General features: G+C 39.5%; 62 protein-coding genes and 5 tRNA genes (1 of these 67 only partly in view). 56 read left to right on the forward strand and 11 right to left on the reverse strand.

The features are described 5' to 3' along the window. The 3 genes from ABJL82_RS00900 to ABJL82_RS00910 all read left to right on the forward strand — a co-directional run. Positions 1-518 carry the end of an ATPase, T2SS/T4P/T4SS family gene (locus ABJL82_RS00900; RefSeq protein ID WP_347272929.1) on the forward strand. Its footprint begins 1,231 nt before the window's first position, so only the last 518 of its 1,749 coding nucleotides appear in the window; its start codon lies beyond the left edge, outside the window; the stop codon is at positions 516-518. A gap of 138 nt (positions 519-656) precedes the next feature. After that, entirely contained in the window at positions 657-1,910 is a 1,254-nt protein-coding gene (locus tag ABJL82_RS00905) for a type II secretion system F family protein (RefSeq protein ID WP_347272800.1), read from the forward strand. A gap of 286 nt (positions 1,911-2,196) precedes the next feature. Further along, positions 2,197-2,691, forward strand: a complete 495-nt coding sequence (locus ABJL82_RS00910) for an NUDIX hydrolase (RefSeq protein ID WP_347272801.1) — start codon at positions 2,197-2,199, stop codon at positions 2,689-2,691. Positions 2,692-2,823: 132 nt separating this feature from the next. On the opposite strand, the gene ABJL82_RS00915 is transcribed toward ABJL82_RS00910, so the two are convergent. The 11 genes from ABJL82_RS00915 to ABJL82_RS00965 all read right to left on the reverse strand — a co-directional run bounded on the left by ABJL82_RS00915 (position 2,824) and on the right by ABJL82_RS00965 (position 17,921). Then, entirely contained in the window at positions 2,824-4,011 is a 1,188-nt protein-coding gene (locus ABJL82_RS00915) for an FprA family A-type flavoprotein (RefSeq protein ID WP_347272802.1), read from the reverse strand. Between the two features lie 230 nt (positions 4,012-4,241). After that, on the reverse strand, positions 4,242-4,730 hold the full coding sequence (gene leuD / locus ABJL82_RS00920) for a 3-isopropylmalate dehydratase small subunit (protein WP_347272803.1): 489 nt from the start codon (positions 4,728-4,730) through the stop codon (positions 4,242-4,244). A 63-nt stretch (positions 4,731-4,793) separates the two neighbouring features. Continuing rightward, positions 4,794-9,086: an acyl-CoA dehydratase activase gene (locus ABJL82_RS00925; protein ID WP_347272804.1), complete on the reverse strand. Its 4,293-nt coding sequence runs from the start codon at positions 9,084-9,086 to the stop codon at positions 4,794-4,796. A gap of 343 nt (positions 9,087-9,429) precedes the next feature. Then, positions 9,430-10,722 carry a 3-isopropylmalate dehydratase large subunit gene (gene leuC, locus ABJL82_RS00930; RefSeq protein ID WP_347272805.1) on the reverse strand — a complete coding sequence of 431 codons (1,293 nt, stop codon included), beginning with the start codon at positions 10,720-10,722 and terminating at the stop codon, positions 9,430-9,432. An 80-nt stretch (positions 10,723-10,802) separates the two neighbouring features. Further along, complete coding sequence (locus ABJL82_RS00935) at positions 10,803-11,129, reverse strand: hypothetical protein (protein WP_347272806.1); 327 nt, start codon at positions 11,127-11,129, stop codon at positions 10,803-10,805. 196 nt (positions 11,130-11,325) lie between these two features. After that, entirely contained in the window at positions 11,326-12,174 is an 849-nt protein-coding gene (htpX, locus tag ABJL82_RS00940; protein WP_347272807.1) for a zinc metalloprotease HtpX, read from the reverse strand. 430 nt (positions 12,175-12,604) lie between these two features. Then, the gene (locus ABJL82_RS00945; RefSeq protein ID WP_347272808.1) at positions 12,605-13,582 is read right to left on the reverse strand and encodes a radical SAM protein; all 978 of its coding nucleotides are present in this window, start codon (positions 13,580-13,582) and stop codon (positions 12,605-12,607) included. A gap of 310 nt (positions 13,583-13,892) precedes the next feature. Next, positions 13,893-14,717, reverse strand: coding sequence for an inositol monophosphatase family protein (locus ABJL82_RS00950; protein WP_347272809.1), 825 nt, complete (start codon positions 14,715-14,717; stop codon positions 13,893-13,895). A 14-nt stretch (positions 14,718-14,731) separates the two neighbouring features. Continuing rightward, complete coding sequence (locus tag ABJL82_RS00955; RefSeq protein WP_347272810.1) at positions 14,732-15,637, reverse strand: phosphoribosylaminoimidazolesuccinocarboxamide synthase; 906 nt, start codon at positions 15,635-15,637, stop codon at positions 14,732-14,734. A 6-nt stretch (positions 15,638-15,643) separates the two neighbouring features. After that, positions 15,644-16,465, reverse strand: a complete 822-nt coding sequence (locus ABJL82_RS00960; RefSeq protein ID WP_347272812.1) for a DnaJ domain-containing protein — start codon at positions 16,463-16,465, stop codon at positions 15,644-15,646. Between the two features lie 193 nt (positions 16,466-16,658). Then, complete coding sequence (locus ABJL82_RS00965; RefSeq protein ID WP_347272814.1) at positions 16,659-17,921, reverse strand: ABC transporter permease; 1,263 nt, start codon at positions 17,919-17,921, stop codon at positions 16,659-16,661. Positions 17,922-18,034: 113 nt separating this feature from the next. Here ABJL82_RS00965 and aroC point away from each other — a divergent pair, with 113 nt between their 5' ends. The 53 genes from aroC to ABJL82_RS01230 all read left to right on the forward strand — a co-directional run bounded on the left by aroC (position 18,035) and on the right by ABJL82_RS01230 (position 55,763). Further along, entirely contained in the window at positions 18,035-19,180 is a 1,146-nt protein-coding gene (aroC, locus tag ABJL82_RS00970; protein WP_347272815.1) for a chorismate synthase, read from the forward strand. 408 nt (positions 19,181-19,588) lie between these two features. Continuing rightward, positions 19,589-19,660, forward strand: a tRNA-Thr gene (locus tag ABJL82_RS00975). 122 nt (positions 19,661-19,782) lie between these two features. Further along, positions 19,783-19,867 (forward strand) — tRNA-Tyr (locus ABJL82_RS00980). Between the two features lie 491 nt (positions 19,868-20,358). Then, positions 20,359-20,429: transfer RNA gene (locus ABJL82_RS00985), tRNA-Gly, on the forward strand. A gap of 418 nt (positions 20,430-20,847) precedes the next feature. Continuing rightward, a tRNA-Thr gene (locus ABJL82_RS00990) sits at positions 20,848-20,922 on the forward strand. A gap of 146 nt (positions 20,923-21,068) precedes the next feature. Continuing rightward, the gene (tuf, locus tag ABJL82_RS00995) at positions 21,069-22,271 is read left to right on the forward strand and encodes an elongation factor Tu (RefSeq protein WP_347272816.1); all 1,203 of its coding nucleotides are present in this window, start codon (positions 21,069-21,071) and stop codon (positions 22,269-22,271) included. 28 nt (positions 22,272-22,299) lie between these two features. Further along, entirely contained in the window at positions 22,300-22,449 is a 150-nt protein-coding gene (gene rpmG, locus ABJL82_RS01000; RefSeq protein ID WP_099325875.1) for a 50S ribosomal protein L33, read from the forward strand. Between the two features lie 24 nt (positions 22,450-22,473). Then, positions 22,474-22,550: transfer RNA gene (locus ABJL82_RS01005), tRNA-Trp, on the forward strand. 44 nt (positions 22,551-22,594) lie between these two features. After that, positions 22,595-23,056 carry a preprotein translocase subunit SecE gene (gene secE, locus ABJL82_RS01010; protein WP_347272817.1) on the forward strand — a complete coding sequence of 154 codons (462 nt, stop codon included), beginning with the start codon at positions 22,595-22,597 and terminating at the stop codon, positions 23,054-23,056. A gap of 140 nt (positions 23,057-23,196) precedes the next feature. Continuing rightward, positions 23,197-23,745, forward strand: a complete 549-nt coding sequence (nusG, locus tag ABJL82_RS01015; RefSeq protein WP_347272818.1) for a transcription termination/antitermination protein NusG — start codon at positions 23,197-23,199, stop codon at positions 23,743-23,745. Positions 23,746-23,760: 15 nt separating this feature from the next. Continuing rightward, on the forward strand, positions 23,761-24,186 hold the full coding sequence (rplK, locus tag ABJL82_RS01020) for a 50S ribosomal protein L11 (protein WP_347272819.1): 426 nt from the start codon (positions 23,761-23,763) through the stop codon (positions 24,184-24,186). A 46-nt stretch (positions 24,187-24,232) separates the two neighbouring features. After that, positions 24,233-24,913 carry a 50S ribosomal protein L1 gene (gene rplA, locus ABJL82_RS01025; RefSeq protein WP_347272820.1) on the forward strand — a complete coding sequence of 227 codons (681 nt, stop codon included), beginning with the start codon at positions 24,233-24,235 and terminating at the stop codon, positions 24,911-24,913. A 35-nt stretch (positions 24,914-24,948) separates the two neighbouring features. After that, positions 24,949-25,476, forward strand: a complete 528-nt coding sequence (rplJ, locus tag ABJL82_RS01030; protein ID WP_347272821.1) for a 50S ribosomal protein L10 — start codon at positions 24,949-24,951, stop codon at positions 25,474-25,476. A 35-nt stretch (positions 25,477-25,511) separates the two neighbouring features. Further along, positions 25,512-25,928 carry a 50S ribosomal protein L7/L12 gene (gene rplL / locus ABJL82_RS01035; protein ID WP_347272822.1) on the forward strand — a complete coding sequence of 139 codons (417 nt, stop codon included), beginning with the start codon at positions 25,512-25,514 and terminating at the stop codon, positions 25,926-25,928. 37 nt (positions 25,929-25,965) lie between these two features. After that, positions 25,966-29,658 (forward strand): DNA-directed RNA polymerase subunit beta, encoded by a 3,693-nt coding sequence (gene rpoB / locus ABJL82_RS01040; RefSeq protein WP_347272823.1) that lies wholly within the window; start codon positions 25,966-25,968, stop codon positions 29,656-29,658. Between the two features lie 155 nt (positions 29,659-29,813). Next, positions 29,814-33,923, forward strand: coding sequence for a DNA-directed RNA polymerase subunit beta' (rpoC, locus tag ABJL82_RS01045; RefSeq protein ID WP_347272824.1), 4,110 nt, complete (start codon positions 29,814-29,816; stop codon positions 33,921-33,923). 14 nt (positions 33,924-33,937) lie between these two features. Beyond that, a complete protein-coding gene (gene rpsL, locus ABJL82_RS01050) occupies positions 33,938-34,309 on the forward strand; it encodes a 30S ribosomal protein S12 (protein ID WP_347272825.1) in 372 nt (123 codons plus the stop codon). Between the two features lie 25 nt (positions 34,310-34,334). Further along, positions 34,335-34,817: a 30S ribosomal protein S7 gene (gene rpsG / locus ABJL82_RS01055; protein ID WP_347272826.1), complete on the forward strand. Its 483-nt coding sequence runs from the start codon at positions 34,335-34,337 to the stop codon at positions 34,815-34,817. Positions 34,818-34,838: 21 nt separating this feature from the next. After that, positions 34,839-36,896: an elongation factor G gene (fusA, locus tag ABJL82_RS01060; RefSeq protein ID WP_347272827.1), complete on the forward strand. Its 2,058-nt coding sequence runs from the start codon at positions 34,839-34,841 to the stop codon at positions 36,894-36,896. 36 nt (positions 36,897-36,932) lie between these two features. After that, on the forward strand, positions 36,933-38,135 hold the full coding sequence (gene tuf, locus ABJL82_RS01065) for an elongation factor Tu (protein ID WP_347272816.1): 1,203 nt from the start codon (positions 36,933-36,935) through the stop codon (positions 38,133-38,135). A gap of 91 nt (positions 38,136-38,226) precedes the next feature. Continuing rightward, positions 38,227-38,535 (forward strand): 30S ribosomal protein S10, encoded by a 309-nt coding sequence (gene rpsJ / locus ABJL82_RS01070; RefSeq protein ID WP_099325888.1) that lies wholly within the window; start codon positions 38,227-38,229, stop codon positions 38,533-38,535. A 37-nt stretch (positions 38,536-38,572) separates the two neighbouring features. Then, the gene (gene rplC / locus ABJL82_RS01075; protein WP_347272828.1) at positions 38,573-39,199 is read left to right on the forward strand and encodes a 50S ribosomal protein L3; all 627 of its coding nucleotides are present in this window, start codon (positions 38,573-38,575) and stop codon (positions 39,197-39,199) included. A 19-nt stretch (positions 39,200-39,218) separates the two neighbouring features. After that, a complete protein-coding gene (rplD, locus tag ABJL82_RS01080) occupies positions 39,219-39,830 on the forward strand; it encodes a 50S ribosomal protein L4 (protein ID WP_347272829.1) in 612 nt (203 codons plus the stop codon). Positions 39,831-39,848: 18 nt separating this feature from the next. Beyond that, positions 39,849-40,130 carry a 50S ribosomal protein L23 gene (gene rplW, locus ABJL82_RS01085; RefSeq protein ID WP_347272830.1) on the forward strand — a complete coding sequence of 94 codons (282 nt, stop codon included), beginning with the start codon at positions 39,849-39,851 and terminating at the stop codon, positions 40,128-40,130. 28 nt (positions 40,131-40,158) lie between these two features. Then, positions 40,159-41,004, forward strand: a complete 846-nt coding sequence (gene rplB / locus ABJL82_RS01090) for a 50S ribosomal protein L2 (RefSeq protein WP_347272831.1) — start codon at positions 40,159-40,161, stop codon at positions 41,002-41,004. A gap of 25 nt (positions 41,005-41,029) precedes the next feature. After that, a complete protein-coding gene (gene rpsS, locus ABJL82_RS01095; RefSeq protein ID WP_347272832.1) occupies positions 41,030-41,296 on the forward strand; it encodes a 30S ribosomal protein S19 in 267 nt (88 codons plus the stop codon). Between the two features lie 73 nt (positions 41,297-41,369). After that, entirely contained in the window at positions 41,370-41,711 is a 342-nt protein-coding gene (rplV, locus tag ABJL82_RS01100) for a 50S ribosomal protein L22 (RefSeq protein WP_347272833.1), read from the forward strand. Positions 41,712-41,728: 17 nt separating this feature from the next. Continuing rightward, the gene (gene rpsC, locus ABJL82_RS01105; RefSeq protein WP_347272834.1) at positions 41,729-42,388 is read left to right on the forward strand and encodes a 30S ribosomal protein S3; all 660 of its coding nucleotides are present in this window, start codon (positions 41,729-41,731) and stop codon (positions 42,386-42,388) included. Then, complete coding sequence (gene rplP, locus ABJL82_RS01110) at positions 42,372-42,791, forward strand: 50S ribosomal protein L16 (RefSeq protein ID WP_347272835.1); 420 nt, start codon at positions 42,372-42,374, stop codon at positions 42,789-42,791. The genes rpsC and rplP overlap by 17 nt, the downstream gene beginning before the upstream one ends. Beyond that, entirely contained in the window at positions 42,788-43,006 is a 219-nt protein-coding gene (gene rpmC, locus ABJL82_RS01115; protein WP_347272836.1) for a 50S ribosomal protein L29, read from the forward strand. Before rplP ends, rpmC begins: the two co-directional genes overlap by 4 nt. An 8-nt stretch (positions 43,007-43,014) precedes the next feature. Then, positions 43,015-43,287, forward strand: coding sequence for a 30S ribosomal protein S17 (gene rpsQ, locus ABJL82_RS01120; protein ID WP_347272837.1), 273 nt, complete (start codon positions 43,015-43,017; stop codon positions 43,285-43,287). Positions 43,288-43,309: 22 nt separating this feature from the next. Then, a complete protein-coding gene (gene rplN / locus ABJL82_RS01125; protein ID WP_099325899.1) occupies positions 43,310-43,678 on the forward strand; it encodes a 50S ribosomal protein L14 in 369 nt (122 codons plus the stop codon). A 42-nt stretch (positions 43,679-43,720) separates the two neighbouring features. Beyond that, on the forward strand, positions 43,721-44,056 hold the full coding sequence (gene rplX / locus ABJL82_RS01130) for a 50S ribosomal protein L24 (protein WP_347272838.1): 336 nt from the start codon (positions 43,721-43,723) through the stop codon (positions 44,054-44,056). Positions 44,057-44,072: 16 nt separating this feature from the next. Continuing rightward, the gene (gene rplE / locus ABJL82_RS01135; protein ID WP_347272930.1) at positions 44,073-44,615 is read left to right on the forward strand and encodes a 50S ribosomal protein L5; all 543 of its coding nucleotides are present in this window, start codon (positions 44,073-44,075) and stop codon (positions 44,613-44,615) included. A 10-nt stretch (positions 44,616-44,625) separates the two neighbouring features. Next, on the forward strand, positions 44,626-44,811 hold the full coding sequence (locus ABJL82_RS01140) for a type Z 30S ribosomal protein S14 (protein WP_347272839.1): 186 nt from the start codon (positions 44,626-44,628) through the stop codon (positions 44,809-44,811). A gap of 33 nt (positions 44,812-44,844) precedes the next feature. Beyond that, complete coding sequence (gene rpsH / locus ABJL82_RS01145) at positions 44,845-45,243, forward strand: 30S ribosomal protein S8 (RefSeq protein ID WP_347272840.1); 399 nt, start codon at positions 44,845-44,847, stop codon at positions 45,241-45,243. 26 nt (positions 45,244-45,269) lie between these two features. Continuing rightward, positions 45,270-45,830 (forward strand): 50S ribosomal protein L6, encoded by a 561-nt coding sequence (gene rplF, locus ABJL82_RS01150; RefSeq protein ID WP_347272841.1) that lies wholly within the window; start codon positions 45,270-45,272, stop codon positions 45,828-45,830. Between the two features lie 23 nt (positions 45,831-45,853). Continuing rightward, positions 45,854-46,222, forward strand: coding sequence for a 50S ribosomal protein L18 (gene rplR, locus ABJL82_RS01155; protein WP_347272842.1), 369 nt, complete (start codon positions 45,854-45,856; stop codon positions 46,220-46,222). 30 nt (positions 46,223-46,252) lie between these two features. Beyond that, positions 46,253-46,738, forward strand: coding sequence for a 30S ribosomal protein S5 (gene rpsE, locus ABJL82_RS01160; RefSeq protein WP_347272843.1), 486 nt, complete (start codon positions 46,253-46,255; stop codon positions 46,736-46,738). Then, on the forward strand, positions 46,735-47,178 hold the full coding sequence (rplO, locus tag ABJL82_RS01165) for a 50S ribosomal protein L15 (protein WP_347272844.1): 444 nt from the start codon (positions 46,735-46,737) through the stop codon (positions 47,176-47,178). The genes rpsE and rplO overlap by 4 nt, the downstream gene beginning before the upstream one ends. Beyond that, entirely contained in the window at positions 47,175-48,557 is a 1,383-nt protein-coding gene (gene secY, locus ABJL82_RS01170) for a preprotein translocase subunit SecY (protein ID WP_347272845.1), read from the forward strand. The genes rplO and secY overlap by 4 nt, the downstream gene beginning before the upstream one ends. Next, a complete protein-coding gene (locus ABJL82_RS01175) occupies positions 48,554-49,231 on the forward strand; it encodes an adenylate kinase (RefSeq protein WP_347272846.1) in 678 nt (225 codons plus the stop codon). The genes secY and ABJL82_RS01175 overlap by 4 nt, the downstream gene beginning before the upstream one ends. A gap of 5 nt (positions 49,232-49,236) precedes the next feature. After that, a complete protein-coding gene (gene map / locus ABJL82_RS01180; RefSeq protein WP_347272847.1) occupies positions 49,237-49,989 on the forward strand; it encodes a type I methionyl aminopeptidase in 753 nt (250 codons plus the stop codon). Between the two features lie 19 nt (positions 49,990-50,008). Then, positions 50,009-50,227: a translation initiation factor IF-1 gene (infA, locus tag ABJL82_RS01185; protein ID WP_099325909.1), complete on the forward strand. Its 219-nt coding sequence runs from the start codon at positions 50,009-50,011 to the stop codon at positions 50,225-50,227. A 41-nt stretch (positions 50,228-50,268) separates the two neighbouring features. Beyond that, entirely contained in the window at positions 50,269-50,382 is a 114-nt protein-coding gene (gene rpmJ / locus ABJL82_RS01190) for a 50S ribosomal protein L36 (RefSeq protein WP_347272849.1), read from the forward strand. A gap of 29 nt (positions 50,383-50,411) precedes the next feature. Then, a complete protein-coding gene (rpsM, locus tag ABJL82_RS01195) occupies positions 50,412-50,795 on the forward strand; it encodes a 30S ribosomal protein S13 (RefSeq protein ID WP_347272850.1) in 384 nt (127 codons plus the stop codon). Positions 50,796-50,861: 66 nt separating this feature from the next. Beyond that, complete coding sequence (locus ABJL82_RS01200) at positions 50,862-51,698, forward strand: SAM-dependent methyltransferase (protein ID WP_347272851.1); 837 nt, start codon at positions 50,862-50,864, stop codon at positions 51,696-51,698. Positions 51,699-51,883: 185 nt separating this feature from the next. Further along, complete coding sequence (gene rpsK, locus ABJL82_RS01205) at positions 51,884-52,261, forward strand: 30S ribosomal protein S11 (protein ID WP_347272852.1); 378 nt, start codon at positions 51,884-51,886, stop codon at positions 52,259-52,261. Between the two features lie 34 nt (positions 52,262-52,295). Further along, a complete protein-coding gene (rpsD, locus tag ABJL82_RS01210; RefSeq protein ID WP_347272854.1) occupies positions 52,296-52,922 on the forward strand; it encodes a 30S ribosomal protein S4 in 627 nt (208 codons plus the stop codon). A gap of 146 nt (positions 52,923-53,068) precedes the next feature. Beyond that, complete coding sequence (locus ABJL82_RS01215; protein ID WP_347272855.1) at positions 53,069-54,085, forward strand: DNA-directed RNA polymerase subunit alpha; 1,017 nt, start codon at positions 53,069-53,071, stop codon at positions 54,083-54,085. A gap of 4 nt (positions 54,086-54,089) precedes the next feature. Next, positions 54,090-54,665, forward strand: a complete 576-nt coding sequence (gene rplQ, locus ABJL82_RS01220) for a 50S ribosomal protein L17 (RefSeq protein WP_347272856.1) — start codon at positions 54,090-54,092, stop codon at positions 54,663-54,665. A gap of 23 nt (positions 54,666-54,688) precedes the next feature. Next, on the forward strand, positions 54,689-55,309 hold the full coding sequence (locus ABJL82_RS01225; protein WP_347272857.1) for a Maf family protein: 621 nt from the start codon (positions 54,689-54,691) through the stop codon (positions 55,307-55,309). Further along, positions 55,296-55,763, forward strand: a complete 468-nt coding sequence (locus ABJL82_RS01230; protein ID WP_347272858.1) for a dual specificity protein phosphatase 23 — start codon at positions 55,296-55,298, stop codon at positions 55,761-55,763. The genes ABJL82_RS01225 and ABJL82_RS01230 overlap by 14 nt, the downstream gene beginning before the upstream one ends. The last annotated feature ends 1,157 nt before the right edge of the window (positions 55,764-56,920 follow it).

A 56,920-nucleotide genomic window follows, 5' to 3' on the forward strand; every position in this document is an offset into this window, starting at 1 on the left:
TCAGGGATGAGGAAACTGCCAGGATTGCCATACAGGCTTCATTGACGGGACATTTGGTTTTTAGTACATTACACACAAACGACGCCCCGCTTACGATAACGCGTTTAATTGATATCGGTGTTAAACCTTATTTGATTGCTTCAACACTGGAATGTGTAATCAGCCAGCGGTTGGTAAGGAAAATATGTGCATCCTGCAAAGAAGAATATGAGCCTTCCGATGAATCGTTAAATGAGTTGAATCTTACAAAAACCGGAAGAGAGGGAAAAAGATTTTTCCGGGGGAGGGGGTGTAGTGATTGCAGAAAAATCGGATACAGGGGACGTATGGGCATCTATGAAATAATGCCTGTCAATGAAGAAATAAGGGGTTTAATTACCGGACAGGCAAGTACGAATGTAATAAGGAATGTTGCTAGAAAAAACGGCATGAATACCTTGCGCGAAAGCGGACTAAAAGCAATTTTTGAGGGACAAACAACTGTTGAAGAGGTTGTACGGGAAACAATTTCCACATAAGCGCTAAGGGACTTGGAATTTTCTATTATACCGGAGCCGGTTGGCAGTCTACAGTCGGCAAATTGCAAACTGCCGATTGCCGATTGTTGATTGCAGACTGTCGGGTTGTTTTTTTAAATTAAATTGAGAGATTATGTCATGTCCATTTTTCAATATTATGCGGTAAACAGTACGGGAAAGAAGATAAAGGAGCGAATAGAGGCTGCATCATCGGAGGAAGCGATTTCTAAAATCCGCGGATTAGGCTATTTCCCTACCGGCATAAAAGAATTACCTGTACGCGGAAAATCAGCGGAACAGCATGCCGCGACAACGCAGAAGAAAAAATTTGGCGAGATAAATATATCCATTGGAGGAGTAAAGTCTAAGCATTTGACGCTGTTTACGCGTCAGTTATCCACATTACAGGATGCGGGTTTGCCAATAATCAGGAGTTTGCAGATACTTGCCGCACAGCTTAAAAAAGGCATGTTGAAAAAAACGGTGCTGAAGGTCATTGAAAATATTGAAGGCGGAAGCACATTGTCGGGAGCGCTTGCAAGACATCCGCGGGTATTCGACAAGCTATACGTAAATATTGTCAAAGCCGGAGAAGTAAGTGGTTCACTGGATATTATTTTGAGGAGACTGGCTGATTTTAGGGAAAAGATGGAACGGCTTATCCGAAAAATAATAACCGCTATGATTTATCCTTCTGTTGTGGTAGTGGTTGCAGCGGCAATCCTCATAGGCCTTATGATCTTTGTCGTACCCAATTTTGCGAAAATATTTGACGAGCTGGGATTAGACCTGCCTGCCCCAACCAGGATGCTGATTCAGTTCAGCACTGCTCTTAAGACAAATTGGATGTATTTGCCTGCCGTACCGGTTGGAACCTTTATTTTTTACAAACTCGTAAGAATGATTAAGAAGGTGAGGCTGCTCATTGACCGGGCTAAATTTAAGATACCGGTTTTTGGGGCAATAATAAATAAATCTACAGTATCCCGGTTTACCCGTACCCTAGCGACGTTAACATCAAGCGGTGTGCCTATTTTAGATTCGCTCATGAATTCGAAAGATACCACCGGAAATGCTGCCGTTGCCCAGGCGATACAAAATATTCATGATAGTATCCGTAGTGGTGAAACTATCGCAAAACCGTTGCGTGAATCAAAGATTTGCAATGAAATAGTCGTCAATATGGTTGAAGTAGGAGAAGAGACTGGCGAGCTGGAAAAAATGCTAACAAAGGTTGCCGACAACTATGACGATGAAGTGGACAGGGCTGTTGAAGGGCTTGTAAGCCTGATAGAACCGATTATGATTGTGTTTTTGGGAGGTTCGGTTGGGTTTATTGTAATCGCAATGTTTCTGCCTTTGGTAAAATTGATGCAGAGTATCGGCGGGTAATATTTGTGGTAAATCAGAGACTTTAAACTACAGTCGGCAGTCGGCAATCGGCAGTCGGCAAATTGCAGATTGGGGATTGAAAACTGAGGACTGAATTACGAAGGACGAGAGACGAGAGACGAGAGACGAGAGACGAAGGACGAGAGACGAAGGACGAGGGAAACTACCTCAGGGTTATTTTGCCCCGATCCCATGAACGGTTACGAAAAATCGGGAATGCTCCGGCTTTGGGCAGGACAAAAACGAAATTTAACGAGATTTAACGTGTTTTATTAAAGGTGCTATAATGATAGTTTACCCCGGAATAAGAATAAGTATAAGGAAGGATGAGGTTGCCCTTGATGACGGAAGAAAGGTGATGCGGGAGGTAGTTGACCATCCAGGCTCTGCCGCCATCATTCCTTTTATTGCAAACGATGAGATTCTGTTAATTAAACAATACCGGTATGCGGTAAACGAAACGATATATGAAATACCAGCCGGAACCCTTGATAAAGGTGAGACTTTTTTTGAATGTGCAAGCCGGGAACTGGAAGAAGAAACAGGGTATAAAGCAGGCATTCTTACCCCTTTGGCAGTCATTTATCCGTCCCCCGGTATTTTGAACGAAACCATGCATCTTTATAAGGCAACAAACCTGATCAAAACGAAAACGAATCATCAGGCAGATGAATCAATCAAAGGGATTGTTACGATTAAAGTAAAAGAGGCGTCTGAAATGATAAAAAGGGGTGAGATCAAAGACGCAAAAACGGTGTGCTGTATTTTAATGATGATGTAAAAAAAGAAAGAAGAAGGTGGCAGTCTGGTGGAAATAATGAAAGGGATCAACCCGCCTTACGCACAATACTGCAAATACAAATACAAACATACAGGCCATTTACTGAAATGCTATGATAAGGGGCTTCTTGATTCAGGGGCTGGTAAGTGATTTGGCAAAATCATATCCGAAGATTGAACACTTTTTCAAAATTTCTTCTGTGGGGATAAAATTAGCTTTTAGGGAAGGTTGCACCACATTTAACTTTAGGCCTCTTAAACGGTCTTCCATTAGTTTAACTGCTTCTCCGCTCCATCCATACGTGCCAAATGTTGCACATTTCTTGCCTTTAATGTTAAGACTAAATAAAATATTCATCATATCCCAAATGGGTTTTACTGCATCTCCATTCATTGTGGGCGAACCAAACAGCAACCCATCGGCAGATTCTATTTCGAACCGTGCATGTTCCGGAGAAATAGCGGCAACATCCAACAGCTTTGCTTCACTGCTTACCGTACAAGCGCCTTTTGCTATCGCCTCCGCCATTTTTTTCGTATTCCCATAGACAGATACATATAAAATTACGATGAGTTTTTTGCTTCGGGGGGGGAGTGGCGTGCTCCACTCTTTATATGCCTTTATGTATTTTTGCGGGTCTGTTCTTAATATAGGGCCATGGCTGGGAGCAATCATTTGTATGTCGAGTTGATTTATTTTGTCTAACGCTTCAAGTATTTTTTTCCTGAAGGGACCCATTATGTGCTCAAAATAATACCTGAAATCTTCAAAAAAGTCATCCACCCTGTCATCAAAAAGTCTTTCATCGCAAAAATGGGTGGCAAATCCATCACAGGGAAACAGTATCGCATCGTCATGCAAATAAGTAAACATGGTATCCGGCCAATGCCAGAATGGGGCATGAATAAACTGTAATTGTCTGTTTCCCAGAGAAATGCATTCGCCGTCCTCAACCGTTTTTCCGTTAAACTCAGAGTTAAGAATGTTTTTCAGAAACATTGAGGAGGTCTTTGTCGATAAGACCTGGGCATTTCTGGCTAGTTTTAATAGCTGTCCTAACGATCCGGTATGGTCCATTTCCGTGTGATTTACCACAATATAGCAAATGTCTTTAAGGGGTATTAACGATTGCAGTTTATTGAGATATTCAGGGGTAAATTTTTCATGAACGCCATCAATGATTGTTGGTTTATCCGCCATGATAAGATAGGAATTATACGTGCTGCCAAACCGGGTTTCAAAAACAACGTCGAAAGTCCTGAGGGTGGCATGTAAGACGCCTGTCCAATAAACGTTATTTGTAAGTTGCAATGTCTGCATTGTTTATAAGAGATTAGCTGTTAACCCTTACAGGGTTGTTTCTTTTTGAAATAAAAATGCCGTGGTAGTGATAAATACTTTTTGCGGGTTGCAAAACCTGAACCCACCGGGAATGAAGTTTACGTAAAGTTTGGAGCATTGGGTTTTTTGTCATTTGAATTTGTTTCGTATTTCGATATTCGTATTTCGAATTTGGTTGCAGATAAAGACTGTGCTAAGGATTGTTTGTGTTATTGCCCTATTTTATTTTTCACAAAATTCATCAACCCGCCCGATTGAATAATTTCCTGCATTTCGTGTGGAAATGGTTCAAAGGTAAAACGCCTGTTCAAGGTATAGTCAAAAATTTCGCTCTTTGCCAAATCCACCTCTATTTCATCTCCTTCTTTGATGTGATCCGCAGCTTCAGGACACTCGAAAATAAGCAGGCCAATGTTTATAGCATTTCTGAAAAATATTCTGGCAAATGATTTTGCGATGACGCAGGAAATGCCTGCTGCTTTGATAGCGATCGGGGCATGTTCACGTGAAGACCCGCAACCAAAATTCTCTCCCGCTACAATAACGTCTCCTTGTTTTATCTTTTTTATGAAATCAGGGTCGGCATCTTCCATGCAATGCTTTGCCAATTCATTTGGGTCTGTCGTATTCAAATACCGGGCCGGGATGATTTCATCGGTGTTAATATTATTGCTAAACTTCCAACATTTACTTTTCATTTATTTTTTTATTCTCATTCAGAAAAAAGTTACTGATGCCATTTACCATTCATCTCCATTTTTTCATCCTGCCTTTGCATACGACTCCGAAACGGTTTTTGATGCAGGCGGATATTTTTTTATCTCTTGTTTTTTTTGATTCAACCGGCACTCCATTCTTTGATAGGCCTGGTGCATAAAGGCTTCCAGTCGTGTTTCTTCGTTTGTTTGCTCCTGACCGTCAAAGGATAATTTCAGGCAGGGAATACCGGCATTCTCCCTTTGAAATCGCTCAAGTATCCCGTTTACTATTGTCCCCGGCATACAATGGAAAGGAATAATATTTACAATACCATCGAATCCCTCTTCGGCATATTCAACTGCTTTCCCCATACTCAGCACAGGGTCTCCTTTATAGGAGTCGTCGATGTATTTTTTCCCTCTCCTTATAAGCTCTTTGATTGTTGCGTCCTTATAGAAATGCCTTATTTTGCCTTTAAAGACGTTTGTGAGTTTATATGCATCATATCTCTGTACAATCGCGGATATGAATTCCCCCAAATATCCCTTATAATCTTTTTCGTTAAGACATGATTCCCTGCGGCAATGTGCAATATAGTTAATCCATTCTGCGAATGGAGGATTAAAGGCCTCTCCATTGAGCCGTTCTATATTTTTGATGAGAAAATTGTTTGCAAAATCATTGAGCCGCACATAATTTTCTCCAATAATGCCGATCAACGGTCTCGGCTTACTCCTGTCTACCTTTATATTTGTAAAATCGTGCCTTGCTTCTCTTGCAATATCAAGCAGATTCATGCCTTTGTCCAGGGCCGATTCTGCTTTTTTAAGGTACTTTTCATATACGGCGTCAGCTTCTCCCTTATTTATCTCATAAGGTCTTATTTCCCTTTGCAATTTCTGCATGAGATCTGTAAAAACAATGCCATTCCATGCAAGTTTTCTGAATCCTGTCCCCAGCCCTTTTGTATCTTCCTCATAATTTTCTCCCTGATCCAGGGTATATAAAGGGACATTCGTAAGACCTAGATCGTCCAGTACCATGCGTTGAAATTTATTGTACTGGCCGAATCTGCAAGGGCCTGAAGCCGTTGCCATCAGGAAGGCGCTTGCTTCCGGATCAAAATCGGGCGACATTGATTTTTTAACAATATCCCCTGTGGTAAGTATTGCGGGGTAGCACTCTTTTCCTGAAGTATACTTTCTTCCGATATCGACTGAATTTTCGTCTGCCATGGGCATCGCTTCTGCCGGTACCCCGTTAGCCCTCATAGCGGCAGCGATCATTCTGCCATGATCACACATATGGGGGACATAAAGTGTTCTCTTTTTTCCACCGGTAATTTGGCGTGTGGCGATATCTTCCTGCCGCCTCCTGGTTTTTGTTGCAGGTTTAACGTTTTTAAGGCTGTCAATAAACGCCTCGCAACGGGTTATAGCGCCAACATCAGCGCTGTGTTCATCTATTTCTATGGTAAGGCAGGGTTTTCCCGCCAGCTCCTTATAGAAAAATTTGGAGATAAATGAATCAGGGCCGCAGCCAAAGTTTGTGATATATAAAGGATAGAGCCTCTTGTCTTTTGCAATCAACCTTGCGGCGGCAATAAACCTTTGCCCTGTTTTCCAGTACATATTAGGGTAATCGTGCGAAACTTCTTCAATGTCCAGCGTCAAATAGTCAAGAGGTATTACCAGTATTCCCAGGTCGCGTAATTTTTCCGGAAGACCAAGATTCATTCCCGTATCGCACCCATTGTATGATCTGCTAATCAGTATAAAAGCCTTTTCATCATCCGCAATAGTGTCTAAAATTTCTTTTCCGCGTTCTTCTAATTTTTTAGTGAAAGCGCTCTGTGCCTCAAGTGCCACTTCGATTGCCTTATCTGCAACGACTCCGGTTACCCCAACGCTTTTCGCAATTTTATGGAGGGTTTTTACCAGGAATTCTTTTCCATATTCAAAATGAATAACTGGCGATAGCGTTTTAAACCCACGGTTATCCAAATCGATACCTGAGCGCACGAGGTATGGTATACATTGCACGTAAGGACAGGCATATGAATGGGTAAGTTTCTTACTGGAGTGTGTCAAATTTATAACGCTGGGCAAAAATAAATAATCAATTTCCCTTTCCAGCATATCAATGACATGTCCATGGGCGACCTTTATGGGAAAGCATGTTTCTGCCGTAATAACCTCAACGCCATTATAAATAATGTCCTTGTTTGTATCACGGGAAGTAATCACCTCGAGACCCATTTCGGTAAAAAACGCTTTCCACATGGGAAACAAATCATAAAAAGTGGATACCTGCGGTATCCCTATTTTCTTCCCCAAGGGGTTTTGGGGTTTATTTTTTGGATAAGTATTATATAGCGCCTGTTTTCTTTCACTGAAAAGCCTTGGCAAATGCTTCCCTTTTTTTAACGTCCTCTCGTCGTCGAATTTTCCGCACCGGCTTCCGTAATGAAGCGGGTCTTCTCCTTCTATACTGACCTTTCTTATTTCGCAAATATTTGAACAATCCTTGCAAACAAAAGAGGAGAGTTCATATCGTTTGTGCCTGATATCAAATCCCCTAAACCGTGATTTATCCCATGTTTTCTCTTCCATTGCAATAATGGCGGAACCGATTGCCCCCATAATATCATGGTGTGGAGGCACAATTACCTTTTTACCCGTTACTTTTTCAAATGCAGATTTTACTCCACGGTTTGCTGCTACCCCTCCCTGGAAGAAAATGGTGTTTCCAATAGGGCGGTCTTCAACAACCCTGTTTATGAAATTTAGTACAACGGAATAGCTCAAACCGGCAAGCAGGTCTTCCTTCGAGGTGCCTCCCTGCTGATGATGATTTAAATCAGATTCCATAAATACCGTACATCTCTCGCCAAGATGCGACGGGCAGCATGATGAAAGGGCGCGGTCGTTAAATTCTTTCTTTATATTTACATTCAGTTTTTCCGCCTGTTCTTCCAGGAATGAACCGGTACCCGCCGCACATACCTTGTTCATGGCAAAATCCACAACAGCGCCATTTTCCAGCCGGACAAATTTTGAATCCTGTCCGCCGATTTCGAAGATCGTATCGACTTCCTTATTTACACTTGCGGCAGCAGTGGCATGGGCGGTAATTTCGTTTTTGGCGATATCGGCGCCGATAAAATCCCCCGTTAAGTAACGTCCCGAACCTGTCGTTCCGGCACCGTTGATAACAACCCTGTCGCCAATCTCCAGTCCCACCTCATAAAGGCCCTGTTTTACCGCTTCAAGCGGCCTTCCGGCGGTCATAAGATAACGCCTTGCCAAAATGTTTTTGTGCTTGTCGATAACCACAACATTCGTACTGATGGAACCTACATCGATACCTACATATGCTTCGACTTTCCCGTTTTCATCAAGATGATGCGTCTGGTCAACAATTTTATAATTATCCGAACGAAGAGGCTCTAGATTTGATGCTTTTGAACTGCGGTTTTTAAAATATTCCTCTATTGCCTTCAGGCCACGGAATGGCGACTTTATTTCCTTATCTATCAGAGTAAATACCGAACCAATCGCCCCCATTACCTTGTAATACTGCGGAATAACCAGTTCTCCGGATTTTAATTCCAATATATCTTCAAATGCCTTCACCATGCCGGCATTTGCAACAACACCTCCCTGGAAAATAATGGGTTTTACAAATTCCTTGCCCTTGCCGATGTTGCTTTTAAAATTCCTTGCCATTGCATAACAAAGCCCTGCGACGATGTCGTAAACCGGCGTGCCTTCCTGTTGTAAGTGTATCATATCTGTTTTGGCAAACACACTGCAACGACCGGCAATGCGCGGGGGGTTTTTTGATTTTAAGGCAAGTTCACCAAATTCTTTTTCTATGGAGACCCCAAGCCTTGCCGCCTGTTGGTCCAGAAATGAACCGGTGCCGGCTGCACACATTGTATTCATTGAAAAATCAGAGACTTTCGTCTGGCCGGTTGATTTGTCCCGTTCAATAAGCATAAGCTTGGAATCTTCTCCGCCAATTTCAATAATGGTGCGAACATCAGGATGCAACGTTGTAGCGGCCTTACTATGCGCAACAACTTCATTTATAAAGGCAATATCCATTAATCCGGCTATTAACTTCCCGCCAGTCCCGGTTATTGCAATGCCGTCAATATCGTCCATATGTGTCCTGTTGAGCATATCTCTTATTACCAGGAGGAACGTTTCGACCGGCTGCCCGTGTGAACGAACGTAATGATCTTCTAATATCTCTTTTCTTTCATTAATTAAAACTGCTTTTATACTGACAGAACCAATGTCCACGCCTATATATTTTTTTTGATACATACGTTTATCTGTTCCCTTCATCAATTTATTACCTTAATCCTGCACCAAAAATGATATTTTTCGTGCAAATAATTTCTTGTACTCATCTTAACACACACAATTGCAGTTATTTATACCTTACAGGTTCACAAATTACGAAATGTAGAGCGAAGAGTCTCTTCGCTCTACAACAGCAACTTTCAAGAAATCACAATTTGTGAATCCGTAAGGTATACAAATATTTAAAATCCGGCAATCGCTAGAAACCCTCACGAATACCGGCTAAGGCAGATGCTTTGTTTTATGCTGCTTCTATAGGGCAGTCGAAAATCATAGAGAGAAGTATCACTAATGCTGGATATTAAACGGTTTTGCAAGCCTATGGTCAAATAGAAGGTATTTTTGCGCAAGATTCAGGCTGCATTTCACTTGGTGGTGTTATTTTGCCGGTAATAGCAGACGCAGCAGCCACTGCAGGACTACAAAGATATATTTCGCTCTTTGGATGTCCCATGCGGCCAACGAAATTACGGTTTGTAGTGGTAAGTGCCCTTTCCCCTTCTGCCAGTATTCCCATGTGACCGCCAAGGCACGGGCCGCAGGTAGGTGTTGAGACAACTGCTTCTGCGTCAATGAATATTTCAATAAGCCCTTCTTTTAACGCCTGTTTATATATCTCCTGAGTAGCTGGAATAATAATCAGCCGGATAGAAGGATGTGCCTTTTTCCCTTTTAATATTTTTGCCGCTGTCCGCAAATCTGATATCCTGCCGTTAGTGCATGAACCAATAACTACCTGGTCTATTTTAATTCCACAGACATCATAAACGGATTTTGTGTTTTCAGGAAGACTGGGTAGGGCGACTTGCGGAACGATTTCCTCAGCGTTGAATTCATATACCTTTGAATAATAGCTGTCAGGGTCGCTATTATATGCCACATATTCCCTTTTAACTCTCCCGGCGACATAATTTTCCGTAATTTTATCGGGAGCAATAATTCCGCTTTTTGCCCCGGCTTCAATTGCCATGTTGCATATGGTAAAGCGGTCATCCATTGGTAAATCGGATATGGCGGTCCCTGTAAACTCCATTGCTTTATATAGCGCCCCGTCAACGCCAATTTTCCCGATGGTATATAGTATGAAATCCTTTCCCGACGTCCAGTTTCTTGCCTTGCCATGAAAAACGAACTTAATCGATTCCGGCACTTTAAGCCATACCTTTCCTGTTGCAAAACATGCGGCCAGGTCTGTACTGCCTATCCCGGTTGAAAATGCACCCAGTGCTCCATAGGTACAGGTATGAGAGTCTGCCCCAATTACTAATTCTCCCGGGGCGACAATGCCCTGCTCCGGGAGTAAGGCATGTTCGATTCCCATGCGTCCAATCTCAAAGTAATGTTTTAAATGGTGTTTTTCCGCAAATACACGGAGTGATTTTGATTGTTGGGCGGATTGAATATCCTTATTCGGCGTGAAATGATCCGGTACTAAAACAATTTTTTCGGGGTCAAAAACTTTTTTAATGCCCGCCTTTTCGAATTCCTCAATGGCAATTGGGGCGGTTATATCGTTTCCGAGGCAAACATCTACATTTGCATAAACGAATTGTCCCGGATGTACTTCCCTCTCGCCACAATGCGCAGCGATAATCTTCTCTGTTATTGTCATTTCCATAAATTGTACTCTGCATGGCAATACTTCCGTCTTTTCTCACTAAAGGAAGTGGTTGTTTTTGTAAATAAAGTATAAAAAAACTAATTTTCTGAAAATCGTGTTCTATTCCATGATTTTAAAAACAAGGGGTCTTGTAAATATTTTTTATGACATTTATGACACAAATCAAAGCGGAATGTTTTGTACTCTTCTTCCTCTCTATCATCACCAATTTCTTCCCCATCCACCCGGTCATTTTCATCGTCGTCGTCATCATCGTCATCTTCCATTTCCCAAAGTTCTTCATCAAGGTCATCTTCTGTATCCATTGAGTCGCAAGTAGCGTATACTTCAATTTTTACAACATAACGTATGTCCTCACCCGCAAGTAACGGTTTCCCACACATATCACATGTATAGTGCACCATCAATGTTCCTCCAAAGAAAAAAAATCATTTTACTAAAGTTAAGTTGTTTTGACACAATTCAATACGGTGAATAAGTGATTTAGTATGTATTATTTCTCAAAAACCAAATCTGACATCACCTTCCCTTAGGCTGGCATACCAAATCATGTCACGGATAATTATACTGCAATAATTATCCCCCTTGGATAAACCCAATTTACGCCATTGATCGAAGCCTTTTTACTCTCTCCTCAATTGGCGGATGCGTACTAAAAAGCGAAGCAAATGAACGGCCGCTTAATGGATTTACTATAAACAGATGTGCGGATGACGTTCCCGCATCTAACGGCCTGACCCTCGCGGCCTGGTGCAGTTTTTCAAGGGCGCTTGCCAATCCTGCCGGATTACGTGCCATAAGCGCTCCGCCTTTATCAGCGGCATATTCTCTTGAACGTGATATAGCCATTTGTATCAGCAAAGCAGCAATAGGAGCTACTATGGCGAGAGCTATGAGACCGACTACACCTCCTCCCCCGCTATCGTCATCATCATGCCTTCCAAAGCCTCCAAACATGGCAGTCCATTGTGCCATATTCGCCAGCATGGTAATTGCGCCGGCTATCGTCGCAACAATAGTACATATTAAAATATCTCTGTTTTTAACGTGAGAAAGCTCATGTGCCAAAACGCCTTTTAACTCTTCATGCGTTAAAGAGTTTAACAACCCTTCTGTGACTGCTACGGCGGCGTGATTAGGGTTTCTGCCGGTGGCAAAGGCATTCATCGCCTGAGAGGGGATAATATATAAATTTGGCATGGGCAATGCGGCATTTGCGGTGAGTTCTTTCACCAGCGCAAAATACTTCGGTGAATCTTGTCCTGTAATCTGGCGTGCACGGTATATTCTCAGGACGATTTTATCACTGTACCAATAACTGAAAAAATTCATCCCCATTGCGATCGCAAAAGCAAAAACCGCCCCCTGCCTGCCGCCAAAAATACTTCCAGCCCAAACGAGTATCAGTGTTAATGCTACGAGTAGAACCGCTGTTTTGAAATAATTCATATCTGCTACTCCAAAACAATTATGGAGGAAAAATTACTTTATCATTACAAAGGCCTGCGCAAAAACTTATTATTTTTGAATATTTTCAGACCTCAAAGACCTCAAAAGTCATTATAAATGTCACCTATTTTTTGTCAAGCAATTAAATAGGCAGGCCAATGCGGCATTGTTTGTCTTTATAAAGACAATGCCGCATGTGGTATATAACTACTTACATACACGCAATATGCGACTTATTTACTTCTACGCTTCTTCGCCAGGGCATTTTTTCTCTAAGGGTTGTTTCTCATCGGAAAACAAAAAGTTAATTTGCGTATAGTATTACTATTGGCTAACTTATATGAATATTTTGCCGTCTGCTTATCTCCTGTTCGATACATTGGGCTATTTCCTTGTTTTAATTCTTTACAGAAGATGGCAAAACATTCTATTAAAAAATTTCTTCTGTAAGAATTTGTGAGGAAAACAAACCTTTTTGTTTCGGGGTATCTTCAAAATGTTTTCCCCAATTTATACCACATAATGGTTCTTCCGTGATATCGGGATTCTTGCAACCGCAAACATAAGCGCTTATTTTATAAAGACCTGCCAGTTCAGCAATAGCATGGTAACTATTTTTTCTATAGTATATATCCAGTGCCTGTACACGTGATTTTTCAGCCAGCAGGTTGATGGAACTGCCATTTTGGTAATGTGCAATTATCTCTTCCCATAAAGAGGTTTTCCTGAGAGATTTATAGAGATTTTTCTTAATAAATGGCCTTAAAAAGAGATAATTAATGCCCATAGCGTTTACTCCATATTTCTGCAAAACCCTGAATAACGCGGTTAAGTTGGTTTTTGTGTCGGTTATTCCCGGTATAAGGGGATCTAATTTCACCTCCGGCACAATCCCCACGGTGCACAATTGTTCAATGTTCCGTATTCTTTCGCTTGGAGTGGCGGCGTAAGGTTCTATAATTCTTTGTATATTCCGGTTTAATGTGGTAATACCCATCTGAATATGTACTAATTTTTTATATCTTTTAAACAGGTCAAGAAATTTTATTGGTATCCGTCCTTTTGTAAGGAGATTTATACCAATATTATATTCTAACAGGGTCTGCATTAATTCATATGACAAATTTATTACCTGCGGAATTGGCTGAAGGGCGTCACTCGAAGAACTGAAAAAGACATATTTTGGCAGTTTTCTGCGTCGTGGTAATTCTTTTTTTAACTTTTTAGCCATATTTTCATACACAAGCACCTTGCCATCTCCAGGATAGATTGAATATCCCCTTGCATAACAATATGCGCATTGATGGCTGCACCCTATTGTAGGGTTAATTGTTGCGACCTGGCTCAAACATTTCAGAGTCGGTCTTGCCAAAACAGCCGTTTTACGTTCAATAGATTCTATGTGCATTTTACGATAAGAGATATCTATACATGGATTATTTAACAATGTTCCTGAATAGCGCTGCTTGCCGCATAGTGTAGGGGCAAAGCATTTGTTATAAACGGTTGATGTTCCTTCCTCACTTGATATATAAGCCCACTAAATTCATACAAATTCATGTAGTGCGACGAGGTTCGTCGCACTACAAATGACAATTTCCAGTTTCAAAAGACTAGAGTGTTATCAAAATCAAGTGTGGTTTTATCAATAAATTCAGAAGCCTCGGCTCTTTTAAAATGAGTGTTTTGTGGATTTAATAAGCAGGGTCATCTGTACGCTATTTTTCGAAGTAATTGGGGTCGTTGGACTGAATTATTTTCAGTAGTTCATTGTGGATTATCTTAGAACCGGCAATGATGTCGCCGGTTTTAAGATAGTTGTTTTTGCCATTGAAATCAGTGGTTATTCCACCGGCTTCCTGAACTAAAAGGGCGCCAGCGGCAATATCCCATGGTGATAATGCATATTCAAAAAAACCACCGAAAATCCCATCCGCGGTATATGCAAGATCCAGGCTTGCAGAACCGCATCTTCTCATGTCAGAGGCATGGTTAAGCAATTCCCTGAATATCTTTACATAGGCGTCAACAATGTTTTTCTTTCTGAATGGAAAACCGGTTGCGATAAGAGAGTCATTCAGATTTTTCGGGAGAGAAACATGTATGGGTTTGTCATTTTTAAATGCACCTTGTCCCTTTACTGCGGAAAAGATATCGTCTTTTATAGGATCATATACAATCCCCACGCAGAGTTCTCCCTCTATTTCCAAAGCGATTGAGATCGCAAAAGCCGGCACACCGTGGATGTAGTTTGCAGTGCCGTCTAATGGGTCGATGATCCATAAAAAGGGAGAGGTATTTGTTTGTGTTTCAGACTCTTCCGCCAATATGGCATGATCGCTGAAATGCGTAGTGATGTGATTTTTGATGATTTGTTCAGACCGTCTGTCTACATCCGTGACAAAATCATTTGCGGCTTTTTCTTCAATCATCGAAGCATCTAACTTTCTGAAATATTTTTTCAGGACGTCGCCTGCTTCCCTGGCTGCTTGTTTGGCTACTTCAAGATATGCCGCCAACGTATTTGGGTGTACCTTCATCATTGGTTAGTAAGCAGTTAAATAAGACTCTTGCCAGTCAACGTTTTATATGCATTCAGATACTTTTCAGATGTTTTCTGGATTATGTCGGGCGGAAGTGCTGGTGCAGGTGGATTTTTATCCCAATGTATGCTTTCTAAATAGTCGCGTATGAATTGCTTGTCGTATGACGGTTGTGGTTTTCCGGGTTTATAGAATTCAAGCGGCCAAAATCTCGAAGAATCAGGGGTAAGTACCTCGTCAATAAGCATCGTTTTATTATCATTCGTTATGCCCCACTCAAATTTTGTGTCACAAATAATGATTCCTCTGCTTTTTGCATATTCACTTGCCTTCGAATAGATTTTGAGACTTTTCTCCTTTAATTCATCGGTGAGCGTTTTTCCGATCAGATTGATTACTTCAGAAACCGGGATGTTTTTATCATGGCCGGTATGTGCTTTTGTTGAAGGAGTAAATATTGGTTCAGGGAGTTTATCCGATTCTTTTAACCCGGCAGGCAGCTTTATTCCGCAAATTGATTGGAATTTTTGGTATTCTTTCCAGCCTGAACCTGCCAGGTATCCACGGATAATACATTCTACCGGAATAACGTTTACTTTTTTCACAAGCATAGACCGGCCATGAAGGATGTCTTTATGGAGTTTGACAAATGTATTATCAATAGAATCGATATCAGTGGTTATGAGGTGGTTCTCAGTGACGTCGGCAGTATAATGAAACCAATATTCTGACAATCCTGTAAGCACCTGTCCTTTATAGGGAATCCCGTTTGGGAGAACCACGTCAAATGCGGAAATACGGTCTGTGGTGACGATAAGCAGATCATTATTAACTTCGTAAATATCACGAACTTTTCCGCGGTTGTGTAATTTAAGCTGTGAAATGTTGGTGGTCAGTAACGGTTGTGTTGTTCTCGTCATTTTGTTTTATATAAAGCAATTCTGCAGGTATTGGTTAAGATTTATTCTCAGTTTATTTAATCCCTGAAGTTTTGGTTTCAGGGATAATGCAACATGAAGATACTTTAGAGCGTTTTCATAGTCCTGTAATTTAAGAGAACATTCGGCCATTTTCTTGTAAACAAACGCCTGTTCGTTTTTGCATAAATCCAATTTGAGTAAATTTTGATAATGTAAAAGTGCTTTATCCGGGGAGGATTTTTTTGCTAATTTACGGCAATAGATATTTCTGATTCTTTCTTTTGTCTCCTCCAACAGATGTTGCCGGTAAGCGGCCTGTTTTCCTTTTTCCAGTATGTACTCGTAAAGTTTTATTGAAATTTCATATTTGCCGGATTTTTCATAAGCCTCCGCCAGCAAAAATTTGCAATCGATAAAATCCCGATGGTTAAGGTGTAGGAAGAAGTCCGTATCAGGGGAAGCATTTAGCAAATGCTCATATTTCTCAATAGCGCTACTTGTGTGCCCATTGAGAAGGTCGGAAAATATAATACGAATTTCCAAGCTGATTTTTTCTGATTTAGTGGCGGATGTTTTGGGCTTTGCGTCCCGAACGGTGGTCTGTTTGTTTTGGGAATGTCTGTGAAGCGTGTCATATTGTTTGCGGGAATGAGAATCGGAAAGAGTTTTATACGCCTGAATAATAATTTTTGTTTTTGATTCCGCCCATTTTTTGTTTAAGCCATTTATATCGGGATGGAATTTTTTAATCAGGGTTCGGAATGATCGTTTTATTTCTTCGGCGCTTACTTCTTCATGCACCTCCAGGATATTGTAATAATTTACCATGACAAAACTGCGAATTTTTAAAAATAAAATAAAATCATATGTCGTTTAAACGAATCTTGAGATGTTCGCGTAATTAAATATGATCGGAGAGATACTTTAAATATACATTAATAAAATTTTCTCTTCTAAAATATCAGGAAATGCTAACAGCAATTTTATCAGTTGTCAACAAATTTGATTTGTTTTGGGGAAGTTATTCATACCTCAGGGTTTCAACGGGATCAAGCCTTGCAGCCCTTATAGCGGGATAGATGCTAAAAATCACACTGCTGAGTATTGCGATGAATATAGTAATCATAATGCTTGCCGGTTTGATGACCGTAGGTATCTGGTCAAAGTAATATACTTCAGGGGGGAATGGCCTCCAGCCTGTCATATTATATAATATGCTTTCCAGCCAATTAATACGCAAGACAACGGAAAATCCTATAGCAGCTCCCACGCAGGATCCAATGCTGCCAATGAATAGTCCGTTCAATAGAAAAATGGACATAATGCCTTGTGTGGTAGCTCCTAATGCTTTTAGTATGCCAATGTCTTTGGATTTTTCCAATACAATCATCGTCAGAATTGCCAATATGTTAAAGCCTGCAACAACGATGATAAAAAAGAGTATAAATGCCATTACACGCCTTTCTAGCATTACGGCGGTCAAAAATGTCCTCCTGGCATCCTCCCAAGTTTGCACATAATATTCAAAACCCAATGAAGATTGCAGCTTGTCACGCACTTCATTTGCATAGCGGTAATCATGAAGTTTTACGCTTATTCCGGATACGGCGTCCCTTTCTTTTATACCCGTCAATTCCTGTGCAGCAGCAAGAGGAATATACACATAATTCTTGTCATAATCATACATTCCCGATTTAAATGTTCCTTCAATAACAAATGCCTTTACACTGATTTTGTCCCAGTTTTTTAACGTAACCAGCACTATTTGCTCGCCTTCCTGCACAAAACTTATTGGGTCTGTTTCCGGGTCACCCGGACTAATTCTCAATAGTTCTATACCACAAAATGCGCTAGCAGTTTGGTTTTCTCCATGAGTTTTTTGTAAATCTTCAGGTTCTTTCCTGAAAGGGGATAAAAAAGCCTTAAAATCGCCAACAGTTGCCTCATCAACGGGATTAATTCCTTTAAAATATACAAATTCCTTTCTTCCACGTATTTTTATAAGAGCAGGCCCCTCGACAAAGGGAGCACAGGAAGATACATGTTCGGTTGCTTTTACTTTTTCCATCACCTGTGTATAATTTTCAAGGCCATACATGCCTCCTTTTGTAATGATAATGTGTGTTAACGTTCCTCTAATTCTGCTACGTAATTCCTGATCGAACCCATTCATAACAGAAAGGACAACGATCAATGTCATAACGCCTACTGCAACACCGGCTACTGCAAAAAAAGAAATTTTCCTGCTGCGTAAATAACGGAGGGTGATAAAGAGTTTGTACATTATAACTTTGAATTCGAATTGTTATTTAAAATGATTATGTATATAATCCTAGAATTCTAGCACAACTAAATTGCATTAAGCAATTAATAATTTATCGTTACCGGAGGCGTTGAATGTTATATTTTAAAACAGCAGGAGAATCTCATGGAAAATGCCTGGTTTCTGTTTTGGAAGGTTTCCCGGCGGGTATTTTTCTTGATAAAGAATTGATAGATAGGGAATTAAGGCGCAGGCAAGGAGGTGTTGGCAGAGGTGGAAGAATGAAAATAGAAGCAGATTGTGTAGAAATTCTTTCAGGGGTAAGAAATAATATCACTTTGGGCAGCCCTATTTGTTTAATGATAAAAAACAGCGATTATAAGATTGATGCGCTTCCTGTTGTTACACGACCGCGCCCTGGTCATGCGGATTTGGCAGGCGTAATAAAATATGGACATAAAGATGCAAGGAATATATTGGAGCGTGCAAGCGCAAGGGAAACTGCCGCAAGGGTAGCAGTTGGTGCTGTGTGTAAAATATTGCTTTCGCATTTTGGGATAAAGGTTTTTGGTTATGTCAAAGGTATCGGAGGAATCAATGCTGAAAAACAATTAGAAGATACTATAGAGACGGCGGTCAAAATCCGTGATGATAGCGCAATATATTGCATTGATCGTGAAATCGAAAATAAAATTGTTGAAAAGATAAAACGGGCGGTTGAAATGGGTGATTCACTTGGCGGAATAATAGAGGTGGTGGCAAATGGTTTACCTATCGGGATTGGGAATCATACGCAGTGGGATTTGAAATTGGATGCAAGGCTTGCTTTTGCAATTATGTCTGTTCAGGCGATTAAAGCGGTTGAAATCGGTACTGGCTTTGACATTGCAAACAAACTTGGATCGGAAGCGCATGATGAGATATTTTATGAGTATCCGAAGCGAAAAAAGACATTAACCGGAGGTTTTAAAAGGCTGACAAATAATGCGGGGGGGATAGAAGGTGGGATAAGCAACGGAGAGCCTATTGTTGTAAGAGCGTATATGAAACCTATCCCAACATTAAAAAAGTCTTTAAGATCTGTTGATTTACTGACAAAGGAACCGGTAGCCGCTTCGTATGAGAGATCAGATATTTGTGCGGTTCCTGCCGCATCTGTTGTTTGTGAAGCAATGATAGCTTTTGAAATAGCCAAGGCTTTTATGGAGAAGTTTGGAGGCGATAGCATTGGTGAAATGAAAAGAAATTATGAGGGCTATATTGAAAATATCTTACAATGACATATTTTCTTAAAGACCTTTGGAGTTAACTTTAGAATAGTTATTTGCGAGTTCTCGTTGAAACCTGGAGGCATGAAAAGCTTTGACGGTGAAACGAAGGAATCGCTGGCGCTGACATTACAGACGTTTTATTGCAAAAGTGCATTTTTACTCCTTGGTATTTTTGCAAAGGGCTCAGGGTCGCTTGTCTTTCGTGGGTGCAAAAATATGGAAAAGTTTTAAGTTTATGCCCTGCCTGGTGTCCGATTTTAAAATATTTTTTTGCTGCGTTTTTTTACAAAGCAATTTTACATATAGATATCTGCCCTCATTTAGTAAGAAACTATTAAAAACTTTAAAACAAATTGGCATAAGTACAAATTTTGCTTGAATAATGTTAATGTTTTGATATCATCGAAATTTCGCTGTGCTAGCGTAGCTCAATGGCGGAGCAGCGGTTTTGTAAACCGCAGGTTGTGGGTTCGAGTCCCACCGCTAGCTTTGTAATTTATTATTTCTTAATAACTAAAAGATTTTATTGTAATTAAAGTTATTGGACGTATAATCTGTGCCAAATGTATTTTGTTTAGAAAAACATTAAATTAAGATTTTTAGTAGTAAATGGGTGGATACCCGAGTGGCCAAAGGGGACAGACTGTAAATCTGTTGGCATAGCCTTCGGAGGTTCGAATCCTCCTCCACCCACCATACATGTTATATTTATGTTTGAAGAAAACTAAAACAATGCAACTTACCAGAACAAAAACAGTAAAACAGTTACGAGGCCTCTCTGAAACGGAAAAAAAATCTTGCTGTTTGCATTTCTTTCTTCGGTATTGAAATTTTAAATAGTGACGTAGTTTGTATGCTATTTTAAGGTGTAGCAATAGATGATTTCTGAATGACCTTCCAAAAGTTAAAAATTTTAGTCAGCAAAGTAATCACGCAATATCCATTTTGAGTTTATACATAGTCTCAATAAATTGTCTGCGAACCTTTTTTTTGACGGACAGACAGTTTTCTTGGGGTTGCTGGACGGGGGAAAACTAAAAAGGGGTTATTCCGGAACATACTTGCCATATTGGCTTGACAGCAAAACATTCGTTTTTTTTGAATAATATTTAGGCATCTCAACTTTCTCATGAAACCTCCTGGTTTTTGATGTCTTTTGAAAAAATGTCATAAATGTTGATTTGTTTGCGGGCGTAGCTCAATGGTAGAGCCCTAGCCTTCCAAGCTAGTCATGTGGGTTCGATTCCCATCGCCCGCTTTAGAAAAATTTATATACAATTTATCTTTAACGGGTAAGTCTTATTTTCAACATATTACTTATTAATATCGTATACGTTGCATCGTGAATGTATCTTGTAATTCTTCATCGGCATTGGGTTTAATCTTGCCATGCTTAAGTATGCAAGGGTTTAAAATGTAAAAAATTTTTCTTTTGCAATATTTTCAAATCAATATAAACCATTCCAGACGGAAGTTTTTTTTTGCCGGGCAATTTGGATGCAATTGGTGTTCTGAGATTTCTTGATTTTAGACTGATTAGATAATTTATGGATTCCGGCTTATTTTGTTTGACATTTGTATTTTTTTTGTTATATTTGATAAATTCTGGCTTTTTTGAAAAAACAAGTGTAGCTTAAATATAACGATATCTGTGTTTTGTTGAAGAATGAGCAATTGCTGCTGTAGCTCAGTGGTGGAGCACGTCCTTGGTAAGGACGAGGTCATGGGTTCAAATCCCATCAGCAGCTCCAGATAAAATACAGGCAGCGCTTGCGTTTGCTATGCAGTGTGTTGTGATCTTTGCTAAATTTGTGAATATGTGTAGTGGGGATTTTTAAGGAAATATATTTTGGGCAATTATATAAGGGTGAAAATATTAAGATAAAAGGGGTAGCTCATGGCTAAAGAAGTATTTCAGCGAACTAAGCCGCATTTAAACATAGGTACGATAGGGCATGTGGATCATGGTAAGACAACGCTGACGTCTGTAATAACGCATGTATTGTCGAAGCAGGGGTTGGCGAAGGATAGGCCGTTTGATTCGATAGACAAGGCTCCTGAAGAGCGGGAGCGGGGTATCACGATAGCGATATCGCATGTGGAGTATGAGACGAAGAAGAGGCATTACGCGCATGTGGACTGTCCTGGGCATGCAGATTATGTAAAGAATATGATAACGGGCGCGGCGCAGATGGATGGAGCGATATTGGTTGTAAGTGCGCCGGATGGTCCGATGCCACAGACCCGCGAGCATATATTGTTATCAAGGCAGGTGGGAGTTCCCAAGATTGTGGTGTTCCTGAATAAGGTGGACATGTTAGAGGATCAGGAGCTGATGGAGCTGGTAGAGATGGAAATAAGGGAGCTATTGAGTAAATATGATTTTCCGGGGGATGAGATACCTGTGGTGAAGGGTTCTGCGCTGAAGGCGGCACAGTGTGGGTGCGGAGGTGCGGAATGTGCGAACTGTGGTCCGATATTGAAACTAATGGATGCGGTGGATACTTATCTTCCTGATCCTGTAAGGGAAATAGATAAGCCGTTTTTGATGTCCGTGGAAGATGTGTTTAGCATAAAAGGGCGTGGGACAGTTGGAACAGGTAGGGTTGAGAAGGGTAGGGTGAAGGTAGGAGACGAGGTAGATGTCGTAGGGATTAAGCCGGATATAAAGAAATCTGTGGTTACTGGTGTGGAAATGTTTAATAAGACGTTGGATGAGGGTCAGGCGGGGGATAACTTGGGGTTGTTGCTGCGGGGGGTAGAGAAGAATGATCTGGAGCGTGGTCAGGTATTAGCGAAACCTGGCAGTATAACGCCGCACACTAAATACGAAGCGGAGGTGTATATATTGACCAAGGAAGAAGGGGGAAGACATACGCCCTTTTTTAATGGATATAGACCGCAGTTTTATTTTAGGACGACGGATGTTACCGGCGTTGTTACATTGACAGGTGGTGCTGAGATGGTAATGCCAGGAGATAATGTGAAGATTAATGTAGAGTTGGTGACGCCGATAGCGATGGATGAGGGGCTGCGGTTTGCAATTCGGGAAGGTGGGAAGACAGTGGGTGCAGGTGTTGTTACAAAAATTGTTGCATAAATTATAATGTGGTTTTGAGGGTTTGTTGATGCGAGAGTATATTACCCTGGTTTGTCGTGAATGTTCCAACAGGAACTATAGAACGCCTAAAAAGGCAAAGCAGGCGGAAAAGTTGGAACTGAAGAAATTTTGTAAGAACTGTGGAAGGCATGTGTTCCACAAGGAATATAAAAAGTAGTTTTCTGTGTTTGGGTGTAACTAAAGGTCTGTAGCTCTAATTGGTAGAGCACTGGACTCCAAATCCGGGTGTTGGGGGTTCGAATCCCTCCAGACCTGCCATTTAATTATTTTCAATCTTAGATCAAGAGTAATAAGATAAGCTAATGTCATTGTTTGCTATTCATAAGAAGGGTCAAGGATCTTATAGCAGGATAGTTGTTGGTATTGCGTTAGGGTTGCTAGCGTTGTTTGCTTCCATTTCGTTGTACAATGTCTTGATAGGATTGCCAAATATATCTGAAAATGCGAGAGTTCCCCTTGTAGATATTGAGCTCACATGGGGATTAATTTGTTCGGTCGCGCTTTTTGTTTTTCTGGGGTATTTGATTTGTATCTTGGTTGCTGGCTTTAAAACTGGGTTGAGGCCTATTGATGAAGGCGGAAAAAAAGCAGTAGAATTTTTGGTTGAAACTCAAAACGAGCTTCAGAAAGTATCATGGCCTACAAGATATGAGTTGGTTGGCTCCACGATCGTTGTGATTATATCGGTGGTAATCATAGGATTTTTTATATTAGGCGTAGACTGGGTCGTATCCTTCTTTATGGAGTATATTGGAGTGCTATAAAGCCTGCATAGCGTAAGTGTGCCGATTGACGACTTTTGATAGGTTTTTCGCCGCGTTTTACTCATTCCTTGATTATACGTGATGCAACCGAATTGAATTTTAGACGTGGAATTTTTAGGTTTTTATAGGTTTATAAATAGATGCCAAAGGAATGGTTTGTTTTGCGTGTGCAAAGCAATAGAGAAGATAAAGTCAGGGACAATTTAGTAGAGCGTATAAGAGCGCAGGGCTTGGAGAACCTGATTACAAACATACTGGTGCCGAGTGAGAAAATTTCTGAGGTTAAGGGTGGTAAGAAGAGGGTATCTGACCGCAAAATATATCCAGGATACATAATGGTAGAGATTGAGGTAGACGAAAAAGGTCAAATTCCAAAGGAAGTTTGGTTTATGATTCGCGAAACTTCAGGCACAGGGGAATTTATTGGCGGCCAGAGTAAGCCTGTGCCTATGACCAAATATGAGGTTGAAAAACTTCTTTCTGATCTGGAGCAGAAAGAAGAAAGGCCTCGTGCAAAGATCGAATTTAATGAAGGCGAGAAGGTACGAATAAAAGAAGGACCGTTTGAGAATTATGATGGAATAGTTGAAGAGGTTTTGCCTGCGAGTGGCCGCGTTAAGGTTATGCTTACCGTGTTCGGAAGGGCAACGCCAGTTGAATTAGAATATTGGCAGGTAGAGTCAATTTAAAGGTAGGAGAATGTAATGGCAAAGGAGATTTTGGCTAAAATCAAATTGCAGTGTCCGGCAGGGCAGGCAACCCCTGCACCTCCGGTTGGTCCGGCACTTGGGCAGCATGGAGTAAATATCGGGCAATTTGTGAAGCAGTTTAACGATAAAACGAAAGATTTGCAGGGGATTTTAACTCCTGCAGAGATTACTGTTTTTAAAGATAAAACGTTTACATTTATAATTAAGTCTCCGCCGGCTTCTGTGCTATTAAAACAATCCGCAGGTATTGTTAAAGGTTCGCCAGAGCCAAATCGGCAGAAGGTTGGGCAAGTTAGCAAACAACAAATTAAGGAAATAGCTGCTAGAAAGTTGGCAGATTTAAATGTTAGTAATTTAGAAAGTGCAATGAAGATAATAGAGGGAACTGCTCATACTATGGGGCTTAAAATTGTGGATTAGTGTATAAAAATGGGGGAAGTTGTGTTTAATCAGAAGGATTTATAAAATGCCAAAAAGAAGTAAAAGATATTTAGAATCTTTAAAACATATAGATATAAACAAAAAATACGAATTAGAGGATGCCTTAAAACATCTTAAATCTTTTAAGACTGCAAAGTTCGATGAAAGTGTCGAAGTCGTAATTAAGTTGGGTATCGATGCAAAGCAATCAGACCAGCTTGTTAGAGGTGCGATATCTCTGCCAAGGGGTATTGGCAAAAGTTTAAAGGTGATAGTTTTTGCCGTTGGAGAAAAAGCAACTATTGCGAAAGATGCAGGAGCGGAAGAGGTTGGTGCTGAAGATTTGGTGAAAAAGGTTGAGGGGGGATGGGGGGATTTTGATGTTGCAATTTCTACTCCAGATATGATGAGAATAGTCGGTAAATTAGGTAAAGTGTTAGGCCCTCAGGGTAAAATGCCTTCTCCCAAATCGGGAACTGTAACTGACGATGTAGAAACAGCTGTTAGGGAATTTAAAGCAGGTAAAATTGAGTTTAGAAATGATGCTGGTGGAAATGTTCATGCAATTGTTGGAAAGCTGTCGTTTTCAGTTGCAGATCTTGCCGACAATATAAACACATTTATTAAACATATATTGAACTTGCGTCCATCGGCTGCAAAAGGGGTGTATATAGAGAAGATTTCGCTTTCTTCAACGATGAGTCCTGGCGTAATGTTGCAAATTTAATTTTAAAATGTGTAGCTAAGGGAATAGACAGAACAATGCCAAATGAATTAAAAGAACTTACAATAAAAGAACTGATTTCTCGTTATGATGATAAGAGTAGCTATCTGGTAGTCGGTTATAGAGGTATAACTGCTTTGCAGTTTAATCAGTTGCGAAATGAATTATGGCAGAAGAAGATACTTATGGAGGTTGTTAAAAATTCTCTTGCAGCGGTTGCGTTTAAGAAAATAGGCAAGACGGAAATAGTTGGTTTGCTAAATGGTCCTTCTGCTATCATAAGTGGCGGGGACGATCCAGTATTAATGGCAAAAGAAACAGTTAAATACTCTGAAGATTTGCCATTTTTTACGTTGCAAGGTGGATTTTTTGAGGGAGAGGCACTATCAATTGATTCTATTAAGAGCTTGGCGAAGCTTCCTTCCTTGCCAGTGCTTAGATCCCAAATAGTGTTGAGTATAAATGCTCCAATAGTCGGGGTGGCAACCGCTTTTAACAGTATATTGCGCGGTTTGGCAACTATACTTCAAGAGATAAAAACACAAAAAGAAAAAAGTAATGGGTAATTTGTATATGATTTCTGAAAGTTAGGGGGTGTAAAATGACTCAAATAATGGAAGAAAAAGAAGTCGATGTAACGGGGAAAATAGCACAAGTACTAGATATAGTATCGGGGATGACACTGTTGGAGGCATCTGAATTAGTAAAAGCATTCGAAAAGAAATTTGGTGTTTCCGCATCTGCAGTAGCCGCAATGCCTGTTGGTATGCCAATAGCAGGAGTCGGGGCAGCCGTAGAAGAAGAGAAGACATCTTTTGATGTAATTCTAAAAGAGGTCGGAGCTAACAAAATTCAAGTAATTAAGGCGGTTAGAGCAGAAACAAATTTAGGCCTCAAAGAGGCGAAAGATCTTGTAGAAGGTGCGCCTAAGGCTGTTAAAGAAGGAGTGACGAAGGAAGACGCAGACAAGATTAGAAAAACATTAGAAGAAGCTGGTGCCAAAGTAGAAATAAAATAAACAGTTTTTTTGCCAACTTTTAAAGTTCTGAAAATTTATGGAAATACGAAACTACAGTAAAGTAGACGAAGTAATAGAGCTTCAAAGTCTTACACAGATTCAAACGAAAGCATATATGGACTTTTTGCAGTTGGATATTCCAGCATCGAAAAGGAAAAATGTTGGTATTGAGGCTATATTGAGAGAGATATTTCCTGTTAGTAACTACGATGGCAACATAACATTAAATTATGTTAAATATGAGTTAGGAAAACCTCGCTATTCACAAGACGAATGTCGCCAGTTGCGATTGACATACGGGCGGCCTTTTCGCGTCTGGTTGCGTTTGGATAAAGATGAACCTATAGAAGAAGAGGTTTATCTGGGTGAGATTCCTGTTGTTATAGGTGGCGGAGAATTTATTATTAATGGTACAGAGCGGGTGATTGTTGCACAGTTGCATCGTTCGCCAGGGGTAGATTTTATAGAAGAATTTTACGCAGAAAAAAGATTACATTCTTGCCGAATAATTCCTGAGCGAGGAAGTTGGATTGAGTTGGAGGTAGGTAAAAAGGATGTACTTACTGTCAGGATTGATCAGAGTGGAAAATTACCCGCTACTTGTTTTCTCAGGGCGTTATCCGCAGAATACGCAAATGATGAGGATATTATTCGGTTGTTTCATGAAGTAGAAACGGTGAAAATCGCTGATTATGATGTGGCTGCAAAGTTGAGAGGTAGGTTTACTGCAGAGCAGGTTGTTAATCCTGAAACTGGGGAAATTTTGCTGGACGCGGGTCGTCAGTTTTCTGATTCAACGGTTAAGGCAATCACAGACCTGGAAATAAAGAAAGTAAATGTGATAAAAAAAGTAGAAGACAACTTAATATTAAATTCTCTGGAGTCAGACTTTACAAAGTCCCATGAAGATGCATTGTTGAAAATTTATGCAAGATTCAGACCAGGCAACCCGCAGCAAGTGGAAAAAGCAAGGCAGTTATTTTATGATAAATTTTTTGATGAAAAAAGATATAGGTTGGGGCCTGTAGGCAGATTTAGGTTAAATAGGAAAATGGGTCATGATATCGATTCATCTAAAATGACTTTGCAAAAAGAGGATTTTGTAGAGGCTATTAGGTATTTGATGAAGTTGCGGAAAGGTACCCCGGGGGCATCAATTGACGATATAGATAATTTAGGCAACAGGAGACTTCGGACGATAGACGAGCTTGTTGGTGAAGAGTTGAGAAAGGGGTTTTTGAAACTAAGAAGAACCATACAGGAAAGGTTAAGTGTAAAAGAGACAGAACAATTAACACCGCGTTCTTTGGTAAATTCGAAAACCATATTTTCGGCGATCGATTATTTTTTCAGCCGAAGCGAGCTTTCGCAGGTTTTAGACCAAACAAATCCGTTGGCACAGTTAACTCATGAACGAAGGTTAAGTGCGTTGGGACCTGGAGGCTTGAATAGGAAGAGGGCTGGATTTGAGGTGAGGGATGTGCATGTTTCTCACTATGGAAGGGTGTGTCCGATAGAAACGCCAGAAGGTACAAACATTGGTTTGATAGCTTCTTTAAGTATATACGCAACAATCGATGAGTACGGTTTTTTGATTACACCATATCGTTTAATTGAAAAAGGAAAACCTTCTAAAAATATAATATATTTACGGGCAGACGAGGAAGAGGGTCGTTTGATAGCACCGGCTGATGTTTTAATCAGTGCTAAAGATACGTTGGGCAAGACGGATGTGCTGTGTAGACACGATGGCGACTTTAAGCACACGGCCTTCAAAGATGTAAATTATATGGATGTTTCTCCTAAACAAATGGTCGGTGTTTCCGCAAGTTTAATACCATTTTTGGAACATAGTGATGCGAATAGAGCTCTAATGGGGTCGAATATGCAGAGGCAAGCTGTCCCTCTGCTGAAGACAGAACCTCCTATTATTGCAACGGGCATGGAACGGGTTGTCGCCAAAAACTCAAGCATGACTGTTCAATCGGAAAAGAACGGAACTGTTACAAAGGTATCATCAAATGAAATTGTAATTGATAACAATGAAATTTATAAACTAAGAAAGTTTGTTGGGTTAAACGAAGGTACTTGCCTAAATCAGAAACCTATAGTCACTGAAGGGCAAAAAGTCAAAAAAGGAGAGGTCATCGCTGACGGGGCGGCTACACATAATGGTGAACTTAGTTTAGGTAAAAATGTATTAGTAGCGTTTATGACATGGGATGGATACAATTTTGAAGATGCTATGGTGATAAGTGAAGCCTTGTTAAAAGATGATAGATTTACCTCTATACACAGAGATGAATTTGAAGTAGAAATACGTGAAACAAAGCTGGGTAGGGAAGAATTTACTCGCGATATTCCGAATGTTTCAGAGAAAGCACTAAGAAATTTGGATGAAAATGGGATAATTCGGGTTGGAACAAAGGTGAAACCCGGAGATATCTTGGTAGGGAAGATAGCGCCCAAAAGCAGGAGTGAACTTTCGCCCGAAGAAAAACTGTTACATGCAATATTTGGACGTGCTGGTGAAGATGTTAAAAATGAATCGCTGGAAGTCCCATCCGGTATGGAAGGCATTATTATAAATACGCAAGTATTTTCAAGAAAGTCGTATATTTCAGAAGAAAAAAGACAGAAAATATTGGGTGAGGTAAGTGAGATAGAGTCAAAGTATAACGAGGTTATTGCTAAAGAATTTGCAAAGATGTTAAAAGCTATAAATGCAGAGATTGAAGAAGCTCTTGTAGATGTTCAAACCGGTCAGGTTTACAAAACAGAGAGGGCTATGTCTGAAAAAACGATACTTGCAATGGAAGATCATTTTAATATTGAAAATATCGCATTTAGTAGTAAAAAGAAAAAGGAACTGGCATTAGAAGTTTCACTGGAATACAAAAGAAAAATGGAGGAGTTAAAAGAAGAGAGAGATGGGAAAATAAACCAGTTGAAGCGCGGAGATGAATTGCCTACAGGGGTTTTGGAACTAGCGAAGGTCTCCATTGCAACGAAGAGAAAGCTTTCCGTTGGTGATAAAATGGCCGGCAGGCATGGTAACAAAGGAGTTATTTCCAAGATACTTCCTGAAGAAGATATGCCTTTTTTGGCAGATGGAACCAGGGTAGAGATGCTGCTGAACCCATTAGGCGTGCCGTCCAGGATGAATGTAGGGCAAATTCTGGAAACTCATCTAGGATGGGCAGCTAAAAAGTTAGGTTTTAGGGCAGTTACTCCTATTTTTGAAGGTGCTTTAGAGGAAGAGATACGGGAGACACTGAAAGAAGCAAAGTTGCCGGAAGATGGAAAGGCAGTGTTGTATGATGGACGTACTGGAGAATCTTTCGGGCAAAAAGTTGCTGTGGGTTATATGTATATGTTAAAGCTTCACCATCTGGTTGATGAAAAAGTACATGCAAGAGCGACAGGTCCATATTCGCTGATTACTCAACAACCTCTGGGAGGAAAGGCTAGGTTTGGCGGGCAGAGATTTGGTGAAATGGAAGTATGGGCGTTGGAGGCTTATGGTGCTGCACATAATTTGCAAGAGTTGCTTACTGTGAAAAGTGACGATGTAGAAGGAAGGACGAAGATTTACGAATCAATGGTTAAGGGTGAAAACACATTGGAGGCTGGCACCCCAGCATCCTTTGAGGTGCTTTCAAATGAAATAGCGGGGTTGGGATTAAATCTAAAATTAGAAAAGAAAAAGATGGATGTTTTAAAAGTATAGCATTTTATGATGAATATTTGGATATTAGTTTGAAAGCTGTGGGTTTATATAAGTAATATTAAAGGATCGAGATATTACATTAAAAATTTTATAAAAAAGAGCTTGAAGTACTGCGCTTAATATTTAGATTTGTGCGTACTATTTGAGATTATCATATGACAGAAATAATTTACGAAAGAATAAATGAGTATAGTTCGGTTAAAATATCGCTGGCTTCGCCGGAAGATATCCGCGGTTGGTCTTATGGCGAAGTTAAGAAACCTGAAACTATAAATTACCGTACATATAGGGCAGAGAAAGATGGTTTATTTTGCGAGCGTATTTTTGGCCCTGAACGTAATTGGGAGTGTTTTTGCGGTAAATATAAGGGCATTAAACATAAGGGAATTGTTTGTGATAGATGTGGTGTGAAATTGACCCATTCGCGTGTGAGAAGAAGGAGGATGGGCCATATAAATTTAGCAGCACCTATCGTTCATATTTGGTTTTTTAAGGCAATGCCCTCACGTTTGGGTACTCTTTTGGGAATGAAAACTACGTCGCTGGAAAGAATCATTTATTTTCAGGGTTATGTGGTTATAGACCCAGGCAGTACAACACTCAAAGAATATCAGGTGCTTAGTGAAGAGGAATATAAAACAACTAAAGAGAAATTTGGTGAAGAGTCTTTTGTGGCGGCAATGGGTGCCGAGGCAATACGCATGTTATTGCAAAAAATTGATTTAGTTGTGCTGTCAAATGAACTGCGCGAGGAGCTTGGCCGCACCCGTTCAAAGCAACGTGCTAAAGAAATAATAAAGAGGTTAGAAATTGTAGAAGCTTTTCGGGATTCGGATAACAAACCCGAATGGATGGTTTTGAGTGCGATTCCTGTTATTCCGCCAGACCTGAGACCATTGGTGTTGTTGGAAAGCGGCAATTTCGCTTCATCAGACCTGAATGATTTATATAGAAGAATTATTAACAGAAATAATCGACTTAAGAAGCTGATAGATCTTAATGCACCCGAAGTTATTATAAGAAACGAAAAAAGAATGCTTCAACAAGCGGTTGATGCTTTATTTGATAATACGAGGGGGAAACGTCCAGTTCTCGGAAGCAACAATAGGCCATTGAAGTCTCTTACTGATATGATAAAGGGGAAACAAGGTCGATTTAGAGAAAATTTACTTGGTAAACGCGTGGATTATTCTGCACGTTCTGTGATTGTTGTGGGACCTGAGCTGAAATTGCATCAGTGTGGATTACCAAAGAAAATAGCGTTAGAACTATTTCAACCATTCATAATAAGAAGATTAAGAGAATTTGGATATGCGGATACAATCAAAAGTGCAAAAAAGATGCTGAGTCGGAAGGACAAAGAAGTTTGGGATATTCTCGAAGAAGTGGTGAAGCGGAGACCGGTGTTGCTTAATAGAGCTCCCACACTTCATAGAATGGGTATACAAGCGTTTGAGCCTATACTTGTGGAAGGTAATGCAATAAAGCTTCATCCGCTGGTTTGTCGGGGGTTTAATGCCGATTTCGATGGTGACCAAATGGCGGTTCATTTGCCGTTGTCTATTGAAGCACAGACGGAAGCAATTACTCTTATGTTGTCTACAAATAACATCTTTTCTCCAGCTTCAGGAGAGCCAATTATTGTGCCATCACAGGATATTGTATTAGGATGTTATTATTTAACTGCCAGCATACAGAATGAGGCGGTGGAAAAACTAAAAAGATTTAGTGGTAATGAAGAGGTAATATATGCCCTGTCTGTAAATAAATTACACCTACACGACAAGATTGAGATAAAACTAAAACAGGTCACTGTTGTTAACGATCGCTTGGGAAAAGAAGAACCAGTTTGCGGGTTGTGCGAAACGACTGCTGGGCGTGTTGTATTTAATAGTGTATTACCTGAAGGAATTCCTTTTTACAATTATCCTTTAGATCAAAAGGGAATAAGCAGGATAATTCAGGATTGTTATAAAATGATCGGAAGAGAGAAGACCATTACTTTATTGGATGATGTAAAAGAGATTGGATTTAAAGAATGCACGAAGGCGGGGTTATCATTTTCAATAAGTGATGTTAAAATGCCTGAAAAAAAAGGTGAAATAATTGATAAAACGCAGTTGGAAATAGAAAAGATACAGAAGTTATACAGAAAAGGTGTTATTACGGAAGGAGAGCGCTACAATCAAATCATAGATGCTTGGACATACGCTGGCGAAAAAATAGCCGAAGAAATGATGGGTGCTCTTAAAAATGATACAAGAGGAGGTAAACCTTATTTGAACCCTGTCTATCTGATGTCTGCTTCAGGGGCAAGAGGAAGTTCACAGCAGTTGAGACAGCTTGCTGGAATGCGTGGTTTAATGGCGAAGCCCTCTGGAAAAATCATAGAAACCCCAATAAAGGCAAATTTTAGAGAGGGTTTAGGTGTGTTGGAGTATTTTAGTTCTACTCACGGTGCTAGAAAAGGGTTAGCGGATACAGCGCTAAAAACTGCGGATTCTGGATACTTAACAAGGAAACTGGCGGATGTTGCTCAGAATGTAGTGATTACTTCTTTAGATTGTGGTACCAAGAACGGCATTACAAAAAGTATAGTTTACAGGGGGGAAAAAGTGGAGGTTCCCCTAAGTAAGACTATAACTGGAAGGGTTGCAAGAAACAATATTGTAGATTTAGTTAAAGACGAGGTAATTATCAGAGAAAACGATTTAATTACCGAAGAAAAAGCTAAAAAGATCGAGGCTTTGGGATACGAAAAAATAAGGGTAAGGTCTCCATTTACGTGTGAAATGTCCCTGGGGCTTTGTTCGAAATGTTATGGAATGGATCTATCAAGGGGAGGACTAGTTGAGGAAGGTATGGCCGTGGGGATAATTGCAGCTCAGTCAATTGGTGAGCCTGGTACCCAGCTAACAATGAAAACTTTCCATATCGGTGGTACCGCCACTCGCTCGGTAGAAGCTTCTGAGACAAAAGCAAAACGTTCTGGCAAAATTAAGTACCATAATTTGAATGTTGTTAAAAATCCACAGGAAAAAAATGTTGCTATTAATTCAAAAGGTGAATTATTAATTATAGATGCAAAAGAGAGACAAATCGAAAAGCATTCTGTAGTGCTTGGTGCGGAAGTTTTAGTTAAAGAAGGCGATAGTGTTGCTGTTCGCCAAACACTGACCCGCTGGGACCCCCACATGGTTCCTATATTAGCGGAAATGTCAGGGTCTGTTCGTTTTGAAGATATTGAAATAGGCAAAACTGTCAGAGAAGAATCCGATGCGTCCACCGGATTTAAACGTAAAGTAATTATGGAACATAAGGGTGATTTGCACCCGCAAATAATTATAGAGGATGAGAATGGTAAGATTTCAGGGTTGTATCCAATACCTGAAAAGGCTCATCTGGAGGTTGAGGAGGGAGAGAAGGTTACGCCGGGTACATTGCTTGCGAAAACACCGAGAGAGATTTCCAGGACGGAAGATATAACAGGTGGGTTACCGCGAGTCGCTGAAATTTGCGAGGCACGAAAGCCAAAAGACCCTGCAGTTATGAGTGAAATAGAAGGGGTCGTGGAGTTGGGGGAAAAAAGGCGCGGTAAGCGAACTATTATTGTCAGAGGAGAAGGTGGTATGGAGAGCGAACACCTTGTTCCAAGAGGTAAGCATTTAAAGGTACATAGGGGTGATCATGTTAAAGCTGGAGACCCACTTGTGGAAGGCCCGTTGGTTTTGCAGGACATTTTAAGAATATGTGGCGAGGAAGAATTGCAGACTTACATGTTAAAAGAGGTTCAAAATGTTTATCGGTCTCAAAACGTACCGATTGATGATAAACATATAGAAATAATAATTGGTCAAATGCTTAGGAAAGTAAAAATAGAGGATGCGGGGGATACGAATCTCCTTCCGGGACAAATTATGGATAAATTTAAATTCAGAGAAGAAAATAAGAAAATAAAAGATATGGGCGGAAAACCTTCAACCGCAAAACCTTTATTGTTGGGTATTACGAGAGCATCTCTGCAGGCGGATAGTTTTATTTCTGCAGCTTCTTTTCAGGAGACAACAAAAGTATTGACTAGAGCTGCGCTTGAAGGAAAAGTTGATAATTTGGTAGGATTAAAGGAAAACGTAATTCTTGGTCATTTGGTGCCCGCGGGTACCGGATATAAGTCGTACAATACACTTTGTGCAATTGCTACAAGTGAGGTGGCAATCAAGGAAGCAAGCAAGCAAAAAGAAGAGTTATTAGAACCAACATTATAAATAGCGGGGGAGATATGCCTACAATAAATCAATTAATAAGAAAAGGTCGAAAGAAAACAAAAAATAAAAGTAAAAGCCCCGATTTAGAAAAATGTTCTCAAAAAAAGGGTGTCTGCCTTCAAGTAATGACGAGAACTCCGAAGAAACCAAATTCAGCCTTGAGAAAAGCTGCGAGGGTGAGGTTGTCAAATGGCAGGGAAATAAGTGCTTACATTCCAGGCGAAGGTCATAATTTACAAGAACATTCAATCGTATTGGTGAGGGGGGGGAGGGTTAGAGACCTACCAGGTATTAAATATCACATAGTCCGTGGAACATTGGATTGTGCCGGTGTAAATGGCCGAAAACGATCCAGGTCTAAATATGGCGCTAAAACCCCTAAATAGGTCTTAATTTTGGAGAATTTAATAGATGGCTCTTGCGTATAGAAGTACTGAGAAATTTTTACAACCGGATGCAAAATATAAGAGTAAGTTGATAACAAAATTTATTAACTGCCTTATGAAAAAAGGAAAGAAGAGTACGGCAGAAAAGATATTCTATGGTGCTATGGATCTGATAGAAAAAAAAGTATCTGATGTCGCTCCTATTGAGCTTTTTGAAACCGCAGTAAATAATGTTAAGCCTTTGGTCGAGGTTCGGTCGAAGCGTGTGGGAGGTGCCACATATCAAGTACCTGTTGAAGTCCCGAGACAAAGACAGGTCGCCTTGACGATACGCTGGATAATAGAAGCCGCTAAAAGCAAAAAAGGACGCCCTATGTTTCAGCGCTTGGCAGATGAGTTGATGGATGCATATAAAAAACAAGGTATATCAATAACAAAAAGAGAAAACACGCATAAAATGGCAGAGGCAAATAAGGCATTTGCACATTTTGCATGGTCGAAGTTTTAATTGAGGGTAGATTAAAAAAAGATGAAGTTCGAAAAATTAAGAAATATTGGAATTGCTGCGCATATTGATGCGGGGAAAACAACTACATCCGAACGTATACTATATTACACAGGAAAGTCTCATAAGATGGGTGAGGTTCATGAAGGCACCGCTACCATGGACTGGATGGAAGAAGAACAAAAACGAGGCATTACTATTACTGCAGCTGCTACTACGTGTAGTTGGAAGGATTATCAGATTAACCTGATTGATACTCCTGGTCACGTCGACTTTACTATGGAAGTGGAACGATCTCTTAGGGTTTTAGACGGCGCAGTATGCGTTTTTTGCGGTGTTGGTGGGGTAGAGGCGCAGTCGGAGACCGTATGGCGGCAAGCGGACAGATATAAAGTGCCAAGGATTTGTTTTGTAAACAAAATGGATCGAGTAGGTGCAGATTATTATAAGGTTGTTGACGAAATTAACGAAAGGCTTGGATTCGCGGCAGTTCCCATACAAATACCAATTGGCAATGAGTCGAATTTTAGAGGATTAATTGATATAGTTCGTATGAAAGCCAGGATATATTCAGACGAAGAAGATAAAATGGGTATGAATTTCTCTGACGAAGAAATTCCTGCAGAATACCAAAAAAAGGCAGAAGAAGAGCGGGAGAAGCTGATTGAAACCTTGGCAGAACACACTGATTGGCTTACAGAAAAGTTTTTAGATGGGAAAGAAATCACAACAGAAGAAATAAAGAAGGCTATTCGTGAAGGGACGATAAATTTAAAGTTTGTTCCGGTATTGTGTGGATCGGCATTTAAGAAAAAAGGCGTGCAGCTTTTACTTGATGCGGTATGCGATTATTTGCCATCGCCAGTGGATAAAGAGGCCATTGTAGGTATTGATCCAAAAACTAATAAAGAAATTTCCAGAAAACCGTTTGTGGAAGAACCGTTTTGTGCGTTGGCTTTTAAAATTGCTTCTGATAAACATGGCGATTTGACTTTTATACGGGTTTATTCTGGAAAGTTAACCTCCGGAACGAGGGTGTTAAATTCGGGAAAAGATAAAAAAGAGCTGGTTAGCCGTATATATAAAATGCATGCGGCAAATAGAGAGCAAGTTAGCGAGGTAATAGCCGGTGAAATTTGCGCCGTGATTGGCCTCAAAGATACAGTTACCGGCGATACGCTTTGTGATCTGGACAATCCTATAATTTTAGAAAAGATGGAATTTCCAGATACGGTGATTTCAATGGCGATCGAGCCGAAGTCGGACAAAGAAAAAGAAAAACTGGGGATGGTGCTAGCGAGGCTGGCGAAAGAAGACCCTACCTTCAGGATGCACTTGGACAAGGAAACCGGTCAGATGATTATTTCCGGGATGGGAGAGTTGCATTTGGAAGTAATTAAAAACAGGATGTTGAGCGAGTATAATGTGGACGCAAATGTTGGTGCGCCAAAGGTATCATATCGTGAAACGATTAGGAAAAAAGTTGAGGTGGAAGGAAAGTTCGTTCAACAGACTGGCGGACATGGACAATATGGTCATGTATGGATAACTGTGGAGCCATTTAAAGAAGGTGATGAACCGGTCACTTTTGTTGATGCTATAGTCGGTGGTAAAATCCCACGGCAATATGTGAGATCTGTAGAAAAAGGTATTTGTGATACTGCGATAACTGGTGTTGCCGGCGGTCCGCCATTGATTGATATCAAAGTAACTTTGATAGATGGTTCTACGCATCCTGTAGATTCTTCTGATCTTGCTTTTTACACTGCGGCATGTATTGCTTTTAGAAAAGGTGTTGAAATGGCGAATTCCATATTGTTGGAACCAATAATGTCTATTGAAATAACTGTTCCGGAACAATACATGGGTGATGTGATAGGAGAAGTTCATAGTCGCAGAGCAAATATCTTGGAAATGATAACCAAGGGAAATATAAGGATTATTAAAGGTGAAGTCCCCCTTGCTGAAATGTTTGGTTATTCGACGACATTACGTTCCATTACCCAAGGAAGAGGCACTTTTACTATGGAGCCTTTAGAGTACAGACCGGCGCCTGCAAAATCTGTTGGCAATGTTACATAACGTATTCATAAATCAAAATATTGGAGGTTTAAATTAATGGCTAAAGAAGTATTTCAGCGAACTAAGCCGCATTTAAACATAGGTACGATAGGGCATGTGGATCATGGTAAGACAACGCTGACGTCTGTAATAACGCATGTATTGTCGAAGCAGGGGTTGGCGAAGGATAGGCCGTTTGATTCGATAGACAAGGCTCCTGAAGAGCGGGAGCGGGGTATCACGATAGCGATATCGCATGTGGAGTATGAGACGAAGAAGAGGCATTACGCGCATGTGGACTGTCCTGGGCATGCAGATTATGTAAAGAATATGATAACGGGCGCGGCGCAGATGGATGGAGCGATATTGGTTGTAAGTGCGCCGGATGGTCCGATGCCACAGACCCGCGAGCATATATTGTTATCAAGGCAGGTGGGAGTTCCCAAGATTGTGGTGTTCCTGAATAAGGTGGACATGTTAGAGGATCAGGAGCTGATGGAGCTGGTAGAGATGGAAATAAGGGAGCTATTGAGTAAATATGATTTTCCGGGGGATGAGATACCTGTGGTGAAGGGTTCTGCGCTGAAGGCGGCACAGTGTGGGTGCGGAGGTGCGGAATGTGCGAACTGTGGTCCGATATTGAAACTAATGGATGCGGTGGATACTTATCTTCCTGATCCTGTAAGGGAAATAGATAAGCCGTTTTTGATGTCCGTGGAAGATGTGTTTAGCATAAAAGGGCGTGGGACAGTTGGAACAGGTAGGGTTGAGAAGGGTAGGGTGAAGGTAGGAGACGAGGTAGATGTCGTAGGGATTAAGCCGGATATAAAGAAATCTGTGGTTACTGGTGTGGAAATGTTTAATAAGACGTTGGATGAGGGTCAGGCGGGGGATAACTTGGGGTTGTTGCTGCGGGGGGTAGAGAAGAATGATCTGGAGCGTGGTCAGGTATTAGCGAAACCTGGCAGTATAACGCCGCACACTAAATACGAAGCGGAGGTGTATATATTGACCAAGGAAGAAGGGGGAAGACATACGCCCTTTTTTAATGGATATAGACCGCAGTTTTATTTTAGGACGACGGATGTTACCGGCGTTGTTACATTGACAGGTGGTGCTGAGATGGTAATGCCAGGAGATAATGTGAAGATTAATGTAGAGTTGGTGACGCCGATAGCGATGGATGAGGGGCTGCGGTTTGCAATTCGGGAAGGTGGGAAGACAGTGGGTGCAGGTGTTGTTACAAAAATTGTTGCATAAATTATAATTATTGAGTTGATTTTTTGTAAATATGTGATAGCCTTAGTAACTTGAGTTTTTTGGAGGTTTAGGCCTTTATGGGAGCGTAGAAGTGTTGGATCAGAAAATTAGAATACGAATGGAAGCATACGACTATAGAATATTAGACCAATCGGCGCTGGAAATTGTTGAAACGGCAAAGCGTACTGGTGCAAAGGTATTTGGTCCTGTTCCCTTGCCGACTCGCATAGAAAGATACACCGTCTTAAGATCTCCACATATTGACAAGAGGTCTAGGGAGCAGTTTGAGGTAAGGACTCATAAGAGATTGATTGATATTTTGGAGCCTACAGCGAAAACGATGGATGCGTTGAATCGGATTAACATGCCTGCTGGTATAGAGATCAAGATAAAAGCATAACTTTTATAGAAATTTAATAGCGTAAGGTTTGATTGAAATGTTAAATAGTTTATTAGGTGAGAAGGTAGGAATGACCCAAATTTATACTGACAATGGGGTGCTGGTTCCTGTTACGTTGATAAAGACGGGACCTTGTAATGTTTTGCAAATAAAAACGTTGGGAAATGATGGGTATTCTGCAGTGCAGCTTGGGTACAAAGAAAAAAAAATTAAAAGAGCGAAGAAGCCGGAAATTGGACATGCAGCTAAAGCGTCTTTGCTTCCAGGCAGGTTTGTTAAAGAGGTGAAACTGGAGGATACTGTTGCTGATATCAATCTTGGGCAGGCGGTCACATTGGATATATTCGAAGATGTCAAATTGGTTGATGTTATAGGTATATCAAAGGGAAAAGGTTTTGCCGGTGTTATGAAAAGGTGGGGTATGAAGGGAGGCCCGCAAACGCATGGGTCTACGAGGCATCGTTCTGTTGGCTCTGTTGGTGCAGGGACTGATCCTGGAAGAGTCATACGTGGGAAAAAGATGCCGGGACAGCTTGGTAGAGGGCGTGTTACAATTAAGAATCTTGATGTTGTCAAGGTTGATAAGGAAAAAAATATGCTTTTTGTTAAGGGAGCTGTTCCTGGGCATAAAGGTAGTTATCTAATAATAAAAAAAATTGTATAATTTTAGGGTAAGAGGAAGTATGGAAATAATAGTATACAATGATGATGGAAAAGAAATAGAAAATATGCGGGTTCCTGATAGCATATCCGATTCTCCTGTACGTTATAAACTTTTAAGGGATGTGGTAAAGATGTATGAGGCAAATAAAAGGCAGGGGACGGTTTCAACGAAAACAAGGGCGGAGGTTTCTGGGGGAGGGAAAAAACCGTGGGCGCAAAAGCATACGGGTAAGGCAAGGGCTGGAAGTAGTAGGTCTCCTATCTGGAGGGGTGGTGGTGTTGCATTTGGGCCAAAACCAAGGGATTACTCTTATTCTATTCCGAAAATGGCAAAAAAGCAGGCACTTTTTTCCGCACTGTCGTCTAAGATTAAAGATAACGAAGTGGTGGTGGTGGATAAATTAGATTTTGCTTCGCCGAAAACAAAACAAATGGTTTCGTTACTAAAATCTTTTGGAATGGCAGGAATAAGTAGTTTGATTGTGATATCAAAAGCCACGGAATCTCTTTTGAAATCTTCAAGAAATATCCCTTATGTAAGAATGATGGAGTGTCATGATTTAAATGCATATGAGATTCTTAAGCCAAAGAAAATATTAATAACCAAACAAGCATTGAATAGTTTGAGTTAGGTAGGGGTACTAAATTATATGGACAAATACGATGTTATTAAGGGGCCTCTAAGAACTGAAAAGAGCGTTTCAGATGGTGAGAAAACGAATTCCTATCATTTCGAGGTAGATTTAAAAGCGAACAAAATTCAAATAAAAAATGCTATAGAGGGCATTTTTGCTGTTAAAGTAAACAGTGTAAGGACCTTGATAAAAAAGAGCAAGAAAAGAAGAGTTAAATTTATAAAGGGTAAAACAAAAGAATTAAAAAAGGCTATTGTTGCTTTAAAAGAAGGGCATACAATTGATTTCGGCTATTAAAGTTTTAACTTTGAGGTAAAAAGTTCTTATGGGTATTATATATTACAAACCCGTAACTCCGGGAAGAAGATTTGCCAGTGTTTCAGATTTTTCAGAAATAACGAAAACAAAGCCGGAAAGATCTTTGATTCGGCCTCTTAAAAAAACCGGCGGTAGAAATTCTGAAGGGAAAATTACGGCTGGGAATGTTGGTGGAGGCGGTAAGCGACAATATAGAAATATTGATTTTAAGCGGAGAAAGGATGATATTCCAGCAAAGGTTGCCAGTATTGAGTATGATCCTAATAGATCCGCTCGTATTGCTTTACTTAATTATGTTGATGGAGAAAAAAGATACATTTTGGCTCCCGAGAAATTGAAGGTCGGTCAGTTTGTTAAATCGGGTGAAAAGGTAGATCCTGACATTGGCAATACTATGCCTCTTAATAATATACCTTTGGGTATGGATCTGCACAATATTGAGTTGCGTGCAGGGCAAGGAGGTAAGATAGTTCGGTCTGCAGGTAGTGTTGCAAGATTGCTGGCAAAAGAAGGCGGATATGCTCACATAACACTCCCCTCTGGTGAAGTTCGGAAAATTCACGGTAGTTGCAGGGCAACAATTGGACAACTGGGTAATACTGATCATAGTAATATACGTTTAGGAAAAGCAGGGAGAAATAGATGGAAAGGGAGAAGGCCTCACGTAAGAGGAGTGGCAAAAAATCCCGTAGCACATCCGATGGGAGGTGGTGAAGGAAGAAGTGGTGGTGGTAGGCACCCTTGCTCAAAGACTGGTTTGCTTGCTAAGGGTGGAAAAACGAGGAAGAGGAGAGCTGTAAGTAGCAGATTTATAATTAGAAGAAGGAGAGTTGGGGCTAGGGGTAATTTGTAAATTTTGAAAGATATTAGGAGATTTGATGAGTCGCTCTATAAAAAAAGGACCATATGTTGATAAGAAGTTGTTAGAAAAGGTAATGAAGCAAAAAGAATCGGGTGTGCATGAATCGTTACGTACTTGGGCAAGAAGCTGCACCATAATACCTGAATTTGTGTCACACACCTTTATGATTCACAATGGTAAAGTATTTAATAAGCTATTTGTTACCGATGATATGGTAGGACATAAGCTAGGTGAGTTTTCTCTTACAAGAACTTTTCGGTCTCATGGTGGCAAAAAGAAATAGTAGGCAGTGCATAAGCCAATGTTGATATAAAGCTTTGCAAGAAATTAAATTTTGTATCGAAAGGTAACGATTGATGGATTATAGATCATGTCATAAATACGCAAAAATCTCACCAAGAAAGGCACGTTATGTTATTGATCTTATTAGAGGCAAATCAGTTAATGACGCTTTGAGAACTTTGAGACTGACGCATAAGCGTGCATCTTACATGATAGATAAAGTCATCAGGGCTGCGTTAGCTGCAGCAAACGAGAATGTCTCTGCGGATGTAGAAACACTGTATGTTAAACATGCCTTAGTTGATGGTGGCCCAAGCAGGAAGTGGTTTCGTCCAAGGCCTCGAGGGATGTCCTCGAGAATTTTAAAACGTACAAGTCATATTACAATCGTTTTGGCTGAAAAGGCTAAAAGATAAAAAGATAAGGAGAAAAAATGGGACAGAAGGTTTGTCCAATCGGTTTTCGGCTGGGAATAACGCAAGGGTGGAAATCTGTCTGGTATGCAGACAAGAAATCTTTTGGTACTTTGCTTGTTGAAGATTTCAAGATACGCAAGCTAATCAAGAAAAATTATAGTTTTGGCGGGATACCATTTGTTGAAATAGAGAGAACACGGCACGAGGCTAAGATAACTCTTCATACCGCGCGCCCTGGACTAATAATAGGCAGGAAGGGCGCGGAAGTCGATAAGCTTAAAGATGAAATACAGAAATATATTGGACGTGTTGTTGTTGTAAAGATAAAAGAAATAACTAAACCCGAAACTTATGCGCAGTTAGTAAGCGAAAATGTCGCAGAGCAATTGGAAAGACGCGCTTCTTTTAGAAGGGCTATGAAAAAAGCGATGGAGGCATCACTTAATGCAGGTGTTAAAGGTATGAGAATTCAGGTTTCGGGAAGGTTAGGTGGCGCAGAGATTGCAAGGACAGAGAAGATTACTCACGGAAGCGTTCCGTTACACACCCTTCGGGCGGACATAGATTATGGTTTCGCTGAGGCTAAAACCACTTACGGTGTAATTGGCGTTAAGGTATGGTTGTATAGAGGTCTTACAAGTTCAAAGGGGGAGGATACAAATGAGGTTAATGCCTAAGAGGGTGAAGTTCAGGAAATCTCAACGTGGAAAAATTAAAGGAAATGCCACGCGAGGAAACGCTGTATCTTTTGGAGAATTTGGCTTACAAACTTTGGAGCCTGGGTGGATTACGGCTCAACAAATTGAAGCGGGAAGGATTTCTGCCGCACATAGTATGCCAAAAGAAAGCAAGCTTACGATAAGGATATTTCCTCATAAGTCAGTGACGTCAACACCAATTGAAACTCGTATGGGTAAAGGTAAGGGGGAACCAGAGTTTTGGGTTGCTGTTGTGAGACCAGGAACGATTTTGTATGAGATAGGCGGTATAAATGAAGAGGGAGCTCGTGAAACTTTTTGCAGAATAGCGCATAAAATGCCTGTAAAAGTTAGGCTTGTGCGAAGGAGACGTACGTTTTGAAGATTACTGAGATAAGAGTTAAATCGCGCTTGGAAATTGCAGAAGAAGCAGAGTCAACAAGAAGAGAACTTTTGAATATCAAATTTCAATGGCAATCGGGGGAAACGGGTAATACTGCACAACGAAAATTTATCAAAAAGAAAATTGCCCGATTAAAAACCGTATTGCGGGAGATTGATTTGGGAATTAATAAAAATCTAGTTTCAGGAGGGTAGTTATAAAAATGCAAACCGCAACTGAAAAAAGAAGTAGGCGGAGAAAGTATGTTGGGAATGTCATAAAGACAAAAATGAATAAGACTATAACTGTAGAAATAATGCGCCTTGTAAAACATCCCAAGTATGGAAAGTATGTAAAAAAATCTACTGTTTACAAAGTTCATGATGAAGAAAAAAGCGCAAAAGTTGGAGACAAGGTAGAGATAGCGGAATGTCGACCCATTAGTAAAACAAAATTTACAAGATTTGTTCGTATTGTTGAGAAGGCAAAAGATTAATCATTAGTTGGGGTGTGTTTAGATGATAATGGAACAAACAAGTTTAGACGTTGCGGACAACAGCGGGGCGAAAAAGGCAAAATGTATAAAAGTACTCGGTGGTTCTCGGCGGAAATATGCAACGGTAGGCGATGTAATCGTAGTAGCTGTAAAAAAATCTATTCATGGTGGGGTAGTTAAAAAAGGCGACGTTTGCAAAGGCGTTATTGTTAGGACACGGAATAATGTACGCCGGGAAGATGGGTCCTATTTGAAATTTGATAAGAACGCAATTGTTATAATCGACAACGATGGTAACCCAAGAGGGACTAGAATATTTGGTGCAGTGGCAAGAGAATTAAGGCAAAAAAACTTTATGAAAATAATTTCTTTGGCTGCAGAAGTAGTTTAATTAGTTGAGAATGAGGTTTTAGAGAAGGAAAGCAGTGGTTATATGCATATTCGCAAGAATGATTTAGTGGCAGTGGTTGCTGGAAATGAGGCGGGAAAAACTGGGAAAATAATGAAGGCATTACCTGAAAAAAATCGTGTGGTAATAAAAGGGGTAAAGGTAATACATAAGCATGTTAAGCCCAGCCAGAAAAATCCCCAAGGCGGTAGGATTCAGAAAGAGACTTCAATATCAGCCGCAAATGTTTTGCCTGTTTGTCAGAATAGAAGTTGCAAGAAAAACGGATTAGGGGTAAGAATAAAAAAGAAGGTTTTGGAAAATGGCGCTAAATTGCGTACGTGTGTTTATTGTGGTGTAGAAATATCATCAGATGAATGATAGTTTGGGATTAATTATGGTAAGGTTATTAAAAAAATATAAAGAAGAAACTGTTCCTTATTTAATAGAGAAGTTTTCATTAAGAAACAAGTATTCCGTGCCCAAAATACAAAAAGTAGTAATCAATATGGGTGTTGGAAAGGCTATTGACAATAAAAATTTTCTTGAAGAAGCTATAGGGCATCTGACAACAATAAGTGGACAAAAGCCAGCTGTTACTGTCGCAAGAAAATCAGTTGCTGGTTTTAAACTAAGAGAAGGCCAGGCGATTGGTTGTAAAGTTACCCTACGCGGGAAAAGAATGTTTGAATTTATTGATCGTTTCATCAGCATCGTTTTACCGCGAATAAAAGATTTTCGTGGAATATCTGTGAAATCTTTTGATGGAAGAGGAAATTATACATTAGGTCTCACAGAACAGACAGTTTTTCCTGAAGTGAATATTGATAAAATTACAACTATACAGGGTATGGATGTTACATTCGTTATTAGTGGTAAGTCAGATGAATATTCTCATGAATTGCTAAAGTCATTGGGAATGCCTTTTAGGTCTGAATAAGGAGTTTTAAATGGCAAGGAAGTGTTTAATAGAAAAAGCTAATGGGGATCCTAAATACAAAACTAGAAAATATAATAGGTGTAAATTATGCGGGAGAAGGCGAGCCTATTATCGTAAATTTCAGATATGCAGGATATGTTTTAGGATGCTATCGTTAAAAGGTGAGATACCTGGGGTTAAAAAAGCAAGTTGGTAAAATTAAAATTGATTTATTGAAAAGGGATAAAATATGTGCATGACAGATCCAATTTCAGACATGCTTACACGAATAAGAAATGCTAATATGATTCGTAGAGATAGCGTTGATATTCCTGCTTCTAAAATTAAGCAGGAGATATTAAAAATTATGAAAAGTGAGGGTTATATTGAAGAATATAAAGAAATTCCTGATAATAAACAAGGTACCATCAGGGTTTATTTAAAATATGGTGCGTTGAAGCAGAAGGTTATTAACACTCTCGTAAGAGAGAGTAAGTCAAGCAGAAGGGTTTACAAAAGTGCCAAAGATGTAGGAAAGGTTTGCGGAGGTTTCGGATCTGCGATATATTCTACATCAAAAGGGATATTGTGCGACAAGGAGTGTCGAAGGTTAAAAATTGGCGGTGAACTTATTTGTACAGTGTCTTAATAGGTTTTTTTATTTAAGGGGTTAGGATGTCAAGAATAGGGAAGCAACCTGTTAAGGTTCCGAGTGATGTAAAAGTAGCAATAAACAATAAAGCTATTGAGATAAAAGGGCCTAAGGGTACCTTAAATTTAAATGTTCATCTGAGCATTGATGTTGAATACGCACTAGGTAGTCAACAGATTATTGTGAAAAGAAGCTCGGATGAAAAGCGATTTAAAGCATTGCACGGTTTAACTAGGGCATTGCTCGCAAATATGATGATAGGTATTGTGCGTGGGTTTTCTAAAGATATTGAGATTGTTGGATTAGGATATAATGCTAAAATACAAGGCAATGCGCTAATTTTATCGCTGGGTTTTTCGCATCCTGTACATATGGAGATACCAAAAGATATTAAGGTTGAGGTTAAAAATCCAACAAACCCCGCTAAATTAACGGTTTCTGGTACTGACAAACAATTGGTTGGTCAGTTTTCTGCAATGATAAAAGCTAAAAAGCCTTCTGAGCCTTATAAGGGCATGGGTGTGAAGTATGCCGGAGAAGTGATAAGAAGAAAAGCCGGTAAGGCCATGTCTTCCGGTGGGTAATATTTTGGTTAAGGGTATAGATTATGGATCCGATTAAAGAAAAAAGAAGAAAAAGAGCAAGACGACATAAAAGAATCAGAAAGAAAGTGATAGGTAGTTGCGAAAGACCACGTTTGAGTGTTTATCGAAGTCTGAAGAATATTTATTGTCAGATTATTGATGATAATGAGGGGAAGACACTAGTTGCAATTTCTACTTTAACGCCAGATGTTAGAGCAAGTATCGTATATGGTGGCAACATAAAGGCGGCAGAGATCGTTGGTGAAAAACTGGCAGAAGAGGCTATAAAGAAAGGTATTACAAAAGTAGTTTTCGATAAAGGTGGATATGCTTATCATGGAAGGATTAAAGCTTTGGCGGAAAGTGCCAGAAAGAATAGTTTAAATTTTTAATTATTTGATAAGTCGAACAAGGAGATACAGTTGGCGCAACCAGAACAACCGATTAATCTAGAAGAAACAGTTGTAAAAATTAACCGATGTACGACTGTAACCAAGGGTGGAAAGTCGATGAGCTTTAGTTCTCTTGTTGTTGTTGGAAATAAGGCGGGGAGTGTCGGTATCGGCTTTGGTAAAGCGCGTGAGGTACCAAATGCGGTAAATAAGGCCGTCAAGGAAGCGAAAAAACAGCTATTTAAAATAAATTTAAAGGGCGACACGATACCACACGAGATAATGGGACGTTACAAGGCTGCCAGAGTATTCATGAAGCCCGCTTCACCAGGTACAGGTATTAAAGCTGGTGCGCCTGCAAGGGCAGTTCTAGAATATGTAGGGGTAAGAAATATCTTGACTAAATGTTATGGCAAAAGGAATCCACTTAATGTTGTTAAGGCGACATTAAACGGTTTGAGAGCCCTAAAAACAAAAGAAGAAGTTGAAGAATTACGGGGAGTAAGGATAGAATGAATCTTTTTGATTTAAATGCGGTACCAATAAAGAGGAAACGTAAGAAGAGGGTAGGGCGAGGAATTGGTTCAGGTTGGGGAAAAACTGCAGGTCGCGGAGCAAAAGGAGCTTCTTCGAGATCTGGCTTCAGCATGAAAAAATTGTTTGAGGGTGGACAAACACCTCTTTTCCGCCGATTACCAAAACGTGGATTCAACAACATATTTAAAAAAGAATATAACATTGTAAATTTAAAGGACATTGCACATTTTGGCAGTGGTGATATAGTAACGATTGCTACACTGAAGGAATCTGGGGTAATTAAAAAAATAGGTGCAGGAGTGAAGGTGTTGGGAGAGGGCGAGTTGAAAAATTCAATTACAGTTGAAGCGCACAAATTTAGCAAAGTCGCAATGGAAAAAATTAAAGCAGCAGGCGGAGAGGCTAAAATAATTTCATGATTGAACAATTTGGAAATGTTTTTCGCATACCTGAGTTACGGAAAAAGGTTTTAATCACTCTTGGTTTAATAGCATTGTGTCGTGTAGGCGTTTATTTACCCATACCAGGAATTGATACCAGTGTATTAAAGTCGTATTTTAATCAGTTTTCACAGTCCGGAATTGGACAATTATTAGGAATGGTAGACATGTTTGCGGGCGGTGCCATGTCTTCCGGAGCTATTTTTGGGCTAGGAGTGATGCCTTACATAAGTGCGTCTATCATTTTTCAGTTGTTAGTAGGTGTGGTACCTTATTTAGAAAGACTACAGAAAGAGGGTGAAGTAGGCAGGAAGAAAATTAATCAATATACGCGGATTGCAACCGTAGGTTTGTGTCTTTTCCAAGCTTTTGTGATGACGAGAACTCTTTATACTGTTGAGTTTAATGGAGTACCGGTCATACCAGTATACCTACAAGGCGTTAGTTTTCAGTTAATGGCGGCAATTTTGCTAACAACTGGCACTATGATCTTGATGTGGATCGGGGAACAGATAGAAGAGCACGGGATAGGGAGCGGTATATCGATAGTTATTATGGTTGGGATTATTGAGCGCTTGCCGTGGGCTTTTAACCAGATAGTACAAAACTTTACATTTTCTGTAGCCCCGGCAGAACATCAGATTGGAATCGTTAAACTTTTAATATTGTTGGGTATGTTTTTCGCCATTGTAGGTGGTGTTGTCTATATAACGCAAGGGCAAAGGCGTATTCCTATACAACAAGCTAAGCATACGCGTGGTAGGAGGGTGTACGGTGGACAAAGACACTTCTTGCCTCTAAGAGTGAATCAAGCAGGCGTGATGCCGATAATATTTGCGCAATCATTGTTGATTTTCCCTGCTGCAATCATGCAAGGTATACAGATAAGGTTTGAACCCGGGAGCGTTGGTTATTGGATAACATCACGCTTATCGGGTATTTTACAAGAAGGTGTTTTATACGTTATGTTGTATATTTTGCTAATTACTTTTTTTTGTTATTTTTGGACGGCTATCCAATTTAACCCAAGAGAAATGTCAAATAATATGAAAGATTACGGCAGCTTTATTCCCGGGATTAGGCCAGGGCATAGAACTGCAGAATATCTTGAGAGTATTATGGGAAAGATAACACTTGCGGGTGCTGCCTTTTTATCTTTAATTGCTATTCTTCCGAAGTTGGTAGCAGGAGGCTTTGAACTTAACAGAGCTATTGCTGGCTTTTATGGAGGCACTGGATTACTGATAATTGTTGGTGTTGCATTGGATATGGTGCAGAGAATCGAATCGCATATGATAATGAGGCAATATAGTGGCTTTCTTAGCGGTGGTACACGAATTAGAGGTAGGATGGGATGAGGATCGTATTTCTAGGTCCTCCGGGTGCAGGTAAAGGAACACAAGCGGAAACAATTAGTAAGATTGAGAATATTCCGCATATTTCTTCGGGGAATTTATTGCGCGAAGCTATAGAGGCCGGAACTGAGACCGGTATGAAGGCTCGTTTTTATATAGAGAAAGGCATATTAGTACCAGATCAAGTTGTTGTGGGGATTGTTGTAGATAGAATTTTAAAGAATGATTGTGGAAATGGTTTTGTTTTGGATGGTTTTCCAAGGACACTTTCTCAAGCAAAAGTACTTGACGAAATGTTAAAAACACTTGGAGATAGTCTTGATATTGTTTTTTATTTTATTGTCTCTGAGCAGACGGTTATTGATAGATTGTCCGGTAGGATGATTTGTAGTGTGTGCGGTGCGAATTATCACATAAAATTAGTGCCGCCGCTAAAAGATGGCATTTGTGATAAGTGTAGTGGGAAATTACTTCAAAGGGCCGATGATAAACCAGAGACAATTATAGAAAGACTTAAAGTTTATCGTGAACAAACGGCAGGTCTAGTTGAATATTATAAGAAAAATAAGATATTAAAGGAAATAATTAGTGACTTGAGAATAGAGGTGATCTCAAAGGCTATCGCTGATATCATTAATCAAGAGTGCAAGAAGCAAAAAAAGACAATGGCCGGGTGACAAAAGTGATAGTACGCAAATCTCCACGTGAAATAGAAATAATGCGAAGTGCTGGAAAGATAACGGCAGAAGCATTAAGACTGGCAAGAGAACTCACTAAAAAAGGGGTAACAACAGATTATTTGAATGAAGAAATAGAGAAATTCATTATAAGCAAGAATGCGATACCTGTTTTTAAAGGTTATAGAGGGTTTCCTAAGAGTATATGCACTTCAATAAATGAAGAGGTTGTTCATGGTATACCTAGTCAAAGAAGATTAGACGAAGGTGATATTCTAAGCATTGATGTTGGTGTCCGTTATCGTAAATATGTTGCAGATGCAGCATTGACAATACCCGTTGGAATTGTCTCTGAGGAAGCAGAAAGACTTTTAGGTGTGTGTGAAAAATCACTATATTTGGCCATAAGTGTGATCAAGTCACGCGAAAAGTTGTCACTGATTTCGCGAACAATACAAGAGTTTGTAGAGGAAAACGGTTATTCGGTTGTAAGAGACTATACTGGTCACGGCATTGGCAGGAGCATGCATGAAGACCCACAAGTACCTAATTTTGTTAGTAAGTCGCTTTTAGAATCTGATGAAATATTAATGCCTGGCGTGACTATTGCAATAGAGCCTATGATTTGTGTTGGAAAACCAGATACGAAGGTGTTGGATAATAGGTGGGTCGTAGTGACAAAAGATGGGGAATTATCAGCACATTTTGAACATACGGTGGTAGTTACGGAGAATGGGGCTGAAATTCTAACGTTATAAAATTTTTTATTAACATAATATGGCAAAAGAAGAACCAATTCGCGTGGAAGCTGTTGTAAAGGAGTCTCTACCCAATGCAATGTTTCGGGTGGAGTTACAAAATGGACATAAGATACTTGCGCATGTTTCTGGCAAAATGCGCATGCACTTTATTAAAATATTGCCTGGTGATAAAGTGACTGTTGAGATGTCGCCATATGATCTTGATAAAGGTAGGATAATTTATAGGCAAGTTTAAAAGAGTAGGTATATTTTAGTTATTATTTAGAGAATGCCACCATGAAAGTTAGAACTTCGGTGAAGAGAATTTGCGAAAACTGTAAAATAATAAGAAGAAAAAATGTAGTTCGTGTAATTTGTTCGAATCCTCGGCACAAGCAGCGGCAAGGATAGTTTTGTGATTTCTAGAAAGGAATCTATTAATGCCTAGAATTGCAGGTACAGATATTCCCGCAGACAAAAGAATAGTTGTTGCGCTAACATATTTTTACGGTATTGGGAGTGCTTTATCTAAGAAAATATTAAAAGAACTTAGCATAGATGAAAATGTGCGTGCTAAGGACCTTCATGAAGATCAGCTTAGTATTTTAGGCGCTCACATCGGGAAAAATTATAACGTAGAAGGACAATTACGCAGACAAGAATTGCAGAATATTTCACGTTTAAGAAGTATAAGTTGTTACCGTGGAATGCGTCATCGAATGGGATTGCCGGTGAGAGGTCAAAGGACAAAAACTAACGCTCGAACTCGAAAGGGGCGAAAGAAAACTGTAGCGGGCAAAAAAGGAGTTAAAGAAATGAGGTAAACCTTTTTGCATTCTAAGTAAATTAACTAATTTTTGATACGTGATTAAGAATCTCAAAAGGTTAAGATGGAAAAGAAAGAAATAATTGCAGCATTAATGAAAGCCAATGTAAATTTTTTAAATGCTCTCGAATTGAATATAGATGTTTCAATTAGGAGAGAAAACAAGAAGTTTAATGAAGTCGTAGGGTTCTGTGAACAAGTTATAACCATAATTGAAACCTTCTATAAAGAAAAAAAGGAAATTGTATTTCTTGATTGTTCCTGTGGTAAATCTTATTTGTCGTTTGTCTTAAATTATGTGCTATCAAATACCTTTGCTTTAAATACATATTTCTATGCGGTCGATAAGAATCCGGCAATAATAGAAAAATGCGAGAGGATCAATAGCCTTCTCGGATTTAAAAATATGTGTTTTATAAATACTAAAACAATTGATGTTTTACCAGAAAAATCTGTCGATTTTGTTATTGCACTTCACGCTTGTGATGTCGCTACGGATGAAACTATTGCAAAAGCAATTAAAATCAAATCTAGGCACATTCTGGTAGTACCCTGTTGTGAAAATAATATTAGGAATCGGCTTAAAGAAGGGCATCCGTTGGTGGATATAACGGATTTTGGCCTATTGAGATATCGGTTTGCTAGTATCCTTACCGAAGCATTAAGAGCACAGTTTTTAGCTGGAGCAGGTTACAGTGTTAAGCTCGTTGAGATCGTATCTCCAAAATATACGCCAAAGAACCTGATGATCATAGCGAAAAGAAAGAAAAGAAATAGAAAATACAATATGAATAAATTTCAGAAATTAGATGAGATGTTTAATACCGACTTTGTGTTGCAAAGTTTTTTTGCCGATACGGGTTCAAGTCGAAGTGAATGTTATAAGGCAATATGTGGGTGATACAATTATTGTAATAGTTAATTTGTTCGCTTTGCGGTATACTGATAACCTCATAACAAATATGATAGTTTTAAAAAAACGTTTGTATGACGTTACAAGCGGTAATTAAAGTTAAAAAAAGTGTTACTATGTTTTTTGTGTATTAAACACAATAACCAGGATGATTTTGATTGATGAGGTGAAATATGTCTAAAACTAGCAAAAAAATTAGGCGCAACGTTACAAGAGCTATCGCAAATATCAAAGCTACATTTAATAATACTTATGTGACAATAGCAGATGTTAATGGAGAGACAATTTGCTGGGCAAGTGCTGGCACCGCAGGTTATAAAGGATCCCGTAAAAGCACCCCTTTCGCAGCTCAAAAAGCAGCGACAAGTGCTGCTGAAAAGGCACAGAAATATGGAATACAAGAAGTAGAAATAAGGGTTAAAGGGCCTGGGCCTGGCAGAGAATCAGCTATCACGGCTCTTCAAGCAGCGGGATTGAGTGTAAAAGCGATAGAAGATGTCACGCCTCTTCCACATAATGGTTGCAGACCCCGTAAAAAGCGCAGGGTGTAAAATAAATACAGGTGTAGTTCTGGAAAGGAAAGATATGGCAAGATATGTAGGACCACAATGTAGGTTGTGTCGAAGAGAAGGTGAAAAACTGTTTTTAAAAGGATTCCGTTGTGAAACGGTTAAGTGTGCGATAACAAAGCGAAAATACCCTCCGGGGCAATTTTCATGGGGAAGAGGAAAGCTTTCGAAGTATGGTATTCAGTTCCGGGAAAAACAAAAAGTGAAACGTTTTTATGGTATTTTAGAAAGACAGTTCCGGAATTGCTTTAGAAAAGCGGAAAAACAAAAAGGGAATACTGGTGATAACCTATTAGTAATGCTGGAACGAAGGTTAGATAATGTCGTACATTTGCTTACATTTGCTCATTCAAGAAAAAGTGCCAGACAGCTTATTTTACATGGCAATGTAACGGTCAATGATAAAAAAGTAAATATCGCCTCTTTTTTAGTAAAAGTTGGTGATGTGATAAAGCCTAAAAATAGCGAGAGAAGTCGGAAGCTTGTTCAGGATAACGCGGAAGCTTTAAAATCCAGAAAAATACCCTCTTGGTTAGAATTCCGGCAGGATGCATTGGAAGGTGTGGTGACACAACTTCCAAACAGGGATGATATTTCTGTTTCCGTGCAGGAACAGTTAATAATCGAACTTTGCTCAAAATAATTTTTTTAGCCGGAACATTCCACAATGATAAGAGTTATCATTGTAGTCATCAATTGAAGTTGTAATCCCGCAAACATTCGTAAGAAAATTACTTGCGTCAAATTTATTTTTATAAATTCCCTTATAAATAGATTAGGGAGGAAAATATGCGAATAAGGTGGAGAGGTCTTGAACTGCCAGTACGAGTAGATGTTGAAAATGAAACTTTGACCGACAGGTATGGTAAGTTCATAGCGGCCCCTTTCGAACGTGGTTTTGGTCACACAATAGGAAATAGTCTACGGAGAATTTTATTGTCTTCTTTAGAAGGTTGCGCTGTTGTTTCCGTTAAAATTGAAGGGGTGGCGCATGAATTTACCAATGTACCAGGTGTAATAGAAGATGTTGCTGATATTATCCTGAATATCAAAAATTTGGTTGTCAAAATGCATTCCGATCAGCCGAAGATTATAAAAATTGAGGCTAGTAAAAAAGGTAAAGTTACCGGCAAAGATATTATTACTGACGAAAGCGTGGAAGTTGTTAATGATGATTTACATATAGCAACACTTTCAGAGGATGTGGCTTTTAATGTTGAAATGGAAGTGAGAAAAGGCCGCGGATATGTAACTGCTGATGAAAATGAATCTGAGGATCAAGATATTGGTTTGATATCTGTAGATTCTTTTTTTTCTCCTGTCAGAAATGTACGGTATTTCACGGAGGAAACACGTGTTGGAAGACGAACAAATTATGACAGACTTATTTTAGAGATTTGGACGAATGGTACTGTTACTCCCGAGATGGCTTTGGTTGAAGCCGCAATGATTACCAGAAAGCATTTAAATCCGTTTATACAATACTTCGAAATAGGCAGAGAATTACAACAAATCGAAAAAAATATGAGTGCGGAGTGCATATCTGACATGTCTGTTGAAGAATTTAATAGGACGTTGAGCATGCCGATTGCGGAATTAGATTTATCGGTGCGAGCTTCTAACTGTTTAGAGACTGCTAATATTGTAACGGTAGGTGATCTTGTTGTTAAAACAGAGGACGATCTTTTACAAATTAAGAATTTCGGGAAAACTACGATGAAGGAATTAAAGAAAAAACTAAGTCAGTTAAATTTAGCTATTGGGATGCCATTGGAAATAAAACGAATGGAAAAGGGAAAAGGTTGATACAATGAGACATGGAAAGAGAGGCAGACATTTATCTAGAACTTCCGCTCACAGAAAGGCATTGAGGCAGAATATCGCAAATAGCCTTTTTACTCACGGAAGAATAGTTACAACTGTTGAAAAAGCAAAGGAGACAAGATCTTTTGTTGAAAAAATAATCACCATAGCTAAAAAAGGATTGGACAAAAAAGAGAGCGACAGGCCAGGCTATGTACACTGTTATCGACAGGTTCTTTCTAGATTGAAGAATGTTGATATTGTAAAAAAGATTTTTGGAGAAGGAGATTGGCGCGAGAGCGAAGGTATTGCAAAAAGATTTATAAACAGGAACGGTGGATATACACGTATATTGAAATTGTCAGGCACACGCTTAGGAGTACTTTCTGGGAGCAGTGTTGGTAAGATACCAGCGCTTGAGTATTCTATGGGTGGAATACGTAGAAAATTAAGGTTGTTGGGAAGAAGGCTTAATGATAATGCCTCCCTTGCTATTTTTGAATTGGTAGAAACTGAAACTGATGTAAAATACTCAGAAGAGATTAAACCCAAAGTTGCCACATCTTCGCTTAAAAGCCTCTGATTTTTTCTGATATGCTTTTGTTTATGTGGGTAGAAAGCTCAACACCAGGAGAGATTTTTTCCGGGAAGCGTTTTGTCCTTGCTTCAATTTCGCCGCAAAGGATTAAATTGTTAAAATTGGCGGGGTTGTCTTTCGATGTAGTACCTCATGGAGTCGACGAAAGCTTTTATAAAAAACGATTACCGCCGGACGTACTTGTTCAATATCTTGCATCGTTAAAGGCATGTAGTGTCGCTAAAGGGCTGAAAGATGTGTTTATCATCGGAGCAGATACGGTTGTTTTGCATAACAATAAGGTTTATGGCAAACCAAAAGATGAAGATGATGCACGAAGAATGCTTTTTTTATTAAATAATTCGGTTCATGAGGTATTTTCCGGACTCTGTATTAAAGAAATGCCGTCTGAAAAGGAATCTGTAGGTGTTGCACTGACCAAGATAAAAATGAAGAACGTTTCGGTATATGAACTTGAAAATTACGTGCAATCAGGAGAGCCAATGGGAAAAGCCGGTGCTTATGCTATCCAGGGAGCAGGTAGAAGGTTTATTGATAGAATAGATGGAAGTTATTCAAATGTTGTTGGTTTACCGCTAGAGTTATTGAATAAAATGCTTAATGATTTTATAAATAATGAATATTCCTAGAAATTTTAGCTGGCTCTTAAAAGGTGAAATTGCTGGTATGGCTAGGCCCATATCTGTAGTATCTGATTTTGAATTTCTTCGGGAAAATGGTATTGATGTTATAGTTACTTTGTCAGAGTGGCCGCTTCATAAAATATTATTAGAGGAATTTGGTTTTGCCAACAAACATATCCCCATTGCAGACCTTACCCCACCGACGCAAGAACAGATAGAAGAATTTATTTTTTTTGTAAATGAGGCTGTGTCTTTTGGTAGAAAAGTGGTTGTACATTGTGATGCAGGAATTGGGAGGACAGGTACTATGCTGGCATGTTACCTTGTAAATAAAGGATTTAGTGCAAAAGATGCTATTGTAGAAGTTCGTAAAAAGAGACCGGGTTCTGTTGAGACTGCTGCACAGGAAGAAACTGTATTAAAATACGAGAAAAGACTTTCTAAAAAGATTAAAAAATAGCGTGTAGTATAGCATGTTAAGCAAGTAAGAAATATCTTGTATTTTATTGAAGTGATATTAACAATTATGTATTGTCTAAATCTAGGTCGCTTATTTTTTTTACTGTAAAAAGTATACTTGTAACAATTTCCTTATCCGCAATCATTCAATTCTCCTTAGGTTTTCCTGTTGTTCCTTCAATACAAATCAAGTAAGCAGCGCAATTTTTTTGCATGTGTAGCAGTGCAGTTTAATTTCCACCTTATAAACAGAAAATCTTCCTTAAAAAAGAAAATATATGACTCCGTTGATTTTTCTGTTTTTGGAAAATATGCAAGATTTCAATCTAACAATGACTTGGAATTACGATAACCATTTTTCAGAAAATGGTTAAAAGTTGGGTAAACTAACAAAGACAGATATGCAAAAAGATTTTAAATAGGCTGCTCTGTTTTACAGATTTTGTGTGGAATTGTTACGGAGAAGCTATTTTATTAAATCTCTCAGAAAAAATATTAGTATTTTAAGCGCGTAATACTTTGCAGAGATAAATGATGTTAAATCCAATTACAATTACTGCATTCTTTTGTAGAATGTTTTAGGTTTGTTCTTAAATAACTTGTTTATGCAAGGTGATTTATTGCAACTAAAGGATTATTTTCCTGCCTTGAAATTTTCTTGCCAGTTAAATTTGTTTATGATAGTATTCACGAAAATCAGTGTCTTTTATATACGAAGATGTTATGGTTACAGTTTTTATAGAAGAAATAGCGGTATAATTTATGTGGTTTGTATTTGTTTTGCGCGATTGTTTTTAAATGAAATAAATCCCCACAAATTAAACATTTGCTCTTTTTATGGGCTTTATGGGACTAAAATATTTATATTAATTACTTGATTTTGATAGAATTTGATTAAAATTTATACCGTCCAAAATATTTTTAAGCGTTCGGGATTATAAAAGTACTTTCATTGTTTAAAGGAAAACGCTTAAGAACAACATTTCACCGCTGAAAATATGTCATCCCAGCGTTCGGTTCTTTTCTTAGAAAATAATTTTATTGCTTTAGTCAGGTGGATTTATTGGCGCAATTTTTCTCACAAAGATAATAGTCTTGTGACTATGCTGTTAAAGAAAATTTGCCAAAAAGGTTGATAGTTTGTGATCAAAATAAGAT

This window comes from Candidatus Kuenenia sp. (assembly GCF_039794105.1).
GTDB lineage: Bacteria > Planctomycetota > Brocadiia > Brocadiales > Brocadiaceae > Kuenenia.

Bases quoted from the DNA above. Each gene is read 5' to 3' on its own strand.
- ABJL82_RS00905 (WP_347272800.1), top strand. From the start codon at position 657: ATGTCCATTTTTCAATATTATGCGGTAAACAGTACGGGAAAGAAGATA.
- ABJL82_RS00910 (WP_347272801.1), top strand. From the start codon at position 2,197: ATGATAGTTTACCCCGGAATAAGAATAAGTATAAGGAAGGATGAGGTT.
- ABJL82_RS00915 (WP_347272802.1), bottom strand. From the start codon at position 4,011: ATGCAGACATTGCAACTTACAAATAACGTTTATTGGACAGGCGTCTTA.
- leuD (WP_347272803.1), bottom strand. From the start codon at position 4,730: ATGAAAAGTAAATGTTGGAAGTTTAGCAATAATATTAACACCGATGAA.
- ABJL82_RS00925 (WP_347272804.1), bottom strand. From the start codon at position 9,086: ATGAAGGGAACAGATAAACGTATGTATCAAAAAAAATATATAGGCGTG.
- leuC (WP_347272805.1), bottom strand. From the start codon at position 10,722: ATGGAAATGACAATAACAGAGAAGATTATCGCTGCGCATTGTGGCGAG.
- ABJL82_RS00935 (WP_347272806.1), bottom strand. From the start codon at position 11,129: ATGGTGCACTATACATGTGATATGTGTGGGAAACCGTTACTTGCGGGT.
- htpX (WP_347272807.1), bottom strand. From the start codon at position 12,174: ATGAATTATTTCAAAACAGCGGTTCTACTCGTAGCATTAACACTGATA.
- ABJL82_RS00945 (WP_347272808.1), bottom strand. From the start codon at position 13,582: ATGCACATAGAATCTATTGAACGTAAAACGGCTGTTTTGGCAAGACCG.
- ABJL82_RS00950 (WP_347272809.1), bottom strand. From the start codon at position 14,717: ATGATGAAGGTACACCCAAATACGTTGGCGGCATATCTTGAAGTAGCC.
- ABJL82_RS00955 (WP_347272810.1), bottom strand. From the start codon at position 15,637: ATGACGAGAACAACACAACCGTTACTGACCACCAACATTTCACAGCTT.
- ABJL82_RS00960 (WP_347272812.1), bottom strand. From the start codon at position 16,465: ATGGTAAATTATTACAATATCCTGGAGGTGCATGAAGAAGTAAGCGCC.
- ABJL82_RS00965 (WP_347272814.1), bottom strand. From the start codon at position 17,921: ATGTACAAACTCTTTATCACCCTCCGTTATTTACGCAGCAGGAAAATT.
- aroC (WP_347272815.1), top strand. From the start codon at position 18,035: ATGTTATATTTTAAAACAGCAGGAGAATCTCATGGAAAATGCCTGGTT.
- tuf (WP_347272816.1), top strand. From the start codon at position 21,069: ATGGCTAAAGAAGTATTTCAGCGAACTAAGCCGCATTTAAACATAGGT.
- rpmG (WP_099325875.1), top strand. From the start codon at position 22,300: ATGCGAGAGTATATTACCCTGGTTTGTCGTGAATGTTCCAACAGGAAC.
- secE (WP_347272817.1), top strand. From the start codon at position 22,595: ATGTCATTGTTTGCTATTCATAAGAAGGGTCAAGGATCTTATAGCAGG.
- nusG (WP_347272818.1), top strand. From the start codon at position 23,197: ATGCCAAAGGAATGGTTTGTTTTGCGTGTGCAAAGCAATAGAGAAGAT.
- rplK (WP_347272819.1), top strand. From the start codon at position 23,761: ATGGCAAAGGAGATTTTGGCTAAAATCAAATTGCAGTGTCCGGCAGGG.
- rplA (WP_347272820.1), top strand. From the start codon at position 24,233: ATGCCAAAAAGAAGTAAAAGATATTTAGAATCTTTAAAACATATAGAT.
- rplJ (WP_347272821.1), top strand. From the start codon at position 24,949: ATGCCAAATGAATTAAAAGAACTTACAATAAAAGAACTGATTTCTCGT.
- rplL (WP_347272822.1), top strand. From the start codon at position 25,512: ATGACTCAAATAATGGAAGAAAAAGAAGTCGATGTAACGGGGAAAATA.
- rpoB (WP_347272823.1), top strand. From the start codon at position 25,966: ATGGAAATACGAAACTACAGTAAAGTAGACGAAGTAATAGAGCTTCAA.
- rpoC (WP_347272824.1), top strand. From the start codon at position 29,814: ATGACAGAAATAATTTACGAAAGAATAAATGAGTATAGTTCGGTTAAA.
- rpsL (WP_347272825.1), top strand. From the start codon at position 33,938: ATGCCTACAATAAATCAATTAATAAGAAAAGGTCGAAAGAAAACAAAA.
- rpsG (WP_347272826.1), top strand. From the start codon at position 34,335: ATGGCTCTTGCGTATAGAAGTACTGAGAAATTTTTACAACCGGATGCA.
- fusA (WP_347272827.1), top strand. From the start codon at position 34,839: ATGAAGTTCGAAAAATTAAGAAATATTGGAATTGCTGCGCATATTGAT.
- tuf (WP_347272816.1), top strand. From the start codon at position 36,933: ATGGCTAAAGAAGTATTTCAGCGAACTAAGCCGCATTTAAACATAGGT.
- rplC (WP_347272828.1), top strand. From the start codon at position 38,573: ATGTTAAATAGTTTATTAGGTGAGAAGGTAGGAATGACCCAAATTTAT.
- rplD (WP_347272829.1), top strand. From the start codon at position 39,219: ATGGAAATAATAGTATACAATGATGATGGAAAAGAAATAGAAAATATG.
- rplW (WP_347272830.1), top strand. From the start codon at position 39,849: ATGGACAAATACGATGTTATTAAGGGGCCTCTAAGAACTGAAAAGAGC.
- rplB (WP_347272831.1), top strand. From the start codon at position 40,159: ATGGGTATTATATATTACAAACCCGTAACTCCGGGAAGAAGATTTGCC.
- rpsS (WP_347272832.1), top strand. From the start codon at position 41,030: ATGAGTCGCTCTATAAAAAAAGGACCATATGTTGATAAGAAGTTGTTA.
- rplV (WP_347272833.1), top strand. From the start codon at position 41,370: ATGGATTATAGATCATGTCATAAATACGCAAAAATCTCACCAAGAAAG.
- rpsC (WP_347272834.1), top strand. From the start codon at position 41,729: ATGGGACAGAAGGTTTGTCCAATCGGTTTTCGGCTGGGAATAACGCAA.
- rplP (WP_347272835.1), top strand. From the start codon at position 42,372: ATGAGGTTAATGCCTAAGAGGGTGAAGTTCAGGAAATCTCAACGTGGA.
- rpsQ (WP_347272837.1), top strand. From the start codon at position 43,015: ATGCAAACCGCAACTGAAAAAAGAAGTAGGCGGAGAAAGTATGTTGGG.
- rplN (WP_099325899.1), top strand. From the start codon at position 43,310: ATGATAATGGAACAAACAAGTTTAGACGTTGCGGACAACAGCGGGGCG.
- rplX (WP_347272838.1), top strand. From the start codon at position 43,721: ATGCATATTCGCAAGAATGATTTAGTGGCAGTGGTTGCTGGAAATGAG.
- rplE (WP_347272930.1), top strand. From the start codon at position 44,073: ATGGTAAGGTTATTAAAAAAATATAAAGAAGAAACTGTTCCTTATTTA.
- ABJL82_RS01140 (WP_347272839.1), top strand. From the start codon at position 44,626: ATGGCAAGGAAGTGTTTAATAGAAAAAGCTAATGGGGATCCTAAATAC.
- rpsH (WP_347272840.1), top strand. From the start codon at position 44,845: ATGTGCATGACAGATCCAATTTCAGACATGCTTACACGAATAAGAAAT.
- rplF (WP_347272841.1), top strand. From the start codon at position 45,270: ATGTCAAGAATAGGGAAGCAACCTGTTAAGGTTCCGAGTGATGTAAAA.
- rplR (WP_347272842.1), top strand. From the start codon at position 45,854: ATGGATCCGATTAAAGAAAAAAGAAGAAAAAGAGCAAGACGACATAAA.
- rplO (WP_347272844.1), top strand. From the start codon at position 46,735: ATGAATCTTTTTGATTTAAATGCGGTACCAATAAAGAGGAAACGTAAG.
- secY (WP_347272845.1), top strand. From the start codon at position 47,175: ATGATTGAACAATTTGGAAATGTTTTTCGCATACCTGAGTTACGGAAA.
- ABJL82_RS01175 (WP_347272846.1), top strand. From the start codon at position 48,554: ATGAGGATCGTATTTCTAGGTCCTCCGGGTGCAGGTAAAGGAACACAA.
- infA (WP_099325909.1), top strand. From the start codon at position 50,009: ATGGCAAAAGAAGAACCAATTCGCGTGGAAGCTGTTGTAAAGGAGTCT.
- rpmJ (WP_347272849.1), top strand. From the start codon at position 50,269: ATGAAAGTTAGAACTTCGGTGAAGAGAATTTGCGAAAACTGTAAAATA.
- rpsM (WP_347272850.1), top strand. From the start codon at position 50,412: ATGCCTAGAATTGCAGGTACAGATATTCCCGCAGACAAAAGAATAGTT.
- ABJL82_RS01200 (WP_347272851.1), top strand. From the start codon at position 50,862: ATGGAAAAGAAAGAAATAATTGCAGCATTAATGAAAGCCAATGTAAAT.
- rpsK (WP_347272852.1), top strand. From the start codon at position 51,884: ATGTCTAAAACTAGCAAAAAAATTAGGCGCAACGTTACAAGAGCTATC.
- rpsD (WP_347272854.1), top strand. From the start codon at position 52,296: ATGGCAAGATATGTAGGACCACAATGTAGGTTGTGTCGAAGAGAAGGT.
- ABJL82_RS01215 (WP_347272855.1), top strand. From the start codon at position 53,069: ATGCGAATAAGGTGGAGAGGTCTTGAACTGCCAGTACGAGTAGATGTT.
- rplQ (WP_347272856.1), top strand. From the start codon at position 54,090: ATGAGACATGGAAAGAGAGGCAGACATTTATCTAGAACTTCCGCTCAC.
- ABJL82_RS01225 (WP_347272857.1), top strand. From the start codon at position 54,689: ATGTGGGTAGAAAGCTCAACACCAGGAGAGATTTTTTCCGGGAAGCGT.
- ABJL82_RS01230 (WP_347272858.1), top strand. From the start codon at position 55,296: ATGAATATTCCTAGAAATTTTAGCTGGCTCTTAAAAGGTGAAATTGCT.